The organism is Streptosporangium sp. NPDC048886, assembly GCF_055586905.1.
On sequence record NZ_JBVJHH010000019.1, the window covers coordinates 113,874 to 167,258 of the forward strand.

The following is a 53,385-nucleotide window of genomic DNA, read 5'->3' on the forward strand; positions in this document are numbered from 1 at the left end:
ATTCCCTCACACGAGGTGAGCAACATGCCCGGTGGTACATGGCCGAACCCGTTAGTGTCTCCCAGTAAAAAATCTTGAACGGGGGCAGAACGGTGCCGAAGGCAACACTTCGCCATACCTTCCACGTCCGCAACACTCCGGAGGCGCTCCGCGCGCATCTGAGCCAGCCGCAGAGCTATGTCGGGCTCTCCCCGCTGGTCGTCGCGGTCAAGGACATCCAGCAGGACGGAGAGGAGACCCGCTACACCTCGGTCGAGCGCTTCAGGTTCCTCGGCCTGGTCAACTACGACAACCTGATCAAGGTGACGCTGCACAGCACGCCGCGGACCGTGGAGGGGAAGGTGAACAGTCCCGGCGGGGTGCGGCTGGACTACCGCTTCGCCCTCGCCGGGAAGGACGGCGGGACCGAGGTCGAGGACACGCTTGTGGTGCACGCCTGGAACGGCCCGCTGCTGGGCTACGCGGCGAAGAAAGCCCGCCAGGTGCAGCTCGCCCGTGCCGGGATCCTCGCTTCACGCCTAGGCTGAGGGACGTGCGGGCGCCGACGGTCACCGGGAAGGTCATGGCCATCCTGGGCGCGTTCCTGCCCGGAGACTCGCGGCTGACCCTCACCGAGATCTGCCGCCGGGCCGAGCTGCCGCCGGCCACCGGGCACCGGCTGGTCAGGGAGCTGACCGACGGGGGTTTCGTGGAGCGGCTGCCCGACGGGTCCTACCGGGTCGGGATGCGGTTGTGGCAGATCGGCGCCCAGGCGGCCGAGCCGCGCGAGCTGCGCGAGCTGGCCCTGCCGTACATGGAGGACCTCTACGCCGCCACCCGGGAGAACGTGCAGCTCGCCGTGCTCCGCGGCGATCGGGCGCTGTATGTGGAGCGGCTGCGCGGGCCCACGTCCGTGCCGATCGTCTCGCGGGTGGCGGGGGAGCTGCCGCTGCACGCCACCGCCGTCGGCAAGGTGCTGCTGGCCTTCGCCGGATCCGAGACCGTGGAGCGGGTGCTGGCCGGTGGGCTCACCGCGCACACGCCCAACACGGTGGTGGATCCGGTGCGGCTCCGGGCCGAGCTGCGGGAGATCCTGCGGACCGGCGTCGCCTGCACCCAGGAGGAGATGTCGGTGGGCACCTGTTCGGTCGCGGTGCCGGTGCGTGGGCCCGGCGAGCGGGTGGTGGCGGCGCTGTCGCTGGTGGCCTGGCGGCACAGCGCCGACCTGCGGCGGCTGGCCCCCGCGGTGCTGACCGCCGCTGGTGCGCTCTCCCGCGACCTGGCCGCGGTGTCGCGCCGGCGGTAGGTGCGGCGAGCTCGTCGCGGGGGCTCTTCGAGGGGCGCCCCTCCGAGGGGCGCCCCTCCGAGGGGCGGCCCTCCGAGGGGCGGCTCATTCGGGGCGGCGGCCACCACCGGGCCCGGGTGGTGGCCGTCCCGGCCTGCTCAGGCGCCGGCCGTCCGGTAGGTGAGGACGACGACGCCGGAGTCGAAGGTGGTGCTGTCGGCCAGTTCGACCGGGGTGGCGCTGCCCGGGCGGAACAGGGGCTCGCCCTCGCCCTTGATGACGGGGTAGATCCAGACGCGGTATTCGTCCAGCAGGCCGTGCCGGGCGAGGTCGTCGGTGAGCCGGCCGTTGCCCCAGATCAGGATGTCCTTGCCGTCCTGCTCCTTGATCTTGGTGACCTGGGCGGCCAGGTCGTCTCCGGGGATCACGACCGTGGGGTCCCAGGCGCCGGTGTCGACCGGCTGGGAGGCGACGACGTATTTGGTGATGCCGTTGACGTGGTCGGCGTAGGGGTCGCCGCCCATGTTCGGCCAGGCCTGGGCCATGCCCTCGTAGGTGGTGCGGCCCAGCAGCAGCGCGTCGCACCCGGTGGTCATGGCGAAGGCGTAGGCCATCGCGTCGTCGCTGTTGTGCTGCATGGACCACAGGTGCGGATTGTCGATGAAGCCGTCGAGCGTGCTGTAGGTGGAGGCGATGATCTTGCGCATCTCGGGGTCCTTCCCGGGGCGTGGTGATCGACCGACACGGACGGTGTGATCACTGTCACTGGATGTGAAGAGCCTTCACTGAACTTTCTGGGAGCCGGACGGGCGGAGCGACACCACGCCCCCGGCCTCGGCGCCGGTCGCGCCGGCCCGTCCCGCCCGCCACCGCTGTGGCGAGCGGCCGGAGCGCGGCGGGGGTCGCTCTGCGGGGTGTCACCGAACGGTGGTCTCCTCGGCGGCGGCCCCTTCCGGGGCGTCGAGCCAGATCGGGCGCCAGTCGGCCAGCTCGTGGAAGCGGCGCAGCTCGGCGATGCCGCTGAGCCAGCCCATCCAGGGGGCGTAGGGCGTCTGCCCGGTGCTGAAGCCGCTCTGCACGAAGGTGAGCCGGGTCCCGCCGCCGGAGTCCTCCAGCTCCCAGGTGGTGACGCCGTAGTCGGCCCAGTCGACCGACAGCGTGCGGCCGGGGTCGAGATCGATGATCTTCGCGGCCTGGCCGGCCTCGAAGCCGCCCATGGCGAAGCGCCCGCCGACGTGGGGCTCGATCTCGATGGGGAAGCCGAACCAGCGGCTGACCTTGCCGGAGTCGACGAGGGAGTCGTAGACCGCCTCCCGCGGCGCGTCGATGACGACCTCTTCCCGGAGCTGTGCGGAGGTGAAGTCGCACATCGGGGTGAGGGGGCGGCCTTCGAGGTGGTCGACCAGGTTGGCGACGGCCAGCGCCCAGAAGGTCTGCAGCACGCCCCGGATGCTGGCGCCGGTGACGACGTCCTGGAAGTCGAAATGGGTCTGCGACAGCGTGATGACGGTCGACTCCGGGCTCTCCTCCGTCAGGCGGAACTCGACGGTGGTCTCCTCGCCGTCCAGCAGCCAGGCGAAGCGCAGGGTGTGGTCGTCGACGTGCAGGAGGCGCTGGTGGGGTTCCTGGCCCTCAGGAGTGTGCCGGCCCCAGAACGCGTAGCGGTGCGGCAGATCGACCTCGGCGTGCTCGGCCAGCCAGACGCGCAGCGCCGCGGGGTCGGTCAGGGCGCGGTGGGCCTCCTTGGCGGAGGCGGCGACGCGGGCGTGCAGGGTCATCGGCTCACTCATGGGGCTCTCCTTTGGGGTAGCAGGCGACGGCGAGCTTGAAGGCGTCGCCTTCGGCGCCGCCGTAGCGGGTGAAAATGTCCCGCAGCGCGGTCTGCAGGTCGTTCAGGAACTCCTGGCGGCGCTCCGGCGGCACGTGGATCTCGCCGGAGACGCCGACGGACGGCAGCTCCGGCGCCGTCCGGTCGAGCGCGGCGATGTCGGCCTGGACCTCCTCCATGAGGTCGAGCAGGTAGCCCAGGCTCAGTTCGTCCTGCGCCCTGCGCAGGCCGATCCGGCCGACCAGGCGGGGCGACAGCCAGTAGGCGCGGGCCCCGGCCTGGTAGATGCCCTCGTGGATGCCGCGCACCCTGCGCTCGGACACCTGCTCGACCAGACCGGCGTCGACCAGGCGTTTGACGTGGTAGTAGACCCGCTGCGGGGTCTGGCCGAGCCGGGCCGCGACCTCGGTGCAGGTGCGCGGCTCGGCGAGCTGCCGCAGCACCTCGACGCGCTGCGGTTTGAGCAGGGCCTCGGCCTGCTCGATCTGTTCCAGGTACAGGACTTCTCTCATCGCAAAAAGAAGCTTGTACGTAAAATTCAATTTTGTCAATGACTCCCGGACGGCCCGACCGCACTCTCCCGCTCTTCCGCTGAGCGGAAGAGCGGGGCACGGAGGTCGCGGCGGTGGGGAATGCTCGGCCCATGCGCACTCAGGTCGGGATCGTCGGAGCGGGCCCCGCCGGGCTGCTGCTGTCCCATCTCCTCCATCTGCGGGGCATCGACTCGGTGGTGCTGGAGTCACGCAGCAGGGAGTACGTCGAACAGCGCGTGCGGGCCGGCGTGCTGGAGCAGGGCACGGTGGACGTGCTCGACGAGGCGGGCGTCGGCGGGCGGATGCGCGCCGAGGGACTGCCGCACCACGGCATCGAGCTGCGCTACGGCGGGGCCGGGCACCGGATCCCGTTCGAGAGGCTCGTCCCGGGCCGGGCCATCACCGTCTACGGCCAGCAGGAGGTCGTCAAGGACCTGATCGCCCGGCGGCTGGCCGACGGCGGGAAGATCCTCTTCGACGTCCCGGACGTCGCCCTGCACTCCCTCGCGGCCGACCCCTACCTGACCTTCCTGGGCCGGCGCCTCGACTGCGACGTCATCGCGGGCTGCGACGGCTTCCACGGGGTCAGCCGGCCCTCCATCCCCGACGGGGTCCTGTCGATCTTCCAGCGGGACTATCCGTTCGCCTGGCTCGGCATCCTCGCCCAGGTCCCGCCGTCGGCCGAGGAGCTGATCTACTCCCGCAGCGAGCGGGGCTTCGCGCTGCACAGCATGCGCTCGCCGGAGATCAGCCGCTTCTACCTCCAGGTCCCGCCGGACGCCTCGCTGGACGACTGGCCGGACAGCCGGATCTGGGCGGAGCTGCGGGCGCGCCTGGAGACGGTCCCGGGGTTCGCGCTGACCGAGGGGCCGATCATCTCCAGAGACCTGTCCGCGATGCGCTCGTTCGTCGCCGAGCCGATGCGCCACGGCAGGCTCTACCTCGCCGGGGACGCCGCCCACATCGTGCCGCCTACCGGGGCCAAGGGCCTCAACCTGGCCGTCGCCGACGTCCGGGTGCTGGCCGAGGCCCTGGCCGCCTTCTACGGGAGCGGCTCCACCGAGCTGCTGGACGCCTACTCCGACACCTGCCTGCGGAGGGTCTGGCGGGCGCAGCACTTCTCCTGGTGGATGACCACGCTGCTGCACACCTTCGACACCGACGACGCCTACGGCAGGCGCCTGCAGACCTCGCACCTCGACTACGTCACCTCCTCGGAGGCCGCGGCGACCACGCTCGCGGAGAACTACGTCGGCCTGCCCTTCGACTCCGGAGCACCCCGTGACTGACGACCCGCATCCGCACCACCTCACCCCCGCCTACCGCAGCACCGTGCTGCGCGCCCCCGCGCATCCGCCGGTACGGCCCGCCGCCGACCCCGAGGCGGCGGAGCTGCTCGACCCGGTCTACGGCCACCAGGCGGTCGGGCCGCTGGATTACGACCTGACCAGGCAGCACGAGGGGGAGCCGATCGGCGAGCGCATCATCGTCACCGGCCGCGTCCTCGACGGCCGGGGCCGGGCGGTGCCCAACACGCTGGTGGAGATCTGGCAGGCCAACGCCGCCGGCAGGTACGCCCACCCGCTGGACCTGCACCCGGCCCCGCTCGATCCCAACTTCACCGGCTTCGGCCGCTGCCTGACCGACGCCGACGGCCGATACCGGTTCGTCACGATCAAGCCGGGCGCCTACCCCTGGCGCAACCACCCCAACGCCTGGCGGCCGGCGCACATCCACTTCTCGGTGTTCGGCACCGCGTTCACCCAGCGGCTGATCACCCAGATGTACTTCCCCGGCGACCCGTTGTCCGCCCACGACCCGATCTTCCGGTCGGTGCCCCGGCCGGAGGACCGCGGACGGCTCGTCTGCGCCTTCGACCTGGACACCACCGAGCCCGAGTGGGCGCTCGGCTACCGCTGGGACGTCGTGCTGGGCGAGACCCCCTTCGAGGAGGACTGATGCCGCCCCTGACCCCGTCGCAGACGGTCGGCCCGTTCTTCGCCCACGCCCTGCCGTACGCCGAGGGGCCCTTCGCGGTGCCCGAGGACCATCCGGACGCGATCGAGCTGCACGGCCGGGTCCTGGACGGCGCGGGCGAGCCGGTCCCCGACGCGCTGCTGGAGATCTGCCAGCCGGGCCTGTTCGGCCGCTGCCCGACCGGGGCCGACGGCTCCTACCGGTTCCGCACCGCCAGGCCGGACACCTACATCCCGCTCCTGGTCTTCGCCCGGGGCCTGCTCAAGCCGGTCTGGACCCGCGTCTATCCGGCCGGCGGCACGCCGCCGCCGGCCGGACTCGATCCGGTACGGCGCGCCACCCTGATCGCCTCGCCGTCGGGGGAGCGGTCCTACCGGTTCGACGTCCGGCTGCAGGGGGAGGGGGAGACCGTCTTCTTCCACCCCTTCCCGCCGCCGGACTGACCTCCACACGGGCCGGCGGGGCCGCGGAGCCGTCCGGATCCCGAGATGGGCTGTCTCACACTCACTTGACGCATCCCCTTTCTGCATTCACTATTTTTCCTACTAGACAAGTCGGAAAAATGGGAGGGAGGTCTTGTGCGCGCGCTCATACTCCTGGGTCTCGTGGGGTTCGCGGCACAACTGGTGGACGGGAGCCTGGGCATGGCCTACGGCGTCACCTCGACGACGCTGCTCCTGGCCGTCGGCACCAACCCCGCGGCCGCGTCGGCCACCGTCCACCTCGCCGAGATCGGGACCACCCTCGCGTCCGGCATCTCACACTGGCGCTTCGGCAACATCGACTGGAAGGTGGTGGGGAAGGTCGGCATCCCGGGCGCCGCCGGCGCCTTCGTCGGCGCCACCTTCCTGTCGGGTCTGTCCACCGAGGCCGCCGCCCCGGTCATGTCGATCATCCTGCTGACCCTCGGTGCCTACGTCCTGGTCCGCTTCACCGTCTCCGGCCTGCCGCGCGGCAACCTGGGCAAGCCGCTGCGCAAGCGGTTCCTCGCCCCGCTCGGCCTGCTCGCCGGATTCGTCGACTCCACCGGCGGTGGCGGCTGGGGGCCGATCGGCACCCCGGCGATCCTCGCCAGCGGGCGCCTGGCGCCGCGCAAGGTGATCGGATCCATCGACGCGAGCGAGTTCCTCGTCGCCGTCGCCGCCAGCGCCGGGTTCCTCCTCGGCATCGGCTCGGAGAACATCGACCCCGCCTGGGTGGCCGTCCTGCTGCTCGGCGGCGTCGTCGCCGCCCCCATCGCGGCCTGGCTCGTCCGCCACATCCCGCCGCGCATCCTGGGCTCCGCCGTCGGCGGCCTGATCGTCCTCACCAACGTGCGGACCCTGCTGCGCAGCGACTGGATCGGCGCCTCCGGCGGCGTCCAGGCGGCCGTCTACGTCGCCGTCGCCCTAACCTGGGCCGGCGCGATCGCCTACTCGTTCCGCGAATACCGTCGCGACCGGGTCCACGAGTCCGTCGAGGCGGTCGAGTCCGTCGAGCCGGTCCACCAGGGCGCCGCGGCGCAGGGGCCCACCCGCTCCGTCTAGCAGGGGAGCGCGCCGCTGACAGGGGAGCGCGCCGCGGCCGCGGCGCGCCCTGCCGTCAGAACAGCGGCCTGCCGTCGCGGGTCAGCCGCCAGCCGGCCTCGGCGAACCCGGCGGGGTCGATGACCCCGGTCGCCGTGGCGTAGTCGATCAGCGCCTGGCGGATCTCCACCTGCGCGTTGTAGACCACCGGGGCGGTCGCCACGTGGGGGAAGCCGCCGCCGCCGGACTGGCGGTAGTTGTTGACCGCGACCACGAACTGCTGGTCGGCGGCGACCGGCTGCCCCTGGTGGGACAGTCCGGCGATCCGCTGGCCGACCGGCTTGGCGACGTCGACGTCGTAGCTGACGCCGGACAGCTGGTCGTAGTTGTAGTCGGGGGTGCCGTTGGCGTTGGTCAGCGTGGCGAGATCGACCGGGGCCTCCGGCGCGAGCCGGTTGTAGTACTTGGCCGAATACTCCAGATAGTCCTTGAGCTGGGCCCCGGTGAGCTTCACGGCCATCAGCGTGTTGTCGTAGATGTACAGGCCCGCCATGTCCCGCACGCTCACCGGCCCGGCCGGGAAGGTCGCGGTCCTGCTGAACGGCGCGGCGATCGACAGCACCGGCAGCCCGGCGTCCGCCGTGCCCTCCAGCGCCTTCTTGACCGTCTCGGTCTGGACCTTCTGGATGTAGTCCAGGATCGGGGTGTCCTTGTACGGCGACTCGGCCGCCGACAGCTCCTCCTTGGACTGGGCCACCACGGTGTTGACGTATCTGACCGTGGTGTCGTGCTGCTCCTTCATGAGCGCGACGATCTTCGGGTCCTCGTCCACCGTGTTGGTGTTCAGCGTGGTGGAGGACTTGCCGGTCACCGTCCACCGGCCGCGCTTCTTGGTGAGCTGGAAGTCGATCACGCTCAGCCGCTGGCCCCACTTGCTGGGCTCGGTGAGCAGCACCTGCCGGCCGGTGGCCTTGTTGGTGACGTACCGCTGCGCCACCTCGTTGTGCGCGTGCCCGAACAGCACCGCGTCGATGCCCGGCACCTCCTCGGCGACCATGGCCGAGGCGTTCTCGACGGGCAGGTCGCCGCCGTAGGAGGACATCCCGCTGTCGCCCGCGTGCGCGGTGACCACGACCACGTCCGCGCCCAGACCGCGGATGACCGGGACCCACTTCTTGGCGCTCTGCACCAGGTCGGTGAAGCGGAGCCGGCCCTCGACGTTGGCCTTGTCCCAGATCGCCACGCCCGGGTTGGTCAGGCCGAGCACGCCGACCCGGACCGGCCTCTCGCCCTTGATCCGCATCGTCTTGATGGTGAACGGCTGGTAGGCGGGCAGTCCCGACCTGTCGTGGACGGCGTTGGCGCCGAGCACCGGGGCCTTCATCTGCCTGACCCAGGTGGCCAGCAGCGGGAGCCCGTAGTTGAACTCGTGGTTGCCCAGGGTCACCGCGTCGTATCCGATGGCGTTCATCGCGCGGGCCATCGGGTGGAGCCGGCCCGTCTCGTCGACCGGCTCCATCTTGGCGTAGTAGTAGGCCAGCGGTGTGCCCTGGATGGTGTCGCCGGAGTCGAACAGCAAGGTCCGATCCGTGCCGCGCTCGGCACGGATCTTGTTCACCAGCGTCGAGACCTTGGCCAGGCCGACGTCGTTGCCCTTGCTGTCGGTGAACTCGGCGTTCTTGAAGTAGTCCCAGTTCAGGGTGTTGCCGTGCAGGTCAGAGGTGCCCATCACGGTCACCGTCACCGACGTGTCGGGGGAGGCGTGCGCCACTGCCGGGACGGCCAGGGCCGTCAGTGTGGCCACGCCGACGATGGCGAGCTGCTTACTGTGCATGTGACCGTACGGTAACCATCCGAGGTTGCCCGGCGGTCACGGCATCCTTACGGGTCGGCGCGCTCTGAGGGGACGCTCACGCGACCACCTCGCCCGGCCTGATCCGCGCGACCAGCGGGAGTGTGACCCGCACGCCGTACCCGCCGCCGGGCAGCGGTCCGGCCGACAGCCGGCCGTGGAAGAGCGCGACCCGCTCGCGCATGCCGATCAGCCCGTGCCCCGGCCCGCCCGCGGGCCCGGTACGGCCCGCGCGGGGGCCCTCGTCGAGGATCTCCAAGGACAGCGCCCGGGGCCGGTAGGCGACCGTCACCCCCACCCCGGTGGGGCCCGCGTGCCGGAGGGTGTTGGCCAGCGCCGCCTGGACGATCCGGTAGGCCGACAGGTCCAGCCCCGCCGGGAGCGGCACCGGCTCGCCCTCGACGCTCAGCCTGACGTCGAGACCGGCCACGCGCATCTGCTCGACCAGGTCGTCCAGCCGGGCCAGGCTCGGCTGCGGCGCCAATCCGTCGCCCTCGCGGCCGGTGCGGAGCAGCCCGAGCATGCGGCGCAGTTCCTCCACCGCCTCCCGGCCCGTCTCCTCCACCACGTTCAGCGCCTCGCGCTCGGTGACCTGGTCGGGCCGGAGCATCAGCCGCGCGGCCCCCGCCTGCATGACCATCACGCTGACGCTGTGCGCGACGACGTCGTGCAGCTCGCGCGCGATCCTGGTCCGCTCCTTGCTCACCGCCTCCCGGGCGAGCAGCTCGCCGCGCTCCTGCGCGTGGAACGCCAGCTGCCGGTGACGCCGTACGGCGACGCCCGCCCCGCCGGTGATGGAGGTCATCACCAGCGCGACCGCCGCGTCCCCCGCCCCCGGAGGCCCGGGGGGCGCGAACATCATCGCGCCGACGAACAGCGCCGTCACGGCCAGCCCGGCGACAGCCCGCGGATCTCGTGGCGGCACCTCGCTGAGCAGTGTGAACAGCAGCAGGAGCTGGGCGCAGAACTGCCAGGCCGACGCGGACTCACCGGAGTAGGCGAACGCCGCGACGGCCGCCAGCGAGTAGACGCACGTCACGGCGGCCGGCGCGCGCCGGCGCAGGAGGACCAGCACCGAGGCGGCGGCGACCGCGATCCACCAGCCGGGATGCGGGCGGTCCGCCGGGAAGGCGCGGTCGCCGACCTCCTCGGCGACCGCGAACAGCGCCATGACCACCGCGATCAGCCAGTCGATCGCGGTGGGGGGCGGGCGTTGGTTCATGAGGTGAGGGTAGAGCGGGCACCCGGGCGGTGAAATCCGCCTTGAGGCGGATAACAGCCCCGAGCCGCCCCTGACGGCCCCGAGGGCGGCCGCTCCCGGCCCCGGGCGGCACCCCGGTGCGGGAGCCGGTCCCGCCCGGGGCTCGGCCCCCGCGCGGGTCAGCGCTCGATGGAGGACATGTCCGGGTAGCGGTCGCCGAGGGCGGCCCCCGCCGGCACGGCGGCGTCGAGCTCGGCGAGCTGGCCGGGGGTCAGCGTGACGTCGGCCGCCGCCGCGTTCTCCTCCAGGTAGCGCAGCCGCTTGGTCCCCGGGATCGGGATGACGTCCTCGCCCCGGGTCAGCAGCCAGGCCAGGGAGAGCTGGGCCGGCGTGCAGCCCACCTCGTCGGCGATCCTGCGGACCTCGCCGACGAGCTCCTCGTTGCGCGCCCCGTTCGCCCCGGTGAAGCGGGGCAGGTTCCTGCGGAAGTCGTCGTCGGGCAGTTCCCCGGCCGGGGCCAGCGCGCCGCCGAGCAGCCCCCGGCTGATCGGCGAGTAGGCCACCAGCGCGATGCCCAGCTCCCGGGCGGCCGGCAGGATCTCCTCCTCCAGGCCCCTGGTGAACAGCGAGTATTCACTCTGCAGGGCGGCGATCGGGTGGGTGGCGTGCGCCTTGCGCAGCGTCTCGGCGCTCACCTCCGACAGGCCGATCCGGCTGACCTTGCCCTCGGCGACCAGCTCGGCCATCGCGCCGACCGTCTCCTCGATGGGCACCCCCGGGTCACGCCGGTGCAGGTAGTAGAGGTCGATGTGGTCCACGCCCAGCCGCTGGAGCGAGGCGTCGGCGGCCTTCTTCACATAGGCGGGGCTGCCGTCGATGCCGCGGCGGGCCGGGTCCTCACCCCGGACGATGCCGAACTTGGTGGCCAGCACCACCTCGTCCCTGCGGTCTCTGATCGCCCGGCCGACCAGCTCCTCGTTGTGGCCCCTGCCGTACATGTCGGCGGTGTCGAGGAAGTTCACCCCCAGGTCGAGGGCGCGGTGGATGACCTCGATGGACTCGGCCTCGTCGGCCGTGCCGTAGAACTCCGACATTCCCATGCAGCCGAGTCCGATGGCCGAGACCTCCGGACCTCCCTGACCGAGACGGCGCCTGTTCATTGGCCCTCCAGCGCGTTGTAAAAGTCGATCTTGTAGTCGAGGACGCCGAGGTCCTCGGTGAGCTGCGCGATCTGCGTCCGGACCCGGTCACGGTGGGTCTCCAGCATCCGCCGCCGCTCGGCGGAGGTCTCCGGCCCCTGCCTGCGCAGCTCGGCGTAGCGGCACATGTCCGCGATCGGCATGCCGGTCGCGCGCAGCTTGGTGAGGAATCCGAGCCAGTCCAGGTCGGGCGCGGTGTAGGCGCGGTGCCCGCTCGGGTCCCGGTCCACCTGGTGAATGAGCCCGATGCGCTCGTAGTAGCGCAGCGTGTGCGCGCTCAGCCCCGACTTGCGCGAGGCCTCCTGGATGGTGATCCCCATGGAGACCACCTTCCTCCTTAGAGCGCGCTCGAAGTCAAGCGGGGTCCCCCCGGAGTCGCGACCCTGAGGGGGCAGGCACTACCTTCCGCGCTGTTCTCCCAGTTCACAGCAGTCGTGCCGGAGTCGTCCCCCCTGATGTGGGCACCACCCCGCCCCGGGGTCCCTCCGGGATCGCTCAGGGGCGACTGGGGATCATTTCCGGTACTCCGGACAACGCTCCGTCGCCATGGTTGAGCCATGGGGAGTCAGGCTTTATCTGGATCCAGGATGATCCTGGGTGGCTACGCGGCGATCGGCGCCGGGGCCGTGGCGATGTTCGGGCTGCACGTGGCCACCGGCCTCGATCCGGTGCACACCGTGATCAGCGAGTACGCGTTCGAGCCGGACGGCTGGCTGCTGCCCGTCTCGCTCACGTTCTTCGCCGCGGGCGCGGCGGCCTTCGGCACCGCGCTGTCCCGGCGCGGCGAGGACCGCGGGGCCGCGCTGCTGGTCGGCGTCTGGGGCCTGTGCATGCTGCTGATCGGCGCCTTCCCCACCGACGAGCCCGGGGTGCCGCTGTCGATGTCCGGTGGCATCCACCGGTACGCGGCGTTCGTGGCCTTCCTGACGATGCCGGTGGCGGGTCTGATGCTGGCCCGGCGGCACGCCGCGAGCCGTCATGCGCGGCCGGTGCGGCTGCTGAGCCTGGCCTGCCTGGGCGTGCTGGTCCTGGTGGTCCTGCCGTACGTCGTGCGGATGGCCGGCATCGACCTGACCAACGACGACATCCCCGCGGGGGTCACCCAGCGGATGGTGGTGGTCCTGGAGGTGGCGGTGCTGGCCCTGCTCGGCATGGTGGCGGCGGCCGGGTACGGCCGCGGCCGGGGCCGTCGCCCGGTCCTGGCCGCGGACGGGTCCCGGGATGACCGCCGGGACGCCGGTGCGGTGGCCGTCATCGGGCCGGGCTGAGGGCTCCGCCGGCCTCGCGTCCGCCCAGCTCAGCAGGGTTGCTGGTGATCCCCGTGGGGAAGGGGGCCAGCATGGGGGAGCGCATCGGCCCCGCCGGGGACGGCGGGAGGCTGTGGCGGGCGGGCGACGCGGCGTGGCGGGCGCTGGGGGTCATCGCCCTGGTCGCCGTGATCCTGTGGGTCCTCTACGTGGTCCAGGCTGTGGTCATCCCCATCATCCTCGGGCTGGCCATCAGCACCCTCCTGCTCCCGCCCTACCGGTGGCTCAGGAGGCGCGGGATGGGCCGGGGACTCGCCACCGCCGCCGTCTGCCTCGGCGGGTTCCTCATCCTGGCGGCGCTCGTCGCGCTGCTCGTGCCGCCCACCGTCGCCGGCGTGGCCGAGCTGCAGCGGAGCTTCGGCAAGGCGGGCGGTGACCTGCAGTCGCTGGCGTCGGCCCTCGGCCTGGACGAAAAGACGGTCTCCCGACTGTCCGAGCAGGTCAGGCAGTATCTGAGCCGGCAGGGCGGGGAGATCGCCCACGGTGCCCTGGCGGGCGCGCGCACCGTGGGGGAGATCCTGGTCGGCCTGGTGCTGGCCATGATCCTGTCGATCTACTTCGTGCACAGCGGCGACCGGCTCTTCGCGTGGATCACCGGCCTGGCCCCCAACGGGGTCAGGCCGACCCTGCGCGAGAGCGGCACGGTGATCTTCGACGTCGTCAGCCGCTACATCCGGGGAGTGGCGATCGTCGGCCTGGTCGACGGGTTCTTCATCGGGGTCGCGCTGTGGATCCTGCGCGTGCCGATCGCCCTGCCGTTGGCCGTGCTGACGTTCGCCGGGGCGTTCCTGCCGGTCGTGGGCGCGTTCACGGCGGGTCTGCTGGCGGCGGTCGTGGCCTTCGTGGCCAAGGGCTGGCTGGTGGCGCTGATCGTGGTCGCGGTCACCGTGCTGGTCCAGCAGTTGGAGGGGCACGTGCTCGCGCCGCAGATCTACGGCCGGGCGCTGGAGCTGCCCAGCGCGGTCATCCTGATCGTCATCGCGCTGGGCAGTGTCCTCGCCGGGATCGTCGGCGCCTTCCTGGCCGCCCCGGTGACCTCGGTCGCCGTCGCGCTGATCCACCACCGTCAGCGGGACGAGGCCCGGCGCCGGCCGGGACATCCGGGACACGAGGCCACGGGCCCGCCGGCCGGCAGAGCGGTGTCCGGGGACCCGTCACCTGAGGGTCCGCCTCCGGCGGGGCCGCCGCCTGGGGATCCGTCGCCGGGGAGCTGATTGTCCGCGGGCCCGTGAGGGCGCGGCGCCCCCTCCCGCCGGGTGGCGGTTCAGAGCGCACCCGCCGTTCTGTCGCTGTTCCCCTGTTTTGTCGCCCGCCTGCCGTACGCTCCGCGGAAAGTCGACAACGGAGAGGTGTGGCATGACGGCACGGAGCACGTACCTGGAGCTGTCCGAGGACGGCGGCAGCTCGCACAAGTTCTACGAGGTCGTGCTCGACGGGCTCCAGGTGACGATCAGCTACGGCCGGATCGGCGAGCCGGGGCAGTCCAAGGTGTCGGCCTTCGCCACCCCGGAGAAGGCCGAGGCGGCGGCGGCGAAGAAGATCAGCGAGAAGGTCCGCAGGGGATACGCGCCCGCGGTGCGCGGGGTCCGCCAGCGCCGGGCGGTCACCCGGCGCAGCGCGGTGAGCGTCCGTTCCACCGCCACCCAGGCGCCGGTGCTGTGGCGCTTCGCCAGCGGCGCGGCGGCGTTCGGGATCTTCGTCGACTCCGAGCGCTGCTGGGTCGGCAACCAGAACGGCGACGTCTACACCGTCACCCACACCGGCACCGTCACCGGCCGCTTCCGGCTGCCCGACGGTGTGAAGTGCATCGTCGCCGACGACTTCTGGATCTACGCGGGCGCCGACGACGGCAAGGTATACGACCTCAGCGGGAAGGTCCCCCGGCTCGCCTACGAGATCGCCGAAGACGTCGACATCTACTGGCTGGACATCCACGACGGCGTGCTGGGCGTCTCCGACCGGGCCGGCCGGATCACCACCATCGACCACGAGGACGAGTTCCAGTGGGCCCGAAAGGGACGGGGCGACTCGGCCTGGATGGTCCGCTGCGACGACGAGGCCGTCTACCACGGGCACTCCACCGGCGTGGCCCGCTACGACGCCGCCGACGGCGCGCCGGTCTGGGAGACGTCGCTCAACGGCGCGGTGCTGTTCGGCTGGCAGGAGACCGACTCGGTCTACGCCGGTACGGCCCGCGGCGCCGTGCACCGGCTCCGCAAGTCCGACGGTGTGAGCCAGGGGGTCTACCGCTGCGACGCCACCGTCTTCTCCTGCGCCACCGCGCCCGACGGCCGTTACGTCTTCGCCGGGGACAACCACTCCTCGGTCTACTGCTTCGACCGGAACGGCGAGCGGCTGTGGAAGCTGGCCACCGGCTGCGGCTCGGCCTTCTCCATGCAATATCTCGACGACCGCCTCTACATCGTGACCACCGACGGCACCCTGGCCTGCATCGACGCCACGGAGGAGGCGATCAGGGCGGCCCAGGACGGCACCGTCCCCGAGCCGGTGGACGTCAAGGCGGCGGCCGGTCTGGCCGTGGTGGAACCGACCGCGGCGCTGGAGAGCGTGAGGCTGGAGGCCGTCTCCGGCGCCGACCGCGGTGTGGTCGTGGAGTGTGTCCAGGAGGGTGAGCGGCTCCGGGTGCGGGTGATCAGCGAGGGCTACGACACGCGGCGCAACGTCCAGTTCCCCAAGGGGGTGCGCGAGGCGGGGGCCCGCTATCTCGTCGAAGGTGTGCGTTTCTCGGAGCGCGGCGGCTTCTACCGGGCCTACGGCGACATCAGGCGCCTGCTCTGACCCTGGCCGCGGTCCCGCGCCGCCCCGACGGCACGCTCAGGGCGGCGCGCTCGCCGGTGCGGGGCCGCCGGCGGCCTTGTCGCCTGCCGCCCCGAGAACCGCGAGCTGATCAGGCGTGTCCTGCCTTGGCGTGTCCTGTCTCGTCATGCCCTGTCCCACTGTGGAGCGGCAGCACCGACCAGTCGACGCACAACCTCTGCGGGTCGGCCGGATCCGTGCGGACCTGCACGGTCATCCCCGGCAGCATCCCGCCCAGCAGGATCGGCGGGACCTGCTGCCGGTGCTCCGGCACCTCGTACGGCACGCCCGACGCCGGGGTGACGCGCAGGCCGAAGACCACCACGCGCCGGCCGTTGACCTGCCAGCCGGTGGTGTCCATGGCGGTGATCAGCGCGCTGGCGGGCACGCCGGTCCGCAGGAGATGGGAGTCGCCCGAGGCGTCCGAGACGAGAAACCCCATGGTGACGAAACCGCCCAGGCAGACGACGAAGACCCCCACCCCCCAGAGGCCGACACCGCTCGTGGCCGCCAGCATGCCGGCGATGGCGAGCGGCAGCGGCGCCACCCAGAGCAGTTTCGTCGTGGTGCGGTTCATCGGGTTTTCCGATCGTCTCGTGTGCGGTGCCCGCCATGGGTAACGGAGGGTGCCTGCGGACCGCTTGACGATCGGTTGCACGCCGTCCGGCGTTAGGGTTCCACTTATGCTCCGTGGAGACAGGGTTCTGCTCAGGGCCGTGACGAAAGACGATCTGGTCGCGCTGCACCGATTGCACGACGACGTGGACACGGCGGTCAGCTCCACGGCGGAGCCGTGGGTCCCCGAGCCGGTCGACCGGGCCATCGCCCGATACGAGCGGCGGGAGCCCGATCCCGCCAACGTCGGCTTCGCCGTCGAGTCGCTCTCCGGGGGCGACCTGCTCGGCTCCTGCCTGGTCTGGGGGATCGACGCCCTCAACCGCAACGGCCACCTGGGGATCACGCTGCTGCCCGAGGCCCGGGGGCGGGGATACGCCCCCGACGTGCTGCGGGTGCTGTGCGACTACGCTTTCCGGATCCGCGGTCTGCACCGGCTGGGGCTGGAGACGCTCGCCACCAACACCGCCATGATCGCCTCGGCGGAGAAGGTCGGCTTCCGGCGCGAGGGCACGCTCCGAGACCACGCCTGGGTGGCCGGATCCTTCGTCGACGAGGCGCTGTTCGGGCTGCTCGCCGCCGAGTTCTCCTGACCGGCGGGGCCGGAAGTCCGTATCCATGGGATAGCTGGCTGTATCTATGGATAGTCCTGGTTGTGTGGGTAATGCCGGTCCTGCCAGCATCGACGAATATCACGGACCGGCCGGCCGAATCGGCCGGCACCGGCAGGACCGGCTGAGGCTGTGCCTCGCCTGCACCTGACCGGCAACGGACGACAGCTTCAGGAGGCTCGGTGCCACACGTCAACTGCCAGGCGGTCCAGCACGCGCCCGGGACCGCCCCGTCCGACGATCTCCGCTCCCGCCGGGCGGGTGCGCGATGAGGATCTGGCTCCCGATCGGGCTCGGCGCCCTGCTCATCCTGATGGGCGGCACCTGGACGCTCCAGGGCCTCGGATACGTGGGCGGCAGCTTCATGAGCGGAGCCAAGGAGTGGTTCTGGATCGGCCTGGCCACGCTGGCCGTCGGCCTCGTCCTGGCCGCCATGCCCCTGCTCCGCCGCCGCTGACCCCTTGCCGCTGATCCGCCCGGCAGGCAGTGGTCTGCGGTGAACCGTCGGGCGGGCGTGGCGGCGGGACACGGAGATCTCCGATGTGGTGTGGAACCCAGGCCCTCCACCACATCGGAGGTCTCCGCCGTTGATCGAGCCCTACTGCCGACCCCCGCGGCCGGTATCGCCGCTCCGGCGGCCGGGAACGTCTACCGCCCCGCCCGCCGTACCGGCGTCCTGGGGCGACCGGACCCGGTGAAGGCGTGCGGTCACCGCACTAGCGGTTGCCGCCGGAGCCGTCGAGTCCGGCGCGGCGCAGCGCGTCGGCCATCGCGCCACTGGGCGCGCCGCGCTGCTGGCCGCGGTCCTGCCGCTGGCCGCCCCGTCCTTGTCCTTGCTGCTGGCCGCCGCGTCCCTGCTGCTGGCCACCCCGCCGGCCGTTGTCACGCCGTTCGCCGCCCTGCTGGTCGCGCCGGCCGGAGCCCTTGGCGGGCTCGTCCTCCAGCCGCAGGGTGAGCGAGATGCGCTTGCGGGGGATGTCGACGTCGAGCACCTTCACCCGGACGATGTCACCGGGCTTGACCACCTCGCGGGGGTCCTTGACGAAGTTGTGCGACAGGGCCGAGACGTGGACCAGGCCGTCCTGGTGCACGCCGACGTCGACGAACGCGCCGAAGGCGGCGACGTTGGTGACCACGCCCTCCAGCAACATGCCGGCCTTGAGATCGGAGATCTTCTCCACGCCCTCCTTGAAGGTCGCGGTCTTGAAGGCCGGGCGGGGGTCGCGGCCGGGCTTCTCCAGCTCCGACAGGATGTCGGTGACGGTCGGCAGGCCGAAGGTGTCGTCGACGAAGTCCTGCGGCCGCAGGGCCCGCAGCGCCGTGCCGTTGCCGATCAGCTCCTTGATGCCGCCGCCGGTGGCCGACAGGATCCGGCGGACCACGGGGTAGGCCTCGGGGTGCACGCTGGAGGCGTCGAGCGGGTCGTCGCCGCCGGGGATGCGCAGGAAGCCCGCGCACTGCTCGAACGCCTTGGGGCCGAGCCTGGCCACGTCCTTCAGCGCCTTGCGGGAGCGGAACGGGCCGTTGGCGTCGCGGTGCTGGACGATGTTCTCGGCGAGGCCGGAGCCGATGCCCGAGACCCGGGTCAGCAGCGGTGCCGAGGCGGTGTTGACGTCGACGCCGACGGCGTTCACGCAGTCTTCGACCACCGCGTCGAGCGAGCGCGAGAGCTTGGTCTCGGCGAGGTCGTGCTGGTATTGGCCGACGCCGATCGACTTGGGGTCGATCTTGACGAGCTCGGCCAGCGGGTCCTGGAGCCGGCGCGCGATCGACACGGCGCCGCGCAGGGAGACGTCCATGCCGGGCAGCTCCTGGGAGGCGAAGGCGGAGGCGGAGTAGACCGAGGCGCCGGCCTCCGACACCACGATCTTGGTGAGCCCGGGGACCAGCTTCACCAGCTCGCCCGCCAGCTTGTCGGTCTCTCTCGACGCGGTGCCGTTGCCGATCGAGACCAGCTCCACGCCGTGTCTCTTGGCCAGCGTGGCCAGCGTGGCCAGCGACTGGTCCCACTGGCGGCGCGGCTCGTGGGGGTAGATCGTGTCGGTGGCCAGCACCTTCCCGGTGGCGTCCACCACCGCGACCTTCACTCCGGTGCGCAGACCCGGGTCGAGCCCCATGGTCGCGCGGGTCCCCGCGGGGGCGGCGAGCAGCAGGTCGCGAAGGTTGGCGGCGAACACGCGCACCGCCTCGTCCTCGGCGGCCTGCCACATGCGCATCCGCAGGTCGATGCCGAGGTGGACGAGGATGCGGGTGCGCCAGGCCCAGCGGACGGTGTCGGCCAGCCACTTGTCGGCCGGGCGTCCCTGGTCGGAGATGCCGAAGCGGTGGGCGATGCGCCCCTCGTAGGTGCCGGTGGGCTCCTCCTCCGGCTCCAGGGTGAGGGTGAGGATCTCCTCCTTCTCCCCCCGGAACATCGCCAGGATCCGGTGGGAGGGCAGCTTGGTGAACGGCTCGGCGAAGTCGAAGTAGTCGGAGAACTTGGCCCCCTCCTCCTCCTTGCCCTCGCGGACCGCCGCGACCAGGCGCCCCTTGCCCCACATCCGCTCGCGCAGCTCCCCGACCAGGTCGGCGTCCTCGCCGAACCGCTCGACCAGGATCGCCCGGGCCCCGTCGAGCGCGGCGGCCGCGTCGGCCACCCCCTCGCCGACGAACGCCGCCGCGGCGGCCTGCGGGTCGACCGACGGGTCGGCGAGCAGGCCCTCGGCGAGCGGTTCGAGCCCGGCCTCCCTGGCGATCTGCGCCTTGGTCCGCCGCTTGGGCTTGTAGGGGAGGTAGATGTCCTCCAGCCGGGCCTTGGAGTCGGCCGCCGCGATCTGCGCGGCGAGGGCGTCGTCGAGCTTGCCCTGGCCGCGGATCGACTCCAGGATCGCGGCGCGCCGCTCCTCCAGCTCACGCAGGTAGCGGAGCCGCTCCTCGAGCGTGCGCAACTGCGCGTCGTCGAGCATCTCGGTGGCTTCCTTGCGGTAGCGGGCGATGAACGGCACGGTGGCCCCGCCGTCGAGCAGTTCCACGGCCGCCTGCACCTGCCGTTCGCGCACACCCAGCTCTTCGGCGATCCGCTGATGAATAGACGTCGTCACGATCTCTCTTCCCTCGTGGTGGCAGCTGTGATGGGCGGCCGTGGTGAGCAGCCACCAAGCTACCGCGTCGCCCCGACATCGGGCCGTCCGGAGATACAGGTCAGGCGTTACGGACAATGGAGGCCGACCGGAACAGGACGACGGCCGGGTGGGGGGACGCTCAGGCGGCCGTCGGCCTGTGGGGGGCGGGGCGGTGGTCGTATCCGCGGGCCGGTGCCGGGCTGATCCGGTCGGCGAGCCCGTGGAGGACCCGGGCGGCCCATCGGCGCGAGGGCCCGGGGTGCTTCGGCGCGAGGCGCAGGGCCTCCGCCTCGGCGAGCATCTCGGTGTGCCGCGTGTGGATGAGGGTGCAGGCCTGAATGTCGTTCATCATGGATCTCCTTACGGGCGTCTGACGGATCGCGGATTTCTCACGGGCGGGCGCGGGTGATGGCGATGTCGCCGGACACGGTCTTGACGTGGACCTCGGCCTTCGCCCCGTCGTCGGTGGGCTGGTCGGACTGTTCGAGGGAGGAGCCGACCCTGCCGGAGATCGAGGAGACGTCGAGCCACGCGCTGGTCCCGGTGGGGATGCCGATCACGACGTCGCCCGACGCGGTGTTGACCCAGACGCTCCCGTGGGCGACCGAGTCGACGGTGACGTCGGCCGAGGCGCTCTTCACCTGGAGGGAGTCCCCGGCCTGCCGGATCCGGACGGTTCCGGAGGCCGTCTTGACGGTGGCGGCGCCGCCGACCACGCCGAGGTCGGCCTTGCCGGAGGAGGTGGTGACCGATGCCCCGTCGTGCACCTCCCGCAGGCCGACGTCTCCGGACGCGGTCCTCACCTGCGCGCCGCCCGCGGTGACGTCACAGATGACGTCACCGCTCGCCGTCTTGGCGGCAAGGCCGGCGCAGCGGTCGATCCGCACGTCGCCGGAGGCGGTGTCGGCCGAGACCTCGCCCAGGGGCCCGGTCATCCGGGCGGCGGCCGAAGCGGTGGTGAAGTCGACCCGTGAGCCCTCCGGCAGGCCGACGACGACTTTCAGCCTGGGGGTACGGCCCAGCGACAGGAACCGTCCGGGAGCCTCGACGGAGACCGTGCCGCCGGCGTGTTCGACACGGGTCTCCTCGGCGTATTCCACGTCGATGGACCTGGACGGGTCGGCCGGCCGTACTTCGACCACGGTGTCGGTGCGGGGCGTGGCCGTGATGTCCAGGTCGCCCGAGGCGAAGTCCACCCGGAGCGTGATGGGGGCGGGGGTCTGGAATGCGGGCATGGCGAGATCTCCCTTGCGGGGTGCGTGAAGTTCCGTGGAGGGTGTGAGGGGCGGTCGGGTCAGTGGACCCAGCCGCTGATGCGCTTTCCGGTGGAGGGCGGGCGGGGCGTGCGGGGGGTCTCGGACAGGGCGGCCGACACGGCCCTGACCAGCCAGGCGTTGACGGAGACGCCCTCCTGCCCCGCGGCCTCCTCGATCCGGCCCTTGAGCGACTCGGGCAGCCGCAGCGTGACGCGCGCGGTGCCCGCCTCACCGGGCGGAAGGGGCGGCTCCGGGGGAGCGGGCGGGGATGGCGGGCCGGGCGGCATGGGCGGGAACGGCGAGGTGAAGACGTCGGCCGCCGGAGGCGGCGTCACCACGAACTCGGGCTCGCGGTTGCGGATCCGCACCTCGACGGAGCCCGGCGCGAGCTCTCGGGTGACCTCGTCGGCAGCGGCGGAGAGCGCGTCGATGAGTGTGAGCCTGACGGCGGAGTCGAGTGCCGTCGTGAGGTTCTCCACGGCGGCCCGGGTCTCGGGGTCGGCGACCGCCGCCGACGCTGCCAGTGCGCGGCGGAGGTTCTCGACAAAGGGCGTGACGTCCATACGCATCACTATGACGTCATTTTGACGTCATAGCAACCCATGTGACGTCACTTCCCTCTCCGGGTGGTGTCGCGGAGGCCGCCCGTGTCGGCCGCGCGGGAGCGGGAAGTGCGCCGTTTTGGGCCTTGCCGACACGGGAGGGCAGGTTTACGATCCGCGTAATTGTTAGGAAACTTTCCTTTAAGAAAGAGTTCCCGCATGCGCCGAACCGCCGCTGTGCTGCTGGCTCTCGTCCTGGCGACCGCCCTCGCCGCCATCAGCGCTCCCGCCAATGCCGCCACCCGACTGACGGCCGCCTTCACCCTGACCGGCAATCAGGGCAAGTTCGTGGTGAGCAATCCCGGCACCACGCCGGTGACCGGATGGTCGATCACGTTCGACCTGCCGGCCGGGGTCACCGTCAGCGGTGCCCAGAACGCCACCACCACCCAGAGCGGGACGCGGGTCAAGCTGACCCCGGCCTTCTACATCAACACCGTGCGGGCGAACGGGAACACCGAGCCGTACAGTCCCACGTTCACCCTCAGCTCGGCGGCCCAGCCGACGAGCTGCACGATCAACAACGCCAACTGCGACGGCAGCGGCGACCCGCCGCCGCCGGACGCGCCCCTCACCGCCGCCTACTCGGGCAGCGGGACGCAGGGCAAGTTCGTGGTCAGCAACAACACCGACACCGCGCTCAACGGCTGGTCGATCACGTTCGACCTGCCGGCCGGGGTCACCGCGAGCGGCGCGGAGAACGCCTCGTTGAGCCAGAGCGGGCGCCAGGTCACGCTGAGCCCGGCCCACTACAACACGACGGTGGCCGCGCGCGGGTCCACCGAGCCCTACAGCCCCTCCTTCCGGCTCAGCGCCTCCGCCGAGCCGGAGAACTGCCGGGTCAACGACGTCAGATGTGACGGTTCGGCCGACACGCCGCCGGCCGCCCCGGGGAACCTGCGCTCGCCGGTCAAGACCACCAAGACCGTGTCGCTGGCGTGGGACGCGGCGACCCCCGGGAGCCTCCCGATCGTCGGCTACCAGGTCTACAACGGCGCCACCCTGGCCACGACGGTCACCGGGACGGCCGCGACCCTCACCGGCCTGACCCCGAACACCGAATACACCTTCACCGTCAAGACCAAGGACAGGAAGGGGACCCTCTCCCCGGCCGGCGCGGCGCTGAAGGTGACGACCAACAACGCCGGCGACGACACCCAGCCGCCCACCGCGCCCGCCAACCTGCGCAGCACCGGCAAGAGCTCCTCCAGCGTCTCCCTCGCGTGGGGGGCCTCGACCGACAACAAGGGCATCGCCGGCTACGAGGTCTACGCCGGCACGAACCTGGTGGCGGCGGTCACCGACACCTCCGCCACGGTGAGCGGGCTGTCGCCGTCCACCGAATACACCTTCACCGTCAAGGCCCGCGACCTGTACGACAACCTCTCGGCCGCGAGCAACGCGTTGAAGGTGAGCACCGACGACATCGTCGGCAGCGGCTACGCCCGGGTCGGCTACTTCGTGCAGTGGGGCATCTACGGCCGCCAGTACTTCGTGCGCAACCTCGACACGACCGGTGTCGCAGCGAAGCTGACCCACCTCAACTACGCCTTCGGCAACATCGACCCGGTGAACCTGACCTGCCTGCACGGTGTCACCAAGGGCACCACGGCCAACCCCCAGGACCCGAACCAGGGTGACGGGGCGGGTGACGCGGACGCCGACTACGGCAGGCCGATGAGCGCGGCGCAGTCGGTGGACGGCGTCGCCGACACCGGCTGGGAGAAGCTGCGCGGCAACTACAACCAGCTCCGCAAGCTCAAGGCGAAGTATCCGAACCTGAAGGTGCTGATCTCGCTCGGCGGCTGGACCTACTCGAAGTATTTCTCCGACGTGGCGGCCACCGACGCCTCCCGGAAGAAGTTCGTGAGCTCCTGCATCGACATGTACATCAAGGGCAACCTGCCGGTCTACAACGCCGCGGGCGGGCCGGGCAGCGCCGCCGGGATCTTCGACGGCATCGACCTCGACTGGGAGTGGCCCGGCGCCGAGGGACACGCCGGCAACCACATCGGCGCCAACGACAAGGCGAACAACACGCTGCTGATCGCCGAGTTCCGCAGGCAGCTCGACGCGCTGACCCAGGAGACCGGCAAGCGCTACCAGCTCACCGCGTTCACCCCGGCCGACCCGGCGAAGATCGCCGCCGGCTGGGACCTGCCGGAGGTCGCCAAGTCCCTGGACATCTTCAACGTCCAGGGCTACGACTTCCACGGCTCGGGCAGCGACAACTCCTGGGAGCCGAACCGGACCGGGCACCAGGGCAACCTGTACGCCGACACCGACGACCCGTACTCCTTCCACTTCAGCGTCGAGAACGCGGTCGACGTCTACCTGCAGGCCGGGGTGAACCCGCGCAAGATCACCGTTGGTCTCGCCTACTACGGGCGCGGCTGGCAGGGCGTCGCCGACGGCGGCAGGTCCGGCGAGTGGCAGTCGGCCACCGGCGCGGCGCCCGGCCAGTTCACCGACGAGGCGGGCACCCGCGGATACGCCAACCTGATGGCCAGTGTGCCGGGATGCACCGTCAAGCACGACGAGCAGGCGGTCGCGACCTACTGCTACACCGGCAACGGAGGACAGTGGTGGACCTTCGACGACGCGTGGTCGATCGGCAAGAAGACCGCGTGGCTGCGGAGCAAGGGCCTGCTCGGTGTGATGATCTGGGAGATGTCCGGTGACCCCGGCTCCCTGACCAGCGCCGTCGACGCCGGCCTGAGGTAGTCCACCGGAGTGTGGTCCCCGGTGGCCGGGTCACCCGCGGCATCCGCTGTCGCGCCGGTGGCCCGGCCGCCGCCGTGACCGGGCGCGGGGCCGGACCGGGAGCCGGGCGGCCGGTGCGGGGGTGAGGACGGGGCGGCCGGTGCGAGAGGGAGGACGGGGTGGCGGGTGCGGGGATCGAACCCGCCCATCGCGGCTTATGAAACCGCCGGGCACACCAGCGCCCTCACCCGCCGAGAATGCGGACGGCCGCTCCGGGAGATTCCCCGGGCGGCCCGCGCGTGACGTCGCCAATCGTCACGTGCGAGTTTTCTCCCGCATGCTCATCCGCTCGTTCATGTGCGTTCTCCGAACATGGTCCGATGAGTTGAGAATGGCCGGTCCGTCTCCGGCGACGCAACGTGTTTTCGGTGCACGAAATTCAGGTGAAAAAGCGGTCATGGACCTGGACAATCCTTCTTCATGGGCATCAGGAAGGATCTGCGGAGGGCGCTGGAGGCGGGACGCCCCGTCAGGGTGCGCAGCGCCATCGAGGGCGCCGACCGGCTGAGCGGCTATGTCATGGGCGTCGGGCGCAGGTGGGTGCTCCTCCAGAAGATCTCCGGCGAGCTCCGGCTCGACGGCTACGCGGCCGTACGGCTGCGCGACGTCGAGTCCGCCTCCGGGGCGGGCTGGGCGGGCTCGGGTTTCACGCACCGGGCCCTGAGATCGGCCGGTGAGCGGGCCCGCCCCCTGCCGGGGGTCGACCTCGACTCGACCGCGGGCCTGATCGAGACGCTCGGCGCCGGCTTCCCGCTGCTCGGCCTCCACGTCGAGCGGGTCGATCCGGACATCATGTACGTCGGCCACGCGAGGGGGATCACCCGCAAGGGACGGCTCCGCCTCCAGGAGATCAGCTCCAGGGCCCGGTGGCAGAGCACGTGCGTCCGGCACAGGCTCGCCGACACCACCAGGATCGACGTCGGCGGAGGTTATCTCGACGCCCTGCACCGGGTGGGCGGCGTCCCGCCCGTCTGCTGAGCCACGCCCGCCGGGCCGCGCCCGCCCGCCCGCCGGGCCGTGTCCGATGAGGCACCCCTCCTCCAGCGTCTCGATCCCGAGGAGAACGCTGTCGTAGGAGTCGGCGGCGCGTGCCTCGCAGCGCCCGGCGACCTGGGCCGGCGAATCCGGGCAGCCGTCGCTGATCCAGCGCATTACGTCGGGATCGCTGTTCCGGCGCCACAGGGATTCCGCTTCGGACGCTTCCACCGGTGGTAACCGCATGAGTTTCCCGGTCAGCGGGAATTGCTCCGTCCGATGATCGGTCAATATGGCCAAGAAAGGTTCCTGTCAGGCCGCCGTCCGGTGCTTAAAACCATTTTTCCGGGCCGACGTGGGCGGGCGGGGCCGGCCCGCGGGCTCCCCGAGCGCCGTGGCCGCCCTCCCGGGGCCGTGTGGAGCCGCGTCCCCCCGGGAGGGCGGCCCGGCGGTGTTCTCCCGGGGGGAATACCTCGGTGGTGAAAACGGTTATCGGCATCGCTGCACAGCGTGTCGAACAGAAAGGAGCCGAGCTTGGCCAGGAACGAGCTGCGCCCCGTGACCAGACTGCGGTCGTCCGCGGGCACCGGCTACACCTACGTGACCCGCAAGAACCGGCGGAACGACCCCGACCGCCTCACGCTCGCCAAGTACGACCCGATCATCCGCAAGCACGTGACGTTCCGAGAGGACCGATGACCATGAAGCAGGGCATCCACCCCGACTACCGCCCGGTCGTCTTCCGCGACCCGAGCGCGGGCACCGCCTTCCTCACCCGCTCGACCGTGACCGCCGACAAGACCGTCGAATGGGAGGACGGCAACGTCTACCCGCTGGTCGACGTCGACGTCTCCTCCGCCAGCCACCCCTTCTACACCGGACGCGGCCGGGTGCTCGACACCGCCGGCCGGGTGGAGCGCTTCAACCAGCGCTACGGGAAGCGCTGACCCGTGCGCCCCGCCGCCGCCCTCAGCCGCAGGTGATCTCGGTGAAGGCCGGGGGCGAGGCGGCGGCGCCCACGAAGCCGATGTCGGAGACCGTGGCCCCCGGCGGCAGCGCGGGCTTCCCGGCCGGCGCGTGGATCATCGCGATGGGGCCGCTCTGCATGTGGGTGCCGTTCCACGCCTGGGTGAGCGTCGCGTCCCGGGGCATGACCCACTGGACGTACCAGTCCTTCATCGGCCGGCCGCCGGTGTTGCTGATCGTCGCCGCGCCCCGGTAGCCGCCCGGCCATGACTCGACGAGGGTGACCGTGGCCGAGCAGCCGGCAGCGGGAGCCGCCGGATGGGCGACGGTGTGCCGGGCCGTCGGCGTCCCGCCGACGCAGGCCGCCGCGACCAGGGCCGCCGCGGCCCCCATCGACGCCGGTCCCAGCAGCGACGCGATCCTGTTCCCAGACGCCACGGGGTTCCTTTCAGAGAGGCCGGTGGCTCGGAGCGGCCGGCGGTGGCCTCGGCCGGTGCCCGGCGGCGACCGGCCGAGGCCCCGCGTTCCTAGGGGCTGGTGCAGGTGAGGGCGGGTGAGCCGCTGGTCCCGACGCCGGTGAACCCGAACGTGGTCGAGCCGTTGGGCGCCAGGGTCCGGTTCCAGTCGGCGTTCTTGGCGGTGACGGCGGACCCGGACGTGGTGTAGGTGGCGTTCCACAGGCTGTTGACGGTGCTGCCGCTGCCGAGCGTCCAGTTCACCGTCCAGCCGTTCAGGGTGGAGGAGCCCCGGTTGGTCACGGTCACCTCGGCCTGGAACCCGCCCGACCAGGAGTTGACGGTCCGGTAGGTGGCGGCGCAGCCGCCGCCCGGCCCTCCCGTGACGGTCGGCGTCGGGGTCGGAGTGGGGGTGGGCCCCGGCCGGCCGACGCCGGTCACCTCTCCGTTGCCGCCGTCGAAGACGACGTCGGAGCAGTTGTAGAACGTCTCGTTGCTGTCGGAGCGCTTCCAGACCGAATAGATGAGGTGGCGGCCGGACTTGCCCGAGGGCAGCGTGGCGTTCCAGTAGTAGTGGGCGTCGTTGGTGCCCGGGGAGCCGACGCTCTGCGGGTGGTCGGCGGTGTGGAAGGGCTGGGACTCAAGGTCGTCCCAGGTGAGCGCCCGGCTGGGGTCCCAGCCGTCCTTGGTTACGTACAGGTAGAACCAGCCGGGGTGGGCGGCCCACTTGTTGTATTTGAACTGGATCCCGGCCCCGGAGGTCAGGTGGGTCACCGGCCAGTCGGCGTTCGGCAGGTCGAACCCGCTGTAGCCGGGATTGCCGCCGCTGCACACCTGGCCGTCGGGGATGAATCCCCGGGTCCGCCCCGCACCGTCGGAGCGGAGCAGGCTGAACCAGTTGTACAGGGAGTTGGCCCCGCTCCGGGCCACCGCCGCGTCGCAGGCGGGGTTGATGGGGATGATCTGACCCGTCGTCGACAGGCCGTCCTGCCAGCAGAGGTAGGTGCGGCTGCCCGGCACCATCATGGCTCCGTGCGCCGAGGCCGGAACGGGCACGAGAACGACGGCGAGCAGCGTGGACAGGAACGCGACCGCACTGGCGACAGCGATACTTCGCCATTTACTCACAGAACTACCCTCCCTTTCGGAGGAGGACGGATTGCTGATCAATGGCGGTGAGGCGCTCACGCGGAACGGACTCTAGGTCGCCGTTCCCGAGGTGTAAACGGCCTGCTCTCCCCCCGGCCCGGCGGAGGACGTCCGCGCAGTTCAGAAGGGCACGGGGGAGGGCGGGCGGATGAAAGGTTCACGGCCGGCGGCGGCCGTGCGCCGCGGACCGGGCGGGCATGTCCTGACAACCGAAAAGGCCAGCCCGACCGGTGTCGAGCTGGCCCCGTTGACGTTTCCGCGGGTGGTGCGGACCCGCGTCCGCATCCGGTTATCCCAGTCTCTCGGTCGCGGCGAGTTTTTCGAGCGCCGCTCCCGTGAGCCGGTATCTGTCCCATTCGTCGAGCGGCTCCGCGCCCAGTGCCCGGTAGAAGGCGATGCTCGGGGTGTTCCAGTCGAGAACCGACCACTCGAACCGGCCGTAACCGCGCTCCACGCAGATGCGGGCGAGCTCGGCCAGCAGCTGCTTGCCGTACCCGTGACCCCGGTGGCCGGGGTGGACGTAGAGGTCTTCGAGGTATATCCCGTGCTTGCCCAGCCAGGTGGAGTAGGTGACGAACCAGAGCGCGAACCCCGCCACCTGCTCCCCGTCGGTGGCGATGTGGCAGAACGCGGCGGGGGCGGGGCTGAAGAGCGCGTCGTGGAGCTGCTCCGCGGTGGTCTCGACCTCGTCGAGCGCCCGCTCGTACTCCGCCAGCTCACGGATCATGTCGATGATCGCCGGAACGTCATCCGGTGTCGCGGGACGAATCATGGTGGGAAGTCTAGGCTCGCGGAGTAGGTGCTCCGGCGTGGTGGAGCGCCCGCCCGCCGCGGAAAGGCCCTGCGTAAGGTCCTGCTGGAGGCCCCGCGTGGAGGGGCCGGCGGGGGCGGGGTGGCCGGGTGGGCGGGGGCTCCCGTAAGTTGTCAGCTGATCGGACGCGGGGCGTTCACAGGTCGTCGAGGAAGGCGGACCAGCATGTCGGCAGAGCCCACCGGTGAGCGGTTGACGGAGCTGAGGCAGGCGTTCGCCGCCATCGACGGCGACGGCGACGGCTTCATCACGGAGAAGGAGTTCGGCGAGCACTTCCCCGACCTGCCCGCCGAGGCCATCGGGTCGCTGAACCGTGACGCCGACGCCGACGGCGACGGACGTTTCTCCTTCGAGGAGTTCGTCCGGATCGTGTCGCAGGACTGATCCGGATCGCGTCGCGGGATTGGACCCGGCGACGCTCAGGCGAGGGCGAAGCCGAGCAGGGCCACGTCGTCGCGGTTGTCCTCGCGGTCGATCAGGTTGAGCAGCGACTCCAACTGGGCGTCGAGGCCGAGACCGGCCGCCCTCGCCATCTCGGAGCGGAGCCTGGCCATGCCGGCGAGGATGTCCGCCGACCGCTTCTCGACGATGCCGTCGGTGTAGAGGAGCAGCCGGTCGCCCCGGTCCAGGCGGGCCTCGGCCGTGGAGAAGACCATGGACGGCACGGCCCCGATCAGCGGGGCCGTCGCGCCGTCGAGATAGCCGGCCTCCCCGTCCGCCCGGCAGACCAGGACGGGTGGGTGGCCCGCGCTGGAGTAGTGCAGGTGTCCGGTCGGCAGCGACAGCCGCACGCACAGGACGGTTCCGTGCATGCGGTCGTGGCGGCCGGCCGTCATCCGGTTGAGACGGCTGAGGGTCCGGCCGGGGTCGGGGTCCTCCAGGGCGTAGGCCCGCAGCGCGTTGCGCATCCGGCCCATGGTGGCGGCGGCCTTCACCCCCTTGCCGACGATGTCGCCGATCACCAGCACCACCTCGTCGTCGGAGACGCGGATGACGTCGTACCAGTCGCCGCCGACGCCGGCCTCGTCGTTGCCCGGGAGGTAGCGGCCGACGATCTCCACGCCGGTGATGTCGGGGACCTCGGGCAGCAGGGCGAGCTGCAGCGTGGTCGCGATCCGGTGTTCCAGCTCGAGCTGCTCCAGGTTCTCCAGGCGCGCGACGGTGAGCTGGGCGAGCTGCCGGAGCACCGTGTCGTCGGCGCCGTCGCCGGAGGCGGTGGCGCTCGGCGGCTCGATCCGGAGGTCACCGCCGGAGGTGAGGGCCACCTCCGCGGCAGGGGAGTCGGCCAGCAGCCGACCGTATCTCTCGGTGAGCGCCAGCACCTCGCGCGCCGACGGTGCCTCGTTGATCGCGAGCGCGGCCTCGGTCAGCTCGCGCAGCTGGCGGTTGTGCCGCGACCGGGTGGCGGCCAGCCGCAGCACGCCGCGCACCCGGGTGAGCAGCTCCCGGGCGGAGAACGGCTTCACCAGGTATTCGTCGGCCCCCGCGGTGAGCCCCGTCAGGGACTCCTCCTTGCCGGCCCTCGCCGACAGCAGCATGATCGACACACTCCGGGTGTCGGGGTCGCCGCGTAGCCTGCGCACCAGCTCCAGCCCGTCCATGCCGGGCATCATCACATCGGCGATGACCAGGTCGGGCGGCTGCTCCCGGGCCGCGTTCAGCGCGGCGGCGCCGTCGGCGACGGCCGTCACCACCCAGTGCGGGCTGAGCAGGCGGACGAGATAGTCGCGCAGGTCGGCGTTGTCATCGGCGACGAGGATCCGCTCCAGAGCGGGATGGTCCGCGGCGGGCTCCGGGACGGTCCCGGCCGCCGGGACGGGGTCCGCGGTCTCACCCGCCGCGCCCTGGCCCGCTGCCCTGTCCGCGGTGTCTCGATCGGCTCCGTCCGCCGTGTCCCGGGCCGAGGTCCCGGCCGCCGGGCCGCGGACCGGCGGCTCGTCCGGGATCGGCAGCCACGGCGCCTCGCCCGGTGCCGGTCCGTACGGTGCGCCCGCCTCGACGAGCTGGTCCTGGGGCAGGTGCGCCGAGCCGTACGGCAGGGTGATCGTGAAGGTCGTCCCCTCGCCGACACGGCTGTCGGCCTCGATCCGGCCGCCGTGGAGGGTGACCAGCTCGCGCACGAGGGCCAGGCCGATGCCCGTCCCCTCGTGGCTGCGCGACGGCGACCCGCTGATCCGGTGGAAGCGTTCGAAGAGGCTGACCATCTCGTGGCCGGGTATGCCGACGCCGGTGTCGGAGACCGTGACCACGGCATGGCCATCGCCGTCCCGGACGCCGACGGTGACGCCGCCGGTGAAGGTGTGCTTCAACGCGTTGGAGAGCAGGTTGAAGACGATCCGCTCCCACATGCGCCGGTCGAGGTGGACCGGCCCCGGCGGCGGCCCGCCCTCCACGCGGAGGGTCAGCCCGACGCTCTCCATCGACGAGCGGAACACCCCGGCCAGCTCGGCGGTCTGCGCGACCAGATCGGTCGGCTGGTAGCGGGCGCGGGTCCAGCCGGAGTCGACGCTGGTGAAGTCGAGCACGTCGTTGACCAGCGTGAGCAGCCGCATCGCGTTGCGGCGGGCCGCGTGGAGGGCGACCCGCTGCTCGGAGCCGAGGGAGGGGTCGTCGAGCAGCTCCTGCAGGGGGCCGAGGATCAGGGTCAGCGGGGTGCGCAGCTCGTGGCTGATGTTGGCGAAGAACGCGGACTTGGCGTTGTCGAGCTCCGCGAGCGCCCGCGCCTGGTCGCGCTCCCGCTCGTGGGCCTCGGCGGCGGACAGCGCCCGTGACACGCTCGCCGCGAGCACCTCGAAGAACTCCTGGTACGGCCCGCGCAGTTGCAACATCGGGTTGACCCCGCACACGAGCACGCCCAGCAGGTCGGCTCCCGAGGTGAGGGGCAGCGCGACCACCGGGCCGCAGGAGCCGAAACGCCCGCCGGGCAGCTCCGTGGCGGCGTCCCCGCCGGCCACGGAGCGCAGGAGGTCGTCGTCGGCGGCGATCCGCGCCGGAGCCGCGCCCTGTGGCCCGGCGAGCCGCAGGTCCCCGTCGTCGCCGGAGAGATACAGCAGGGCCGACGGCACGTCGTCGCGTGCCTCGGCCAGGACGGAGACGACGGCCTGCGCCACCTCCTGACGCGTGCCCATCCCGCTCGTCGCCGCGCCGACCTGGCTCAGCGTACGCAGCCTGCGCTCGCCCAGCACCCGTCCGGTCGTCTCGCTGACCAGGCACAGCACCCCGCCGGAGGACCCGTCGGCCAGCCGTACGGGGCCGTAGGAGACGTCGAAGTAGGTCTGTTCGAGAAAGCCGTGCCGGATCAGCCGGAAGGGGTGGTCCGGGGCCCAGAAGGGTTCGCCCGTCTCGCGCACCCGGTCGAGCAGCGGGCGCAGGACGTCCCAGGTCTCCGCCCAGTTCTCCACGGCCGGTCGGCCGAGGGCCGCCGGGTGCTTGGCGCCGATGGTGGGGATGTAGGGGTCGTTGTAGAGGGCGATGTATTCGGGCCCCCAGAACAGGACGATCTGCATGCCGGAGGAGAGTGCGATGTCGACGGCGCCTCTGAGGGGGGCCGGCCACTGATCCATCGGCCCCAGAGGAGTCGCCCCCCAGTCGTGCCCTCGGATCCGTTCGCCCATCTCTCCGCCGCCGAAGGGGGGTTCCTGCCGCATCTCACTCCTGGCTTTTCAGGTAATCTGACGATACCTGGTGCACAACTGACCCTGTGGTGAGGACATGGCCATTCGGCTTGAGAAGCGGGCGGATACCGACGGCTCGTTCTTGCTCATCCCGGTCGGCGACCTCGATCGCGACGCGGCGGAGGCGCTGTCCACCGCGGTGGGGGAATGTCTCGCCCACCCGCCCGGCAGACTGGTGATCCAGATGACACACGTGCAGTTCTGCGACTCGTCGGGGATCGTCGCCCTGCTCGACGCCCACGCCGAAGCGGCGGAGCGGGGCACCGAGCTGGTCCTCGCCGACGTCAGCGAGCACCTGCGGGCGCTCTTCCGGATCTCCGCCCTCGACCAGGTCGTCCGGATTGTCGAAGAATCTCGTGGCTGAGGCGGCCCAGGAGGGCGTACGGGCGGCGGAGGAGGGCTCCCGAGCCGCTGCCGAGGGCACACACGTGACCCTGGACGGCGCGTCGGCGGCCGCGGACGGGGCGCAGGTGGCCTTGGACGGGGCGCAGGTGGCCCGGGACGGGGCGCAGGTGACCCTCGGTGGCACGCAGGTCGCACCGGACGGCGCGCGGGCGGCCGCGGACGGTGACCGGAAGGTGTCCTTCCCGATCGTCGGCGATCTCGCCGGGCTCCGGCAGCTGGCCCGCCGGTTCCTGGAGCCGGAGGCGTTCGACGAGCTGCGGGAGATGAACTTCATCCTCGCCATCAGCGAGGCCGCCAACAACGTGCTCGACCACGCCGGCACCGCGGGCACCGTCACCCTGCTGCGCGCCGCCGACCGGATCGTGGCGGAGATCAGTGACCGGGCGGGGCTGCTCACCGACGCCGAGGCCGGCACGACCGCGCCCCCGGTCGGGTCCCGCCGCGGCTACGGGCTCTGGCTGATGCGCCAGATGTGCGACAAGGTGGAGATCCTCCACGGTCCGGCCGGATCCACCGTCCGGCTCACCGTCCTGCGCGCCTGAGGTCCGGCTACGGCTCGGCCAGCGGATCCTGCCGCAGGCTGATGCGCCTGGCCCACCTGCCGATCTGCGCTCCGTCGAACTGCTGGACCCCGGGGAGCTGCAGCAGGGCCGCCCGCAGGGCCTCCTCCACCTCCTCGACCGGTCTGCCGCCGTGCCCGGCGCCGACCCGCCCCACCACCTGGGTGGTCCGGGCGTCGAAGCGCGGCTCCCTGCCCGTGGCGGTGTGCGCGGCCACCTCGCGCAGGGCGGCGTTGTCCATGGTGATACGGACGCGAGACATCCTCGGTTCCCCCCGGAGACCATAGGTTCCACGGGACCGGTCCCGATAGCCCGTTTCTCGCTGGATCAGCAGCGGCATACGCCCCGGCCTGCCAGAACGTGACTCCGGTCCCGGAGGGAGTGTCCCACGGCCCCGCACGATCCGGCGGCAGGACGCGCCGGCGGAGCTCATCGGGCGGGACGCGAGGTGAAGGCGTGGGCCCCTTCCGCCCAGGTCCGGTCGAGGTCGGAGCCGTCCGGGTAGCGGCCGTCGAGCTCCAAAATCACCATCCCGTGGGCGAAGGACCACAGCGCCTGGGCCAGGTACGGCTCGCCGGCGGCCAGGAAGAAGGGGGTGCCCGCCCACTCCTCCAGGCCGGGGGCGAGCCGCTGCCGGGGGAGCGGTCCCGAGGTCGCCAGGCGGTAGAGGTTGGGGTGGGCCAGGGCGGTGCGCCGGTAGGCACGGAGCACCGCGTCGACCGGCTCCCGCCGGGGCGCCGAGCCGAGGGCCGCCTGGAGCGCCGCGTGGAGGGCCGTCCCTATCTCGGCGAACCCCCGCTCCATGAGCGCGGCCTCGACGGCGGCCTTGTCAGGCAGGTGCTTGTAGAGCGACGGTGCCCGGATGCCGAGCCGGTCGGCCAGGGCACGCATGGTGAGGGCGTCGCGTCCCTCCTCCTCCAGCAGCTCTCGGGCGACCGTGACGATCTCCGCCGCCCGGGGGGTGAGGGGGGTCAGTTCCGGCTGGGTGCTCATCAGGGCATCTTCTCAGCGCGGGCCTTCAGCGCCGTGTTCATCGCCGCGAAGTTGTCGGCCACCTCCAGGGCGCCGCCGGCCAGCGGCACGAGCGCGCCGGTGAACGTCTCGCCCTGCGTCAGCCGGCTGCGTCCGGCGCCGAGGTCCTCGATGCGGAAGTAGTGCTCGCCGTCCACGATCCCCGGCACCCCGAACCGGCCGATCCAGCGCAGCTCCCGCCCGGGGATGGCGGCCAGGACCGTGGGGCTGAAAGTGGTGATCTCGCCCTGGTCGGAGAGCCGGTTGGTGAGCACCGCGCCGACACGTGCCTGCCCCTCCGCGCTCACGATGAACGGGTTCCACTGCGGATAGGTGCCGAAGTCGGTCAGCACCTGCCACACCCGCTCCGGCGAAGCGTTGATCTCGATCTCGGTGCGGACCTTGTGGGGGGCGACGAGCGTCCAGGCGTACAGGCCCGCGGGGACGGCGACGAGCAGGGCGACGGCGATGAGCAGGATCTTCTTGAGCACCGTTCCTCCATGGCTAACTTTGTTAGCCATGACTTTAGGCTAACAAAGTTAGCCACGCAAGTGCCGGCGTGGGGAGCCCGCCGCGCCCGCCTCGCCCCTCGATCGGGCGTCTGGCTCGACCGCTCGCCGGAGTGCGCGGCGTCGCGCTCCCGGGTGCCCGCGAGGGTGGCGGGATCGCCATCTAGGTTGTATTCCTAACTAGCTTGTTCTACCGTCTAGATAGCACAGCACCTATGGAGGTCCCCCGTGTCGTTCACCCCTTTGTCGCTCGCCCTGACGGCCGTCCTCGTCGGTTACCTGGCCGTCGTCAGCCCCCTGCTCGGCAAGCGCACCTACGACAGGCTGGCCCGTACCCGCGACCAGGACCCCGCGGTCTACCGCCGGATGTTCACGCTCTGGAGTGCCGAGCTGTGGGCGCTGGCCGCCGTGGCGCTGCTCATCGTCGCCGTGGAGCCGGGGCTCGACGCCGCGGGCGTCGGCCTGGTGATCAAGGAGCCGCTGGCTGACACCCTCGGCACGATCGCCGGCTTCCTGGTCGCCGCCACGGCCGGGGTGCTCGTCATCAGGTGGCTGGCCGCCAGGGGCAGGCCCGTCCCCGGCCAGCAGGCCTTCCACCACCTGCTGCCGCGCACCCCGGCCGAGCGCTGGTACGCCGCGGGCCTGTCGGTGACCGCCGGCGTCACCGAGGAGATCGTCTACCGGGGCCTGCTCATCGCGGTCGGCACGCACGCGTTCGGCCTGAGCGAGGGGGTCGCGGCCTTCGGCGCGCTGGTGGTCTTCGTCCTCGGCCACCTCTACCAGGGCTGGCGCGGCATGCTCATGGTCGCCCTGATCGGTTTCGGGCTGACCTCGCTCTACCTGAGGACCGACAGCCTGCTCCTGCCGATCCTGCTGCACGCGCTGATCGACCTCCGTGGCCTGGTGCTCACCCCGCAGCCGCGGCGCGAGCTAGTCGGGCATGCGGGCTAGGTAGGATCGCTACCATGACGAGCGATCGACGCGCGAGCTGGCTCAAAGGCGTGCTCGACCTGCTGGTGCTCGCCAGCCTGACGGCCGGCGAGAACTATGGCTACGAGATCGCCAAAGACCTCGCCGAGGCGGGCCTCGGTCAGATCAAGGGCGGCACCCTCTACCCGGTGCTCAACCGGCTGGAGGAGGCGGGGCTGGTCACCGCCGAGTTCCGGGTGACCGAGCGCGGGCCCGGCCGCCGCTACTACCGGCTCACCGACCAGGGCAGGCAGACGCTTGCCGAGCAGGGCGGGCTCTGGCTGGGCTTCGACGAGTCGGTGCGCGCCGTACTGGCCAAGGGCCGCGTCGAGGCGCCGCAGCCCGCGGGTCCGCAGGGAGAGGAGCTCCGATGAGCGGCCACGTCGACGAGGCCGCCGGGAGCGGTCGTTGCGGGGAGGCGGGCGGCGGCTACTTCGGCGAGCTCGCCGTGCTGCTGGCCGAGGCGGGCACGCCGGCCGACCGGGTCAGGGCCACGCTCGACGACCTCGCCGGCTACCTCGCCGAGAGCGGCGGCGACCCCGAGGAGGAGTTCGGCCCGGTGGCCGAGCTGGCCCGGGAGCTGGCCGTCACCCCGGCCCCGCCCGCCGGGCCCGCCACGGGCGCCCGCACCTGGCGCTGGACCGCCGACCTGTTCCACGACGTCAAGATGCTCAACGAGTACGGCGCGCAGGGCTGGGAGGTCGACAGGGTCGACGCGAAGGGCCTGTTCGTCAGCGTCCGCGACCCCGAGCACCCCCAGCAGTGGGAATACCGGAGAGAGCTGGTCCCGCCCGGCCGCAGGCAGGGCCTGCTCGACCTGCTCGCCCCCGACGGCTGGGAGCCGTGCGGCACGTGGGTGCGTTTCGAGTATTTCAAGCGGCCCAAGGCCGCCAGCGTGGGACCGGCCGCCGAGCTGGCCGCGCCGCCGCAGGCACCCGGGCGCAGCCTCTTCTTCAGTCCGAAGTTCTACGCCCTCGTCGCCGTCACCCTGGCGCTGGCGGCGGTGGCCCTGGTGTCGCTGCTGCGCTCCGCCGGAGAGGAGCTCGCCGGATCCGACGGCGGCCTCGACACCATCCTGGGCCTGCTCACCGGGGCGGCCGTGGGCGCGCTGGTCCCGATGGCCCTGTTGTGGCTGGCCGCTCGGCGGCATAACCGGCGGCGCTGAGCCTGGCGAGGGCATCCGATGTGTGGCCGCTGTTCCCGTCGGACCCCGATGCGGCTCCCGCTTGCGGATGAACATCGAAGATGTTCGAATGAACGTGAAATGTTTGCGGAACAGCTGGGCGTGGCCGCCGCCCCTCCAGGCTCGGTACGGTCGGGGCGCCGGATCCCCGCGCCCGCCGCCCGCTCTCACCGGACCGACCTGGGAGAAACCGTGACCGCCCCGCACCGGACCGACCTGGAGGAATCCGTGACCGCCTGGATGCTGCTGGACTACGGCGAGGTGATCTCCCTGGCGCAGCCGGCCGGGGAGGTGGCGGCCATGGCCGCCGTCGCGGGCCAGGATCCCGAGGCCTTCCGCGAGCGCTACTGGCGTCACCGGGATCTCTACGACCGCGGCCAGGACCCCCACCTCTACTGGGGGAACGTCCTCGGCCGGGAGCTGGCCGCCGCCGATCCCGTCGTGGCCGAGCTCAACGCGGCCGACGTCGCGAGCTGGTCCCACCTCAACCCCGCCAGCCTCGACATGCTCGGCGAGCTCACCGGCCGCCACCGGCTCGCGCTGCTGTCCAACGCTCCCGAGCCGCTGGCGGCGGCCATCGACCACGCCCCCTGGGCCGCGATGTTCGCCCACCGCTTCTACAGCTGCCGCCTGGCCCTGGCCAAGCCCGACGCCGCCATCTTCGAAAAGGTCCTCGACGGGCTCGGCGCGGCCCCCGGCGAGGTCACCTTCCTCGACGACCGGGCCGACAACGTCGACGCCGCGGCGGCACTCGGGATCAACGCCGTTCTCTACCGCGCGCAGCCGTACCCGCACGGAGGGTGAGGGAGGCCGGCGGCCCGCGTGACGTCGGAGTGCCGGGACCATGAGGGAGGAGGGGGCGGCACGGGCGGCCAGCGCCACCCCCGCCGGACGGCGGGGCGCCGTGCCGCCCCGGCGGACCTCCGGGGGAGGCGGGGCCCGCCGGGGCTCACCGGAAGGCCGACAGGGTCCCCTCGGAGGCCCGCCGCAGGGACTCGCTCACATCCGAGTCGATGGGGAACGCCGCGCCCAGCCGGGTCAGCTCCAGGAGGCGGGCGAGGAATCCGTGGACGCCGGCCAGCCGGAGCCAGCCGTTCTGCTCGTAGGCGCGACGCATGCTCGTCAGCAGCGCCCAGACCCCTGTGGAGTCGCAGAAACCCAGGTCCGCCGTGTCGATGATGATCCGGACGTGTCCTCGCGTCAGCAGTCCCGCGAGCGCCTCCTCAAGCTGTGGGGCCGATAATTTGTCGAGATCACCGGCGAGCGAGACCACGGAGAAGTGTGGATGGTCGCTCACCGTGACGGAAAGTCGAGTCATGTTGCCCCGCTGTCTACGGCTGTTGGAGACAGCGCCCTTGTGGGGAGCCGTGCAAAGACGGAAACCACTATCACCACCGTACGCCCGTGGCTCAGGACAGTTCAACGGGTCGGCGTGAACGCCGAGGTCAGGGGGGCGATGCCGGTCATGTGTCTTCTCTGTCCTCCGTCTTGGGGGTGCCGTCCGGGGGGCCCGCCTCCGCGGCGTTCCGCATCCGGCGCTCGCGCCTTCCCCGGGCGAGCTCGGTGCCGAGGGCGTCCAGGCTCCGCTCCCAGAACCGGCGGTAGCGCTCCAGCCAGAGGTCGACCTCCCGCAAGGGGGCGGGGTCGACGGCGTACAGGCGCCGGGTGCCCTGGGCCCGGACGGTCGCGAACCCGTTGTCGCGCAGCACGCGCAGGTGCTGCGAGACCCCCGGCTGGGAGATCCCGAACTCCTCCTGCACGACGGCGCCGATCTCGCCGGCCGAGAGCTCGCCGTCGGCGAGCAGCTCCAGGATCCGGCGCCGCACCGGATCGCCGAGAATGTCGAACGCGTGCATGACGCCATTGTATGAGTCATAACTTATATAGTTCAATCCGGGACGGCCGGAGCCCCATGCCGGCCGGAAAGGCGGCGGGCCGCCGGGGATCCGGGCCGGGCGGGCCGTTTGCCCCACGTCGCCGGGGGCACCGGGAAGCCATGGGAACCACCGATCCGGCGGTGCTCACCGTCAACGCGGGGTCGTCGAGCCTCCAGCTCCACCTCGTCCAGAACGGCCGGGTCCTGCGCACCTCGCACAGCGAGAAGAGCCCCGACCCGGCCGAGGCCGAACGGACGCTGTCGGACTTCCTCGACGCCGCGCCCGAGCACGGGCCCGTGGCGGTCGGACACCGCCTCGTGCACGGCGGCGACGCCGTACGGCGCCCGGCGGTCGTCGACGACGGGGTCCTGGCCGCGGTGCGCGAGTGCGCCGACCTCGCCCCGCTGCACGTGCCGCCCGCGCTCGCGCTCGTCGAGATCTGCCGGCGGCGGCTGCCGGAGATCCCGCACGTGCTCTGCCCGGACACCGCCTTCCACGCCGACCTGCCCGAGCCGGCCGCCACCTACCCGCTGCCGCCGGAGTGGAGGAGCCGGTACGGCCTGCGGCGCTACGGCTTCCACGGGCTGTCCTACGCCTGGACCCTGGGCCGGGCGTCGCGGCTGCTGGGGCGGCCCGCCGAGACCTTGCACCTGGTGCTCACCCATCTCGGCGGGGGCTCCTCGGTGTGCGCGGTCCGGCAGGGCCGCAGCGTGGACACCTCCATGGGGTTCACGCCGCTTGAGGGCGTCCCGATGAGCAAGCGGTCGGGCAGCGTCGATCCCGGCATGCTGCTGTGGCTGCTGTCGGACTCCCGGCTCTCCCTCGAAGAGCTGCGTGAGGGGCTGGAACACCGCTCCGGGCTGCTCGGGCTCTCGGACGGCAGGTCCGGCGACACGAGAGACCTGGTGAACGCCGGAGACCACGCCTCCGCCCTGGCCCTGGAGGTGTTCGCCCACCGGGTGGCCCGGGAGATCGCCGCCGCCGCGACGAGCCTGGGCCGGCTCGACGCGCTGGTGTTCACCGGGGAGATCGGCTGGGACCAGCCGGAGGTCCGCGAGGCCGTCTGCCGCAGGCTCGGGCTCCTCGGCGTCGAGCCGCCCGTCCGGGCCGACCTGGACGCCGACGGGGCGGTGAGCGCGCGGGAGGCCGCGGTGCCCGTGCTGGTGGTGCGGCCGCGCGAGGAGCTGCAGCTCGCCCGCGACACCCTCGGTGCGCTCGGCGACGCCCGGTAGGCGGCTCCCGCTGCGCATACATCCCGGTAACCGGGTACGGAAATCCGTACAGGAGGTGGGATCGTGACGCGTGACCTCGTGAACGGAGCCGCCGGCGGCGTGCTCGCCACCGCGGTGATGAGCGCGGTGATGCTCGCCGGAGACCGGGCCGGCCTGATGCCGGACCAGCCGCCCAAACGGATCGCCCGCGCCTTCCTGCCCGGCCACAGGCACCGGCCCAAGCGGGGCGAGAGGGCACTGGGCGCGATCACCCACTTCGGCTTCGGCGCGGCCTGCGGCGCCCTGTACGCCCTGACCTGCGGGCGGCGGCGCGCGCCGGTCGCCGTCGGCGTCGCCTACGGGCTGGCCATCTGGCTCGTCAGCTACCAGGGCTGGGTGCCGCGCCTGGGCATTCTGCCGCCGATCTCCGGTGACAGGCCGGGGCGCCCGGCGGTCATGGCCGCCGGCCACGCGGCCTACGGCGCCGTGCTCGCCCTCGTGGTGAACGGTCTCGGCACCGCCGCCGACGGCCGGTGACCGGAGACCGGGGATCGGCCCGGCGGCTCTCCGCCGGGGCCCGTGCGGGGTCGCGGGGCCCCACCGGGCGGAGGGCCGGGCCGGGGCGGGACAGGAGGGGGGAGGCCGCCCCAGCGGATGGCGCTCGTGGCGACGGCGGGCCTCCTTCCTGTGACGCGGCCGCGGGGCCGCGGGCGGCCGTGCTGCCGTGTCCTACATGATGGGCGTCGCGAGGTTTCCACCCGCCGGGTGCAGGCGTCCGCCGTGCTCGTCGTGGTGGTCGGCGTCGGCGTCGTCGAACCACACTCCGCCGTCGGCGAGGTAGCGGAAGCGGATGGGCTGCTGCGACGGGACGGTGAGGCTCACCTGGTAGGTGCCGTTGTCCTTGCGCTGCATCGGGTGGGCGTAGGGGTCCCAGTCGTTGAAGTCGCCGACCAGCGAGATCCCGCCCAGGGGCTGGTCGGCCGGCACGGTGAAGGTGAGCTTGACCTGGCCGTTCTTGGTGGGTTTACCACGTTTGATCATCGAAGTTCTCCTGACGCACTGTCTCCATGGGTGGCCTGCCGTGATCGTGGTGACGATGAGACGCGAAGGTCACGTCTGCTCCCCGAGCGCGCGTCCTCCCGGACGGGCACGATCGGGAGGCCGGTGCCCAGTCACGGTCAAGCCGGTACGATCCACATGGATCGTTACCGCTAGTGACAAGACGACAACACGGTGTGTGAACTTTTGGGGCGGATAACGACTGACTTTGACTGGATCGTGGCGGTGCCGTGTCGTCCCCGGACGCACCGGAGGCCCGGGGAGCCCGTGCGGCCCACCCGCGCTCCGGTGAAGGATGTCCGTATGGACATACGGCCCATCTCGCTGCCGCTGCTGGTCGAGGAGCTCGCCGACCGGATCGCCTCGGCCCCGCCGGACTCGTGGGTGCGGGTGGCGCTCGACGGCGCTCCGGCGGCGCGGCCGGAGTGGCTCGGGGACGCGCTGGTGGATCCGCTCCGCCTCCGTGGTCGCGAGGTCCTCCGGGTGTCGTCCGGTGATTTCCTGCGCCCGGCGTCGCTGCGCCTGGAGTACGGCCGGACCGACCCGGACGCCTTCTACGGCGACTGGCTCGACCACGGAGCCCTGATCCGAGAGGTGCTCGGCCCGCTCGATCCCGGCCGCTCGGGGAAGGTCCTGCCCACGCTCTGGGACAGCGCCGCCGACCGGGCCACCCGCGCCTCCTACGTCACCGTGCCGCGGGGCGGGGTGCTCCTGCTGGACGGGGCCCTGCTGCTGGGCCGGGGGCTGCCGTTCGACCTGGCCGTGCACCTGTGGCTCTCGCCGGGCGCGCTCGCCCGGCGGACCGCCCCGGAGTGGCGGTGGACGTTGCCCGCCTACGCGCGCTACGAGCGGGAGGTCGGGCCGGGCGGTGTCGCCGACGTCGTCGTCCGTGTCGACGATCCGCGGCATCCGGCGATCGTCAGGCGCCCGTGAGACCGGCCGGGCGGGAGAGCGGCCGGGCGGGGGAGCGGCCGGTCGGAGAGGCAGTCGGTCGGGGAGCGGTCCGGCCGGGAGCCGGGCCGGTCGGAGGCGCGTGCCGTCGCCCGGCACGCGGGCGGGCCGCGTCCCCCCGGAACACGGCCCGCACTCACCTGCCTGCTTCCCGGCTAGACCCCGGCGCGTGAGGGCATCCTGGTCTCGCCGTAGGTCTCCTCGAGCATCTCCCCGCCCATCGCCCGGGTGTCGGTGTGCGTCTCCTCGATCCGCAGCGCGATCCCCAGCGCGAAGAAGGTCGGCGCCCACTGGCCGATGAAGATCCCCCACCGGTCCGCCCGGTCCAGGCCGGCACTCTCGACTTCCCTGGAGGTCAGCCAGGTCGCGAAGGACAGGCCGATCGACGCGAGGCCGGCCGTGTACATCATGCCCGACCGGACGCCCATCTTGTGAAGCATGCTGATCATTTCATCCCCCCTGATGATGGTTCGTTCCTATCGTTACCCCTTGGTGTTGTGTGTAACCGAATGTCGTAAAAAGCGGGCCGCCGTCTCGCCTCGGCCCGGCGGCGGGACGGGCCCGGGTACGCGGCCCGGGCCCTTGGGGGCGCGACCCCGGCGGGTCTACGTGGCCGTGCCGCCGGCCTGTTTCAGCAGACCCTCGCGCCGGCCCTCCAACTCCTCGGCCAGACCCTCCTGCTCGTCGGCCATGTTGATCATCGCCGACCGCTCGGCGGCGTCCGTCGGACCGATCTCGCCGACCTGCCTGCGCAGCTCGGCGGCCTCGGCGCGCAGCCTCGCTATCTCCTCTTCGACCTGGTGGAGTTCGTCTTGAATGCTCATCCGGTGTCCATACCCCGGCAGTGGGCCCCGACTCCAGGAGCGCCGGCCCCGGCCGTTCCTCCCCGCCCCTACTCCGCCCGGTGTAGGCCGACGGCCTTCCGGTGGAGGATGGCCGGCCGGCGTCCGTGCCGGAGGCTTGGAGCCATGCGTGCTCATCAACGGTCCGGTTATGCCGTCGCGGCGCTGCTGCTCGCCGGCAGCGCCGTTCACCTGGCCGTCTACGCCGTCGACGGTGGCGGCTGGACGGGGCCTGTCTCGTGGCGCAAGCCGATCCTGTTCGGGTTCTCCTTCGGGGTGACGCTGACCGCGCTGGTCTGGGTCACCGGCAGGCTCCGGCCCGTCCCCCGCAGGGCCGGAGCGCTGCTCGGCGTGCTCTCCGCGGCCAGCTTCGCCGAGGTCGCGCTGATCTCCCTCCAGCGCTGGCGCGGCGTGCCCTCCCACCTGAACTTCACCACCCCGACCGACGCGGCGGTCTCCGCCGCCCTCGCCGGATTCGCGATCGTGGGCCTGATCCCGCCGATCCTCGTCATCGCCGTCCTCGCCTTCCGTGGCCTGGACGCGCCGCCGAGCATGCGCCTGGCGATCCGCGCGGGCCTGGCCGTCCTGCTGCTCAGCCTGCTGTCCGGTGCGGCGCTGATCGCCAACGGAAGGGCCATCGGGCTGCCGCCCCAGGCGACCGACCTGTCCGTCTTCGGCGCGGCGGGACAGCTCAAGGTGCCGCACGCGGTCACCCTGCACGCCCTTCAGGTGCTGCCCGTGCTCGCCGCGCTGCTGGCGCGGACCGCCTGGACGGAACAGGTCCGGACCCGGCTGGTCGCCCTGGCCACGGCCGGGTACGGCGGGCTCGTCGCGGTGAGCGTGCTGCAGGCCGCGCAGGGGCTCGCGCCGGCCGACCTCACCGTGACCTCCGGGGCTCTCCTGGCGGCGGGCGCGGCGGCGCTCGCGGTCGCGGGGGCGGCGGCGCTGGCGGGGCTGAGGCCGGGGGCGCGCCGGCCCGGGGCCGACGGCGCCTCGACCCGGGACGGCGCCTCGACCCGGTGGGGAACGCGCCTCAGTCCGGGACGGAGACGGTGAGCCGGGCGAGCGCGCCGATCTCCAGCGCCGCCCACACGGTCCCGTCCGGCCCGACCGCGATGCCGTGCGGCTCCGACGCCGGGGTCGGCAGCTCATAGCCGTCGATCCGGCCGTCGGCGGTGATCCGCCCGATGCGGTTGGCGCCCCACTCGGTGAACCAGCAGTCTCCGTGCCGGTCGACGGCGACGGCGTGGGGGCGCGCCCCGCGGTCGGGGAGCGGGAACTCGTCGATCCGCCCGTCCGGCCCGATCCGCCCGATCTGACCGGCGCCGATCTCGACGAACCACATCGTGCCGCCGGCTCCGGCGGCGATGCCCACGGGGGCGGCGCCGGCGGTCGGCAGCGGGTGGACCGTGACGCCGCCGTCCATGCCGATCCGGCCGATCGCGTCCGCCTGGTTCATCGTGAACCACATCGCGCCGTCGGCTCCGGCGGCGATCGCGGACGGGAAGGCCCCGGAGACCGGGAGCGGGAACTCCGTGACCGCCCCGTCGGCGGTGATCCGGCCGATCCGGCCGGCGTTGGTCTCGGTGAACCACATCGCGCCGTCGGCTCCCGCCGCGATCCCGAACGGCCCGGCGTCCGGCGACGGCAGCGGGAACTCGTCGATCCGCCCGTCGATGGTGATCCGGCCGATCCGGTGGCTCTGGTACTCGGTGAACCACAGGGCGCCGTCGGGGCCGGAGGCGATGACCGTCGGCCCGCACGACGCCGGGTCGAGCTGGTAGGAGGTGAGCTCCCCGCCGGGGGTCATCCGGCCGATCCGGCCGTGATGGACCATCGTGAACCACAGGGCTCCGTCCGGCCCGGCGGTGATCCCGTACGGCCCGGCGTCCCGGCCGGACACCTGGAGCTCCTCGACGGAGACGGTCGAGTTGCGTGACATGCGGTTCTCCTTCGTCTTCTCGGTCTTCGTCCCGACCTTGGGGCCGGGGGCGCCCGGGTGGATCCCGCCGGGCCGGACGGTGGGCCGGTGTGTCAGAGCAGGCGGCCGTCGCGCATCTCGATCTCGGTGCCGGTGAAGCGGCCGCGCAGCGCCCGGTCGTGGGAGACGACGACGAGGGCTCCCCGGTAGCCGGCGAGGGCCTCCTCCAGCTCCTCCACCAGGGTGAGCGAGAGGTGGTTGGTCGGCTCGTCGAGCAGCAGCAGGTCGGCCTCGGCGGTCAGCAGCCTGGCCAGGGCGAGCCGCCGCCGCTGGCCGACCGACAGCGCCCCGGCCGGTGTCCGGAGGTCGTCGGGCCGGAACAGGCCCATCGACAGCAGCCGCGCGCGGTGCTCCTCAAGACAGCCCGGCCGGCCCTCGGCGAACGTGGCCAGGACGCTCCGCTCCGGGCGCGTCAGGGACGACTCCTGCGGCAGGTAGCCGATCCGCCCGCGGTGCCGTACGGTGCCGCCGTCGGGACGGAGGTCACCGGCGAGGACGCGCAGGAAGGTGGACTTGCCCGCGCCGTTGACGCCGTGGACCAGCAGCCGCTGCCCCGGCCCGACGTCGAAGGACTCGACGGCCAGCCGCGCTCCCACCCGTACGGCCCGCAGCTCGGCGACCGGCCCGGCGGCCGTGCCGCGCCGGAACAGACCCGTGAAGCGCAGGGGCTCCGGCGGCTGGGGCACCGGGCTGTCCCGGAGGCGGCGCAGGCGTTCCTGGGCCTGGCGGACCCGGCCGGCGACCGAGCTCTGCACCCGGCCCCCGGCGCGGTCGTAGGTCATCTTGTTGCCGTCCTTCATGGCCCGGCCGTGCGCGACGCGGTGCGCGGTGGTCGCCGCGAAGGTCTCCACCTCCTTGATCTCCTCGCACCAGTCGGCGTAGGCCTGCTCCCAGCGCCGCCGGGCCGCGACCTGCTCGGCCAGGAACCCGCGGTAACCGCCGCCGAACCGGGTGATCCCGCCGCCTTCGACCTCCAGGATCGAGGTGGCCACCCGGTCGAGGAAGAACCGGTCGTGCGACACCGCGACCACCGTGCCCCGGTGCGCCCGCAGCCGCTCCTCCAGCCAGGCCGTCGAGGCCCCGTCGAGGTGGTTGGTCGGCTCGTCGAGCAGCAGGATCTCGGGGGAGGCCGCCAGCAGGCAGGCCAGGCCGAGCCGGGCCTGCTCGCCGCCGGACAGGCTGCCCAGCTGGCGGTCGCGGCCGATGTGCCCGAGCCCGAGCCCGTGCAGTGCCTTGTCCACGCGGGCGTCCGCCCCGTAGCCGCCGCGCGCCTCGTAGGCGCTCAGCAGCTCGCCGTACTCGGCCAGCCGGTCCTCGGTGAGGTCGTCCTCCAGGGCGCGCATCCGCCGTTCCATGGCGCGCAACTCCGTGAGAGCGACGTCGACGGCGTGCCGGACGGTCTGGCCGGCGGGCAGGCCGAGGGTCTGGCCGAGGTGGCCGACCCCGCCGCCGGCGGAGACGGTGACCTCGCCGTCGTCGGCCTTCTCGACGCCGGCGATCAGCCGCAGCAGGGTGGACTTGCCCGAACCGTTCTCCCCGACGATCCCGACGCGCTCGCCGGGCCTGACGGTGAAGGAGACGTGGTCAAGAACCGGCTGCTCGCCGTAGGCCTTGGAAACTCCCCGAAGGGTGAGCTGGGTGGACAGGACGGGCCTCCGAAACATGGTGTGAACAGGTCGTCGCGGTGCTCGGTGGCAGGCCCATGGCTGCTGCGCTCCCTCATCTCACTCTTAATGCTACTAAGTTGTATTAAGATGGAGTATGCCCGATGCCCCCGAACCGACGCAACTGGAGGCGGCCATGACCTCGGCCGGGAACGTACGGCCCGGCGGGCGCACCGCGCGGGTGCGCGAGGCCGTGCGCGGAGCCACCCTCGCCGAGCTGGCGGAGAAGGGATACGAGGGGCTGACCGTGGAGGGCGTCGCCCTGCGCGCCGGCGTGCACAAGACCACGGTCTACCGGCGCTGGGGCAGCGTGGAGGGGCTCGCCGCCGACGCCCTCGACCTGGCGAGCGGGGAGCCGTGGCCGGTCCCCGACACCGGCACGGTCGAAGGGGACCTGCGGGAGCTCGCCCGCCTGGTGCTGACCGGGTTCGCCGATCCCGAGGCGGGGCCGGTCTCCACCGCGTTCATCACGGCCTCCGCGCGCAACCCGGTCGTGGCCGAGGCGCTGCGCGCGTTCTTCGCCGCCCGCCACGAGCAGTCGGCGGTCATCGTCACCCGGGCGGTCGAGCGCGGCGAGCTGCCCGGCGGCATCGACGCCGCCGACCTGGTCCGCACCGCCGTCGCGCCGCTGTACTACCGGCTGTTCGTCAGTGGCGAGCCGGTGGACGAGGCCGTCGCCGACCGCGCCGCAGCCGCGGCCCTGGCCGCCGCCCGCGCCGGGGTGTTCCGGCCGCCCCCGGGCCCCTGACTCCCGGCCCCCGGGCCGCGGCACCGCCCCGCCGTACGGCCGCGCCGCCCGGGTGCGGGCCGCGTGGCCACCGCGACGGCCGGTCACCGCGGACGGACCTGCCCGGTCCGGAGGTCATCGGCCCGTGGCCGGGTCGGGTCGCTCCGTCAGGTCCGCGTACACGCGCAGCAGCAGGTCGTGCAGCAGGGCGCGCTCCCGCTCGTCGAGAGGCGCCAGCACGGTGTCGCGGACGGCGGTGGCCTCGGCGGCGAGCGAGGTCAGCGCGGCGCGGCCGGCGGGGGTGACCGTCACGCGGACGCGCCTGCGGTCCGCGGGGTCGCGGGTCCGCTCGGCGTAGCCGGCCGCGGTCAGCTCGTCGATCACCTTGACCACGTCGCTGGGGTCGATGTCCAGCCGTGCGGCGAGGTCGCGCTGGACGTGCGGGCCGAAGTCCGCCAGCGCGGCCAGCACCGCCATGTGCCACAGACGCAGCCCCCTGTCCCCGAGCTGCCCGGCGAGCCGGGTCCGCGCGGCCTTGCCCACCTTCGACAGCAGGTAGGTCGTCAGTGCGGTCAGGGTGGGCGGTGTCTCGTCCATGCCCCTATTGTAGGGTCAAACCAATGATTGGTTCTCACCCATGAATAGGGAGACGTGATGGACGCGCTTCACCCGCGCCTGCTGGTGGGCCGGTTCGCCGACTGCTTCCGGTTCTACGACGCGGTGCTGCCGGAGCTGATCGGGGCCAGGCGCACGCGGGGGGCCGAGAGCGGGCCGTACGCGAGCTGGGACGTCGGCGCCGAGGGCGTGCTCATGCTGTTCGACCGTGCGGCGATGGCCGCGGTGACCGGCACCGCCGGCCTGCCGGCCGAGGCGGCGGTCCAGGACCGGGCCATGCTGGTCAGCCGCGTCGGCGATGTGGACGCCGGCTTCGACCTGTGCCTGCGCCACGGCGGGCACCCGGTCGCGCCGCCCGCCGACCGCCCGGAGTGGGGCCCCGGCATGCGGACCGCGCATCTACGGGATCCGGACGGCAACCTCCTCGAACTCCAGTCGTACTGAACCCGTACCGGACCCCGGGCGCGCGGTCCGGGCGACCGGCCGCCGTCGCAGGGTGGCGGGGCGGGACGGTGGGACGCGTCCCCCGTCAGCCGCCGACACCGGCGCGGGCGCGGGTGTGGGTGCGGTGCGGGTGCGACCACCGGTAGAGGTCGTCCCGGATGAGGCGGAGCTCCTCCAGGGCCCGGCCCGCACCGGTCTGACGCGACATCGTCAGGGCCTGGCGGGCGACTCCGGCCGAGCGCTCGCCCTCGTGCGCGTCGGCGTAGGCGTGGGCGAGACAGGCCATGTTGTAGGCCGTGAGGTAGTTCGACGGAGCCTCCGAGAGGTCCCGCTCCAGGATCTCGATCGCGTCGGCCGGATGGTGGAGCTGGATGAGGCATCCGGCGGCCAGGGCGTTGTGGACCCAGGCGGGGTAGTCGAACGTGATGGGAACGTCGTCCTTCGGGCTCTCCTGGGGCGCCTCCGCCGACTCCTCCAGGCGGCGGTGGCACATGTCCTCGGCCCCGGCCATGGCGTGGCCCTGCGCCTCGTGCCGGCGGGCCATCGCCTCCAGCGGCGGCGGGGAGAGCACGTGCTCGCGGGCGGCGACGGCGAGGTCGATCACCTGCTCGGGGTTGCCCCGGCTGTCCTGCAGGCCGGCCCGGCGGGCGAGCGTGTAGGCCACCAGCCGTTCGTCCCCGGCCTGGTGCGCCGCCAGCAGGGCGCGGTCCGACCAGGCCAGCGCCTCGGCGAGGTTGCCGCCCTCGTAGTGCATGCGGCTGATCAGCTCGGCGTCCTGCGAGCTGAGCAGGAGCAGCGACTGGCGGATGTCCGACCTGGCCTCGCGGCGCAGCGCGTCGAGCGTGGCGAAGACGGGGGACAGGGCGCTGATCGTGCGGGCCGGGCGCAGGTCCGGCCGCGAGTACGCGCGCAGGACGGTCCGGAAGTAGGCCGCGGTCTGCTCGTCGGTCCGCCGGGGGTTCTCGATCGCCCGGCCGGTGCGCTCCTCGTCGTCGGCCGAGAACGTCCCCGCCATCAGCGGGATGCCGGTCAGGTGGTGCCAGAGGGTCGTGCCCGCCGCCTCGCCGCTGAACAGTTCCGCCTCGTTCATGCCGAACGCCCGGCAGAACAGCTCCGAGTACAGCTCGTCGGGCCGCTGCTCTCCGGCCTCCCAGGCGCGGATCATCTCCGTGAGCCTCTCCTGGCTGGGCAGGCGGTCCCGGGCCGTGTCGTCGGCGACCTCGGTCAGCTGCCTGCCGAGATCCTGCCGGCTCCACAGGCGGCCACGCCGCCAGGCGCGCATGCGGGCGGCCCAGGTCGGAATGTCGATGGCAACCATCGGTCCATCCTCTCGAGGCGTGGGCAGGAAGCGACATTCCGCCCATACGGGGACATCCGCTCCTATTCTCCTATGGACGTTGCGTGCCGTCCTCATAAGGATGCTAAAAACTCCGGCGGTCGCCTTGACCGTGATCTGGTCTCCGGCGCGGCCGGGAGCGATCACGGGAAGCCCTGCCCGTCCGGTGCGGGCGGGCAGGGCCCTGATCTCAGTTGTCGGTGCAGAAGAGATGGATGCGGCAGTTCGTCAGCCGGGCCGCCTCGGTGGCGGCCGGCTCACGCTCCTCCAGGCCCTGGAGGTCCTGAACGTCGAAGGACATGGTCTCTCACCTCCCTTCACGGGTTCCACGGCCGCGCCGGGCGCGGCACCGTCGCTGTGGAGCCGCCGCCTCCCGGGGGAGGGCGGCGGGTCCGGGAGGGGTGATCCCGGCAGGCCGCTATGACGTCGTCGAGCATCCACAGCCGCGCGCGCCGGTGACGGAGCCGGATGAGGAAGGCGACGACGCCCGCCGTACCGCCGAGGAACGTGGGGGTGACCGCGGAGCCCGGGCCGGGGACCAGGAGCCTGCCGAAGCGGTGCACGGCCCGGGCCTCCAGGCAGCCGGCCAGGTCCTCCGCCCACCGGTGGTAGCGGTCGTCGGCCGTGAAGTCGGCCATGTCGAGAAGGAACTCCCCCTCGCCGGGGAGGCCGTGGCACGGCACCGGACCCGTCTGCCACCGGGTGCGGTGGACCGCGACCGCGGCCCGCTCGGCCAGCAGCAGCGCGACCGGGTCGCCGGTGACGCTCCAGTAGCGGATGAGGAAGGAGCCGATCCCCGACGACCCGCTGCACCAGTGGGGCCGGCGCGGGCGGACCGTCTCCGGCGCGTCCGACAGGACCGGCCACCACGCGGTGTCGCCGTCGAGGTCGGCGTGCTCGTAAAGGGTCTCGGCGACCTCGCGCGCGCTCGCCGTCCACTCCGGGCGGCCCAGGGCGGCGCCCGCGTAGAGCAGCGCCGTGCCGACGCCCGCGATGCCGTGCGCGAAGCCGAGGTGGCCCGCACCGACGAGGCCGGAGTCGAACGACTCCGGGGTGGTCCATCTGGGGCGCCCGTCCCGGTAGGACCGCGCGCGGTGGAGGTTCTCGAACGCCTCCGCGGCCCGCTCGCGGAGCGCGGGCTCCCCGGACCGGAGCGCGAGGTGGACAAGCGCCATGCCGCAGCCGGCCAGGCCGTGCGTCACGTCGGGGACCGGGTGATCCGTCGGCAGCCGGCCCGCCGCCCACAGCGCGAACTCCCTCATCTCGCCGTCGCCGCCGGCCTCCGCCGCGTCGTAGAGCGCCCAGACGGCCCCCGACCGGCCGAAATACAGGCCGGGACGCCAGAGGTCCTCGCCGGCGAGGCGGTCGCGGAGCCATCGGGCGGCGGTGGCGGCCGTACGGTCGAGGCCGCCCCCGCCCCAGCCCCCACTCCCGCCTCCGGCGGGCGAGGTGCCGTGCCCGGTGAGCGAGGCGAGCGTCAGGACGGCGAGGATCCCCGCCACGCCTCCGTTCACCGAACACGGGTCCGCCTCGACCCCGTCGACGACGTTCGGCCACGGCGAGGGGCTGCCGTCGCGGGTGTCGGCCGTCTCCACCAGACGCGCGAGCCCGTCGGCGACGAGCTCGCCGGACCTCGACGGCACCCGGCCCGGCTCCTCGGCGGGGGCGGCCGGCCCGCCGGGTCCTTCGGCGGGGGCGGCCGGGCCGTCCGGCTCCGGCGCGGGGGCCGGCGCGGGGGCCGGGGCGGGGGCCGGGGCGGGCGGACCGCCGGGTCCTTCGGCGAAGGCGGGCGGGCGGCCGGGCGCCAGCGCGTCCAGGAACTCCTCGCACCTGTCGAGTGACCAGCGCCGCTCCGGCTCGCCCATCAGCCCCGCCACGAGCGGGCGCAGCAGGGTCAGCGTGGGGTTGGCGGCGGCGACCTCGGCGACGTGGCACAGGACGCGCCGTCCACGCGCCGGTCCTGTGACGTCGTCCTCCGCGAGCGCCGGGTCGGCGCCGACCGCGAGGAAGTATGCCGTCGCGCCGAGGGCGTAGAGATCGGCGGAGCCGTCCGGGGCGGGCCGGAACCTGCCGCTGTGGGGCGACAGCTCCGGCGCCAGGTAGCCGGGGGTCCCGCCCACCATGACGACCCTCCCCGGCGGGACCGCGTGTTCGAGGTCGACGAGGCGGATGTCGCCGCCGGGCAGGAGCATCACGTTGTCCGGTGAGAGGTCGCCCAGGACGTAACCATGGCGGTGAACGGCCCGGACCCCCTCGACGAGGCGGCGGACGACGGGCAGGACCTCCGCCGCCCCGTTCCCGAAACCGCTCCGGCCCAGGGGCCCGGCGCGCTCCTGCGACCACCGCCGCAACGTGATCCCGGGCACGAGCTCCTCGGCGAGGAAGACGTGTCCTCCCTGCTCGAAGAAGTCGACCACGGCCGGCACGAGACCCGTGACGGCGAGGGCCTCCAGGCAGGACCGCTCGGTCGCCACACGGTCCCGGGCGTCCCTGCCGCTCAGGTCGGAGCAGGCGTGGGGGCGCCCCTCCTTGACGACGACCTCCGCACCGGTCGCGGTGTCCTCGGCGAGGTAGACGCCGCCCCGGTTGGCGTGCCGTACGGCCTCGCGGACGACGTAGCGGCCCTTCAGCACGACGGCGGACGGCCGCGCCGGGGGAGGGGGCGGCTCGGAAGGGGGCGTGGCGGAAGGGGGCGTCGCGGGCGCGGCCGCCGCGAAAGGAGCGGGCCCCGCCGAAGGAGGGGGCGCCGCGAAAGGAGAGGTCGCGAAGGGCGGCGGCGAGAACCGCGGCAGCCGCTCGTCGCGGACCAGCTCGCCGCCCGGCGCGCGCAGGCGGACCTCGTAGAACCCGTCGTTGCCGAGCACCCGGTGCCCGCCGAAGGCGCCGTAGCGGTAGTGCACGATTCCCCCCGCCCGGTAGGGACGGTCGGTGAGGATCGCCGGGCCGGGGAGCCCCATGGTGGCCTCGTCGAGGAGGGCGGCCAGCCGCGCCGACCCGTCGTCGTCGAGCGGATAGGCGGTGACGAACTTCCCCGCGTGGGCGCGGGGGCAGTGCGGGGTGAGGAGGTCCCAGTAACCGCTCAGGCGCGTGGGGAACTTGAACGCGCAGCCCGCCTCGATGAGCACCGGGGCGGCGCGGGACAGCACGACGGGGGCGGAGAGCATCGTCGCCGACAGGTGCAGCTTCCACCCCTGCGGAGGCATCGGATAACCGTCCGGGGTGACCTCGCACCAGAATTCCCCGTCGTCGACCGACCAGCCGTGGGCCCCCGCCCGCCTGAGTCCGGCGATCACGATGTCGCGCAGAAGGGCTCTCTCACCCGAATGAATTTCCACGTGAGTTCCCCTTCCGGCCATGGTGCGCTGCACCGCCTGGCGACAGGATCGCCCATGACTGCCGTCAATGACAGATAGTTTTCCGCTCCGCCAAGTCGGTGATAGTTATTTCGCTCTGGTTTTCACCCATAAATATGCTTAAATTTGTTTGCGGGAATCCTGGATTCCCGTCGATCGCGGGACGCCTGCGGGTGTCCCGGTTGCGGGGCCCGGCCGGAACACCCGGTGGGAGACGTGGGGCCGCC

Annotated in this window: 58 protein-coding genes and 1 tRNA gene (1 of these 59 cut by a window edge); 29 read left to right on the forward strand and 30 right to left on the reverse strand. The window is 72.5% G+C overall.

Going from position 1 to position 53,385, the window contains the following annotated elements; genetic code table 11:
• The 3 genes in view from ACZ6R6_RS24080 to ACZ6R6_RS24090 are tightly spaced (at most 24 nt apart) and all read left to right on the forward strand, a layout consistent with a single transcriptional unit that may run on beyond the window.
• Positions 1-68: the final stretch of a phosphotransferase enzyme family protein gene (locus ACZ6R6_RS24080; RefSeq protein WP_306865810.1), read on the forward strand. The gene continues 838 nt to the left of window position 1, outside the view; only the last 68 of its 906 coding nucleotides appear in the window; the start codon falls outside the window, past its left edge; the stop codon is at positions 66-68.
• 24 nt (positions 69-92) lie between these two features.
• Entirely contained in the window at positions 93-527 is a 435-nt protein-coding gene (locus ACZ6R6_RS24085; protein ID WP_470096777.1) for an SRPBCC family protein, read from the forward strand.
• A gap of 5 nt (positions 528-532) precedes the next feature.
• Positions 533-1,285, forward strand: coding sequence for an IclR family transcriptional regulator (locus tag ACZ6R6_RS24090; RefSeq protein ID WP_470096779.1), 753 nt, complete (start codon positions 533-535; stop codon positions 1,283-1,285).
• Positions 1,286-1,422: 137 nt separating this feature from the next.
• Here the strand turns inward: ACZ6R6_RS24090 and ACZ6R6_RS24095 are convergent, their stop codons facing one another.
• From ACZ6R6_RS24095 to ACZ6R6_RS24105, 3 genes are all read right to left on the reverse strand, one after another.
• Positions 1,423-1,971: a dihydrofolate reductase family protein gene (locus ACZ6R6_RS24095; RefSeq protein WP_470096781.1), complete on the reverse strand. Its 549-nt coding sequence runs from the start codon at positions 1,969-1,971 to the stop codon at positions 1,423-1,425.
• Between the two features lie 210 nt (positions 1,972-2,181).
• Entirely contained in the window at positions 2,182-3,054 is an 873-nt protein-coding gene (locus tag ACZ6R6_RS24100) for an SRPBCC domain-containing protein (protein ID WP_470096783.1), read from the reverse strand.
• Positions 3,047-3,604: a helix-turn-helix domain-containing protein gene (locus ACZ6R6_RS24105; protein ID WP_470096785.1), complete on the reverse strand. Its 558-nt coding sequence runs from the start codon at positions 3,602-3,604 to the stop codon at positions 3,047-3,049. The genes ACZ6R6_RS24100 and ACZ6R6_RS24105 overlap by 8 nt, the downstream gene beginning before the upstream one ends.
• Before the next feature lie 131 nt (positions 3,605-3,735).
• Between ACZ6R6_RS24105 and ACZ6R6_RS24110 the strand changes: the two genes are divergently transcribed.
• From ACZ6R6_RS24110 to ACZ6R6_RS24125, 4 genes are all read left to right on the forward strand, one after another.
• Entirely contained in the window at positions 3,736-4,914 is a 1,179-nt protein-coding gene (locus ACZ6R6_RS24110) for a 4-hydroxybenzoate 3-monooxygenase (protein WP_470096787.1), read from the forward strand.
• Positions 4,907-5,584 carry a protocatechuate 3,4-dioxygenase subunit beta gene (gene pcaH / locus ACZ6R6_RS24115; protein ID WP_470096789.1) on the forward strand — a complete coding sequence of 226 codons (678 nt, stop codon included), beginning with the start codon at positions 4,907-4,909 and terminating at the stop codon, positions 5,582-5,584. Before ACZ6R6_RS24110 ends, pcaH begins: the two co-directional genes overlap by 8 nt.
• Complete coding sequence (locus ACZ6R6_RS24120; RefSeq protein ID WP_451930817.1) at positions 5,584-6,045, forward strand: peptidase associated/transthyretin-like domain-containing protein; 462 nt, start codon at positions 5,584-5,586, stop codon at positions 6,043-6,045. The genes pcaH and ACZ6R6_RS24120 overlap by 1 nt, the downstream gene beginning before the upstream one ends.
• Before the next feature lie 135 nt (positions 6,046-6,180).
• Positions 6,181-7,128 carry a sulfite exporter TauE/SafE family protein gene (locus ACZ6R6_RS24125; RefSeq protein WP_470096791.1) on the forward strand — a complete coding sequence of 316 codons (948 nt, stop codon included), beginning with the start codon at positions 6,181-6,183 and terminating at the stop codon, positions 7,126-7,128.
• Positions 7,129-7,183: 55 nt separating this feature from the next.
• Here the strand turns inward: ACZ6R6_RS24125 and ACZ6R6_RS24130 are convergent, their stop codons facing one another.
• The 4 genes from ACZ6R6_RS24130 to ACZ6R6_RS24145 form a co-directional block, all read right to left on the reverse strand.
• Positions 7,184-8,941, reverse strand: coding sequence for a bifunctional metallophosphatase/5'-nucleotidase (locus ACZ6R6_RS24130; RefSeq protein ID WP_470096793.1), 1,758 nt, complete (start codon positions 8,939-8,941; stop codon positions 7,184-7,186).
• Between the two features lie 76 nt (positions 8,942-9,017).
• Positions 9,018-10,181, reverse strand: coding sequence for a sensor histidine kinase (locus ACZ6R6_RS24135; RefSeq protein WP_470096795.1), 1,164 nt, complete (start codon positions 10,179-10,181; stop codon positions 9,018-9,020).
• Positions 10,182-10,339: 158 nt separating this feature from the next.
• Entirely contained in the window at positions 10,340-11,320 is a 981-nt protein-coding gene (locus tag ACZ6R6_RS24140) for an aldo/keto reductase (protein WP_470096797.1), read from the reverse strand.
• Positions 11,317-11,679 (reverse strand): MerR family transcriptional regulator, encoded by a 363-nt coding sequence (locus ACZ6R6_RS24145; RefSeq protein WP_470096799.1) that lies wholly within the window; start codon positions 11,677-11,679, stop codon positions 11,317-11,319. The genes ACZ6R6_RS24140 and ACZ6R6_RS24145 overlap by 4 nt, the downstream gene beginning before the upstream one ends.
• A gap of 267 nt (positions 11,680-11,946) precedes the next feature.
• Between ACZ6R6_RS24145 and ACZ6R6_RS24150 the strand changes: the two genes are divergently transcribed.
• The 3 genes from ACZ6R6_RS24150 (at position 11,947) to ACZ6R6_RS24160 (ending at position 15,465) form a co-directional block, all read left to right on the forward strand.
• On the forward strand, positions 11,947-12,627 hold the full coding sequence (locus ACZ6R6_RS24150) for a DUF998 domain-containing protein (RefSeq protein ID WP_470096801.1): 681 nt from the start codon (positions 11,947-11,949) through the stop codon (positions 12,625-12,627).
• 71 nt (positions 12,628-12,698) lie between these two features.
• A complete protein-coding gene (locus tag ACZ6R6_RS24155) occupies positions 12,699-13,880 on the forward strand; it encodes an AI-2E family transporter (RefSeq protein WP_470096803.1) in 1,182 nt (393 codons plus the stop codon).
• A gap of 142 nt (positions 13,881-14,022) precedes the next feature.
• Entirely contained in the window at positions 14,023-15,465 is a 1,443-nt protein-coding gene (locus ACZ6R6_RS24160) for a WGR domain-containing protein (RefSeq protein ID WP_470096805.1), read from the forward strand.
• A 109-nt stretch (positions 15,466-15,574) separates the two neighbouring features.
• On the opposite strand, the gene ACZ6R6_RS24165 is transcribed toward ACZ6R6_RS24160, so the two are convergent.
• Positions 15,575-16,060 carry a DUF3592 domain-containing protein gene (locus ACZ6R6_RS24165; protein ID WP_470096807.1) on the reverse strand — a complete coding sequence of 162 codons (486 nt, stop codon included), beginning with the start codon at positions 16,058-16,060 and terminating at the stop codon, positions 15,575-15,577.
• 106 nt (positions 16,061-16,166) lie between these two features.
• On the opposite strand from ACZ6R6_RS24165, the gene ACZ6R6_RS24170 reads away from it, so the two are divergent.
• On the forward strand, positions 16,167-16,691 hold the full coding sequence (locus ACZ6R6_RS24170) for a GNAT family N-acetyltransferase (RefSeq protein WP_470096809.1): 525 nt from the start codon (positions 16,167-16,169) through the stop codon (positions 16,689-16,691).
• Positions 16,692-16,977: 286 nt separating this feature from the next.
• Complete coding sequence (locus tag ACZ6R6_RS24175) at positions 16,978-17,166, forward strand: hypothetical protein (RefSeq protein WP_306865847.1); 189 nt, start codon at positions 16,978-16,980, stop codon at positions 17,164-17,166.
• 259 nt (positions 17,167-17,425) lie between these two features.
• Here ACZ6R6_RS24175 and ACZ6R6_RS24180 read toward each other — a convergent pair whose 3' ends face one another.
• The 4 genes from ACZ6R6_RS24180 to ACZ6R6_RS24195 all read right to left on the reverse strand — a co-directional run bounded on the left by ACZ6R6_RS24180 (position 17,426) and on the right by ACZ6R6_RS24195 (position 21,629).
• Entirely contained in the window at positions 17,426-19,789 is a 2,364-nt protein-coding gene (locus ACZ6R6_RS24180; protein ID WP_470096811.1) for a Tex family protein, read from the reverse strand.
• Positions 19,790-19,949: 160 nt separating this feature from the next.
• Positions 19,950-20,162 carry a hypothetical protein gene (locus tag ACZ6R6_RS24185; RefSeq protein ID WP_470096813.1) on the reverse strand — a complete coding sequence of 71 codons (213 nt, stop codon included), beginning with the start codon at positions 20,160-20,162 and terminating at the stop codon, positions 19,950-19,952.
• Between the two features lie 37 nt (positions 20,163-20,199).
• Complete coding sequence (locus ACZ6R6_RS24190) at positions 20,200-21,045, reverse strand: DUF4097 family beta strand repeat-containing protein (protein WP_470096815.1); 846 nt, start codon at positions 21,043-21,045, stop codon at positions 20,200-20,202.
• Between the two features lie 59 nt (positions 21,046-21,104).
• A complete protein-coding gene (locus ACZ6R6_RS24195; RefSeq protein WP_306865855.1) occupies positions 21,105-21,629 on the reverse strand; it encodes a toxin-antitoxin system HicB family antitoxin in 525 nt (174 codons plus the stop codon).
• A gap of 198 nt (positions 21,630-21,827) precedes the next feature.
• Here ACZ6R6_RS24195 and ACZ6R6_RS24200 point away from each other — a divergent pair, with 198 nt between their 5' ends.
• Positions 21,828-24,392 (forward strand): glycosyl hydrolase family 18 protein, encoded by a 2,565-nt coding sequence (locus ACZ6R6_RS24200; RefSeq protein WP_470096817.1) that lies wholly within the window; start codon positions 21,828-21,830, stop codon positions 24,390-24,392.
• A 159-nt stretch (positions 24,393-24,551) separates the two neighbouring features.
• On the opposite strand, the gene ACZ6R6_RS24205 is transcribed toward ACZ6R6_RS24200, so the two are convergent.
• Positions 24,552-24,624 (reverse strand) — tRNA-Met (locus ACZ6R6_RS24205).
• 227 nt (positions 24,625-24,851) lie between these two features.
• Here ACZ6R6_RS24205 and ACZ6R6_RS24210 point away from each other — a divergent pair.
• The 3 genes from ACZ6R6_RS24210 to ACZ6R6_RS24220 all read left to right on the forward strand — a co-directional run bounded on the left by ACZ6R6_RS24210 (position 24,852) and on the right by ACZ6R6_RS24220 (position 26,353).
• Complete coding sequence (locus ACZ6R6_RS24210) at positions 24,852-25,409, forward strand: hypothetical protein (protein WP_470096819.1); 558 nt, start codon at positions 24,852-24,854, stop codon at positions 25,407-25,409.
• A gap of 531 nt (positions 25,410-25,940) precedes the next feature.
• Entirely contained in the window at positions 25,941-26,105 is a 165-nt protein-coding gene (gene rpmG / locus ACZ6R6_RS24215) for a 50S ribosomal protein L33 (RefSeq protein ID WP_306865860.1), read from the forward strand.
• A gap of 2 nt (positions 26,106-26,107) precedes the next feature.
• Positions 26,108-26,353: a type B 50S ribosomal protein L31 gene (locus ACZ6R6_RS24220; protein WP_470096895.1), complete on the forward strand. Its 246-nt coding sequence runs from the start codon at positions 26,108-26,110 to the stop codon at positions 26,351-26,353.
• 22 nt (positions 26,354-26,375) lie between these two features.
• Here the strand turns inward: ACZ6R6_RS24220 and ACZ6R6_RS24225 are convergent, their stop codons facing one another.
• The 3 genes from ACZ6R6_RS24225 to ACZ6R6_RS24235 all read right to left on the reverse strand — a co-directional run bounded on the left by ACZ6R6_RS24225 (position 26,376) and on the right by ACZ6R6_RS24235 (position 28,748).
• Positions 26,376-26,810 carry a cellulose binding domain-containing protein gene (locus tag ACZ6R6_RS24225; RefSeq protein ID WP_470096821.1) on the reverse strand — a complete coding sequence of 145 codons (435 nt, stop codon included), beginning with the start codon at positions 26,808-26,810 and terminating at the stop codon, positions 26,376-26,378.
• A gap of 89 nt (positions 26,811-26,899) precedes the next feature.
• Positions 26,900-27,955 carry a lytic polysaccharide monooxygenase auxiliary activity family 9 protein gene (locus ACZ6R6_RS24230; RefSeq protein WP_470096823.1) on the reverse strand — a complete coding sequence of 352 codons (1,056 nt, stop codon included), beginning with the start codon at positions 27,953-27,955 and terminating at the stop codon, positions 26,900-26,902.
• Between the two features lie 310 nt (positions 27,956-28,265).
• Positions 28,266-28,748: a GNAT family N-acetyltransferase gene (locus ACZ6R6_RS24235; protein ID WP_470096825.1), complete on the reverse strand. Its 483-nt coding sequence runs from the start codon at positions 28,746-28,748 to the stop codon at positions 28,266-28,268.
• Between the two features lie 204 nt (positions 28,749-28,952).
• Here ACZ6R6_RS24235 and ACZ6R6_RS24240 point away from each other — a divergent pair, with 204 nt between their 5' ends.
• Positions 28,953-29,171: an EF-hand domain-containing protein gene (locus ACZ6R6_RS24240; RefSeq protein ID WP_470096827.1), complete on the forward strand. Its 219-nt coding sequence runs from the start codon at positions 28,953-28,955 to the stop codon at positions 29,169-29,171.
• Positions 29,172-29,206: 35 nt separating this feature from the next.
• Here ACZ6R6_RS24240 and ACZ6R6_RS24245 read toward each other — a convergent pair whose 3' ends face one another.
• On the reverse strand, positions 29,207-32,350 hold the full coding sequence (locus tag ACZ6R6_RS24245) for a SpoIIE family protein phosphatase (RefSeq protein WP_470096829.1): 3,144 nt from the start codon (positions 32,348-32,350) through the stop codon (positions 29,207-29,209).
• A gap of 148 nt (positions 32,351-32,498) precedes the next feature.
• Here ACZ6R6_RS24245 and ACZ6R6_RS24250 point away from each other — a divergent pair, with 148 nt between their 5' ends.
• Together ACZ6R6_RS24250 and ACZ6R6_RS24255 are read left to right on the forward strand one after the other, a co-directional pair.
• Positions 32,499-32,825 (forward strand): STAS domain-containing protein, encoded by a 327-nt coding sequence (locus ACZ6R6_RS24250; protein WP_470096831.1) that lies wholly within the window; start codon positions 32,499-32,501, stop codon positions 32,823-32,825.
• A complete protein-coding gene (locus tag ACZ6R6_RS24255) occupies positions 32,818-33,408 on the forward strand; it encodes an ATP-binding protein (protein WP_470096833.1) in 591 nt (196 codons plus the stop codon). The genes ACZ6R6_RS24250 and ACZ6R6_RS24255 overlap by 8 nt, the downstream gene beginning before the upstream one ends.
• Positions 33,409-33,415: 7 nt before the next feature.
• On the opposite strand, the gene ACZ6R6_RS24260 is transcribed toward ACZ6R6_RS24255, so the two are convergent.
• From ACZ6R6_RS24260 to ACZ6R6_RS24270, 3 genes are all read right to left on the reverse strand, one after another.
• Positions 33,416-33,688, reverse strand: coding sequence for a hypothetical protein (locus ACZ6R6_RS24260; RefSeq protein ID WP_470096835.1), 273 nt, complete (start codon positions 33,686-33,688; stop codon positions 33,416-33,418).
• Positions 33,689-33,855: 167 nt separating this feature from the next.
• A complete protein-coding gene (locus ACZ6R6_RS24265) occupies positions 33,856-34,419 on the reverse strand; it encodes a TetR/AcrR family transcriptional regulator (RefSeq protein WP_470096837.1) in 564 nt (187 codons plus the stop codon).
• Entirely contained in the window at positions 34,419-34,958 is a 540-nt protein-coding gene (locus tag ACZ6R6_RS24270; protein WP_470096839.1) for an SRPBCC family protein, read from the reverse strand. The genes ACZ6R6_RS24265 and ACZ6R6_RS24270 overlap by 1 nt, the downstream gene beginning before the upstream one ends.
• 216 nt (positions 34,959-35,174) lie before the next feature.
• On the opposite strand from ACZ6R6_RS24270, the gene ACZ6R6_RS24275 reads away from it, so the two are divergent.
• The 4 genes from ACZ6R6_RS24275 (at position 35,175) to ACZ6R6_RS24290 (ending at position 37,902) form a co-directional block, all read left to right on the forward strand.
• Positions 35,175-35,897, forward strand: a complete 723-nt coding sequence (locus tag ACZ6R6_RS24275) for a CPBP family intramembrane glutamic endopeptidase (protein ID WP_470096841.1) — start codon at positions 35,175-35,177, stop codon at positions 35,895-35,897.
• Positions 35,898-35,911: 14 nt separating this feature from the next.
• A complete protein-coding gene (locus ACZ6R6_RS24280) occupies positions 35,912-36,289 on the forward strand; it encodes a PadR family transcriptional regulator (protein WP_470096842.1) in 378 nt (125 codons plus the stop codon).
• The gene (locus tag ACZ6R6_RS24285; RefSeq protein ID WP_470096844.1) at positions 36,286-37,080 is read left to right on the forward strand and encodes a hypothetical protein; all 795 of its coding nucleotides are present in this window, start codon (positions 36,286-36,288) and stop codon (positions 37,078-37,080) included. Before ACZ6R6_RS24280 ends, ACZ6R6_RS24285 begins: the two co-directional genes overlap by 4 nt.
• A 210-nt stretch (positions 37,081-37,290) precedes the next feature.
• Positions 37,291-37,902, forward strand: a complete 612-nt coding sequence (locus ACZ6R6_RS24290; protein ID WP_470096846.1) for an HAD-IA family hydrolase — start codon at positions 37,291-37,293, stop codon at positions 37,900-37,902.
• A gap of 145 nt (positions 37,903-38,047) precedes the next feature.
• Here ACZ6R6_RS24290 and ACZ6R6_RS24295 read toward each other — a convergent pair whose 3' ends face one another.
• Together ACZ6R6_RS24295 and ACZ6R6_RS24300 are read right to left on the reverse strand one after the other, a co-directional pair.
• Positions 38,048-38,416: an STAS domain-containing protein gene (locus ACZ6R6_RS24295; RefSeq protein WP_470096848.1), complete on the reverse strand. Its 369-nt coding sequence runs from the start codon at positions 38,414-38,416 to the stop codon at positions 38,048-38,050.
• Between the two features lie 145 nt (positions 38,417-38,561).
• Complete coding sequence (locus tag ACZ6R6_RS24300; RefSeq protein WP_470096850.1) at positions 38,562-38,954, reverse strand: ArsR/SmtB family transcription factor; 393 nt, start codon at positions 38,952-38,954, stop codon at positions 38,562-38,564.
• Positions 38,955-39,094: 140 nt separating this feature from the next.
• On the opposite strand from ACZ6R6_RS24300, the gene ACZ6R6_RS24305 reads away from it, so the two are divergent.
• Positions 39,095-40,207, forward strand: a complete 1,113-nt coding sequence (locus tag ACZ6R6_RS24305; RefSeq protein ID WP_470096852.1) for an acetate/propionate family kinase — start codon at positions 39,095-39,097, stop codon at positions 40,205-40,207.
• 63 nt (positions 40,208-40,270) lie between these two features.
• Entirely contained in the window at positions 40,271-40,723 is a 453-nt protein-coding gene (locus ACZ6R6_RS24310; RefSeq protein ID WP_470096854.1) for a DUF6789 family protein, read from the forward strand.
• A 192-nt stretch (positions 40,724-40,915) separates the two neighbouring features.
• Here the strand turns inward: ACZ6R6_RS24310 and ACZ6R6_RS24315 are convergent, their stop codons facing one another.
• Positions 40,916-41,227, reverse strand: a complete 312-nt coding sequence (locus ACZ6R6_RS24315) for an isoamylase early set domain-containing protein (RefSeq protein ID WP_306865898.1) — start codon at positions 41,225-41,227, stop codon at positions 40,916-40,918.
• Positions 41,228-41,548: 321 nt separating this feature from the next.
• Between ACZ6R6_RS24315 and ACZ6R6_RS24320 the strand changes: the two genes are divergently transcribed.
• Entirely contained in the window at positions 41,549-42,178 is a 630-nt protein-coding gene (locus ACZ6R6_RS24320; RefSeq protein WP_470096856.1) for a nucleoside/nucleotide kinase family protein, read from the forward strand.
• Positions 42,179-42,351: 173 nt separating this feature from the next.
• Here the strand turns inward: ACZ6R6_RS24320 and ACZ6R6_RS24325 are convergent, their stop codons facing one another.
• Together ACZ6R6_RS24325 and ACZ6R6_RS24330 are read right to left on the reverse strand one after the other, a co-directional pair.
• Entirely contained in the window at positions 42,352-42,645 is a 294-nt protein-coding gene (locus tag ACZ6R6_RS24325; RefSeq protein WP_470096858.1) for a hypothetical protein, read from the reverse strand.
• Positions 42,646-42,801: 156 nt separating this feature from the next.
• Positions 42,802-43,020: a hypothetical protein gene (locus ACZ6R6_RS24330; RefSeq protein WP_470096860.1), complete on the reverse strand. Its 219-nt coding sequence runs from the start codon at positions 43,018-43,020 to the stop codon at positions 42,802-42,804.
• A 144-nt stretch (positions 43,021-43,164) separates the two neighbouring features.
• Here ACZ6R6_RS24330 and ACZ6R6_RS24335 point away from each other — a divergent pair, with 144 nt between their 5' ends.
• Positions 43,165-44,094, forward strand: a complete 930-nt coding sequence (locus tag ACZ6R6_RS24335) for a hypothetical protein (protein WP_470096862.1) — start codon at positions 43,165-43,167, stop codon at positions 44,092-44,094.
• Here ACZ6R6_RS24335 and ACZ6R6_RS24340 read toward each other — a convergent pair.
• A complete protein-coding gene (locus ACZ6R6_RS24340) occupies positions 44,072-44,980 on the reverse strand; it encodes a Vgb family protein (protein ID WP_470096864.1) in 909 nt (302 codons plus the stop codon). The genes ACZ6R6_RS24335 and ACZ6R6_RS24340 overlap by 23 nt on opposite strands.
• A 92-nt stretch (positions 44,981-45,072) precedes the next feature.
• Positions 45,073-46,683 carry a ribosomal protection-like ABC-F family protein gene (gene abc-f / locus ACZ6R6_RS24345; RefSeq protein ID WP_470096866.1) on the reverse strand — a complete coding sequence of 537 codons (1,611 nt, stop codon included), beginning with the start codon at positions 46,681-46,683 and terminating at the stop codon, positions 45,073-45,075.
• Between the two features lie 97 nt (positions 46,684-46,780).
• Here abc-f and ACZ6R6_RS24350 point away from each other — a divergent pair, with 97 nt between their 5' ends.
• The gene (locus ACZ6R6_RS24350; protein ID WP_470096868.1) at positions 46,781-47,431 is read left to right on the forward strand and encodes a TetR/AcrR family transcriptional regulator; all 651 of its coding nucleotides are present in this window, start codon (positions 46,781-46,783) and stop codon (positions 47,429-47,431) included.
• 114 nt (positions 47,432-47,545) lie between these two features.
• Here the strand turns inward: ACZ6R6_RS24350 and ACZ6R6_RS24355 are convergent, their stop codons facing one another.
• Positions 47,546-48,007 carry a MarR family winged helix-turn-helix transcriptional regulator gene (locus ACZ6R6_RS24355; protein WP_470096870.1) on the reverse strand — a complete coding sequence of 154 codons (462 nt, stop codon included), beginning with the start codon at positions 48,005-48,007 and terminating at the stop codon, positions 47,546-47,548.
• A 57-nt stretch (positions 48,008-48,064) separates the two neighbouring features.
• Here ACZ6R6_RS24355 and ACZ6R6_RS24360 point away from each other — a divergent pair, with 57 nt between their 5' ends.
• Positions 48,065-48,469: a VOC family protein gene (locus ACZ6R6_RS24360; protein WP_470096872.1), complete on the forward strand. Its 405-nt coding sequence runs from the start codon at positions 48,065-48,067 to the stop codon at positions 48,467-48,469.
• An 85-nt stretch (positions 48,470-48,554) separates the two neighbouring features.
• On the opposite strand, the gene ACZ6R6_RS24365 is transcribed toward ACZ6R6_RS24360, so the two are convergent.
• Positions 48,555-49,787, reverse strand: a complete 1,233-nt coding sequence (locus ACZ6R6_RS24365) for a hypothetical protein (RefSeq protein ID WP_470096874.1) — start codon at positions 49,785-49,787, stop codon at positions 48,555-48,557.
• A 335-nt stretch (positions 49,788-50,122) separates the two neighbouring features.
• On the reverse strand, positions 50,123-53,140 hold the full coding sequence (lanL, locus tag ACZ6R6_RS24370; RefSeq protein ID WP_470096876.1) for a class IV lanthionine synthetase LanL: 3,018 nt from the start codon (positions 53,138-53,140) through the stop codon (positions 50,123-50,125).
• Between the last annotated feature and the right edge of the window lie 245 nt (positions 53,141-53,385).

Coding starts and splice junctions, on each gene's coding strand:
- ACZ6R6_RS24095 (WP_470096781.1), bottom strand. CDS start 1,971: ATGCGCAAGATCATCGCCTCCACCTACAGCACGCTCGACGGCTTCATC.
- ACZ6R6_RS24100 (WP_470096783.1), bottom strand. CDS start 3,054: ATGAGTGAGCCGATGACCCTGCACGCCCGCGTCGCCGCCTCCGCCAAG.
- ACZ6R6_RS24105 (WP_470096785.1), bottom strand. CDS start 3,604: ATGAGAGAAGTCCTGTACCTGGAACAGATCGAGCAGGCCGAGGCCCTG.
- ACZ6R6_RS24110 (WP_470096787.1), top strand. CDS start 3,736: ATGCGCACTCAGGTCGGGATCGTCGGAGCGGGCCCCGCCGGGCTGCTG.
- ACZ6R6_RS24120 (WP_451930817.1), top strand. CDS start 5,584: ATGCCGCCCCTGACCCCGTCGCAGACGGTCGGCCCGTTCTTCGCCCAC.
- ACZ6R6_RS24130 (WP_470096793.1), bottom strand. CDS start 8,941: ATGCACAGTAAGCAGCTCGCCATCGTCGGCGTGGCCACACTGACGGCC.
- ACZ6R6_RS24135 (WP_470096795.1), bottom strand. CDS start 10,181: ATGAACCAACGCCCGCCCCCCACCGCGATCGACTGGCTGATCGCGGTG.
- ACZ6R6_RS24140 (WP_470096797.1), bottom strand. CDS start 11,320: ATGAACAGGCGCCGTCTCGGTCAGGGAGGTCCGGAGGTCTCGGCCATC.
- ACZ6R6_RS24145 (WP_470096799.1), bottom strand. CDS start 11,679: ATGGGGATCACCATCCAGGAGGCCTCGCGCAAGTCGGGGCTGAGCGCG.
- ACZ6R6_RS24150 (WP_470096801.1), top strand. CDS start 11,947: ATGATCCTGGGTGGCTACGCGGCGATCGGCGCCGGGGCCGTGGCGATG.
- ACZ6R6_RS24155 (WP_470096803.1), top strand. CDS start 12,699: ATGGGGGAGCGCATCGGCCCCGCCGGGGACGGCGGGAGGCTGTGGCGG.
- ACZ6R6_RS24160 (WP_470096805.1), top strand. CDS start 14,023: ATGACGGCACGGAGCACGTACCTGGAGCTGTCCGAGGACGGCGGCAGC.
- ACZ6R6_RS24165 (WP_470096807.1), bottom strand. CDS start 16,060: ATGAACCGCACCACGACGAAACTGCTCTGGGTGGCGCCGCTGCCGCTC.
- ACZ6R6_RS24170 (WP_470096809.1), top strand. CDS start 16,167: ATGCTCCGTGGAGACAGGGTTCTGCTCAGGGCCGTGACGAAAGACGAT.
- ACZ6R6_RS24175 (WP_306865847.1), top strand. CDS start 16,978: ATGAGGATCTGGCTCCCGATCGGGCTCGGCGCCCTGCTCATCCTGATG.
- ACZ6R6_RS24185 (WP_470096813.1), bottom strand. CDS start 20,162: ATGATGAACGACATTCAGGCCTGCACCCTCATCCACACGCGGCACACC.
- ACZ6R6_RS24190 (WP_470096815.1), bottom strand. CDS start 21,045: ATGCCCGCATTCCAGACCCCCGCCCCCATCACGCTCCGGGTGGACTTC.
- ACZ6R6_RS24195 (WP_306865855.1), bottom strand. CDS start 21,629: ATGGACGTCACGCCCTTTGTCGAGAACCTCCGCCGCGCACTGGCAGCG.
- ACZ6R6_RS24200 (WP_470096817.1), top strand. CDS start 21,828: ATGCGCCGAACCGCCGCTGTGCTGCTGGCTCTCGTCCTGGCGACCGCC.
- ACZ6R6_RS24210 (WP_470096819.1), top strand. CDS start 24,852: ATGGGCATCAGGAAGGATCTGCGGAGGGCGCTGGAGGCGGGACGCCCC.
- ACZ6R6_RS24220 (WP_470096895.1), top strand. CDS start 26,108: ATGAAGCAGGGCATCCACCCCGACTACCGCCCGGTCGTCTTCCGCGAC.
- ACZ6R6_RS24235 (WP_470096825.1), bottom strand. CDS start 28,748: ATGATTCGTCCCGCGACACCGGATGACGTTCCGGCGATCATCGACATG.
- ACZ6R6_RS24240 (WP_470096827.1), top strand. CDS start 28,953: ATGTCGGCAGAGCCCACCGGTGAGCGGTTGACGGAGCTGAGGCAGGCG.
- ACZ6R6_RS24245 (WP_470096829.1), bottom strand. CDS start 32,350: ATGGATCAGTGGCCGGCCCCCCTCAGAGGCGCCGTCGACATCGCACTC.
- ACZ6R6_RS24250 (WP_470096831.1), top strand. CDS start 32,499: ATGGCCATTCGGCTTGAGAAGCGGGCGGATACCGACGGCTCGTTCTTG.
- ACZ6R6_RS24260 (WP_470096835.1), bottom strand. CDS start 33,688: ATGTCTCGCGTCCGTATCACCATGGACAACGCCGCCCTGCGCGAGGTG.
- ACZ6R6_RS24265 (WP_470096837.1), bottom strand. CDS start 34,419: ATGAGCACCCAGCCGGAACTGACCCCCCTCACCCCCCGGGCGGCGGAG.
- ACZ6R6_RS24270 (WP_470096839.1), bottom strand. CDS start 34,958: ATGGCTAACAAAGTTAGCCATGGAGGAACGGTGCTCAAGAAGATCCTG.
- ACZ6R6_RS24280 (WP_470096842.1), top strand. CDS start 35,912: ATGACGAGCGATCGACGCGCGAGCTGGCTCAAAGGCGTGCTCGACCTG.
- ACZ6R6_RS24285 (WP_470096844.1), top strand. CDS start 36,286: ATGAGCGGCCACGTCGACGAGGCCGCCGGGAGCGGTCGTTGCGGGGAG.
- ACZ6R6_RS24295 (WP_470096848.1), bottom strand. CDS start 38,416: ATGACTCGACTTTCCGTCACGGTGAGCGACCATCCACACTTCTCCGTG.
- ACZ6R6_RS24300 (WP_470096850.1), bottom strand. CDS start 38,954: ATGCACGCGTTCGACATTCTCGGCGATCCGGTGCGGCGCCGGATCCTG.
- ACZ6R6_RS24305 (WP_470096852.1), top strand. CDS start 39,095: ATGGGAACCACCGATCCGGCGGTGCTCACCGTCAACGCGGGGTCGTCG.
- ACZ6R6_RS24315 (WP_306865898.1), bottom strand. CDS start 41,227: ATGATCAAACGTGGTAAACCCACCAAGAACGGCCAGGTCAAGCTCACC.
- ACZ6R6_RS24320 (WP_470096856.1), top strand. CDS start 41,549: ATGGACATACGGCCCATCTCGCTGCCGCTGCTGGTCGAGGAGCTCGCC.
- ACZ6R6_RS24325 (WP_470096858.1), bottom strand. CDS start 42,645: ATGATCAGCATGCTTCACAAGATGGGCGTCCGGTCGGGCATGATGTAC.
- ACZ6R6_RS24330 (WP_470096860.1), bottom strand. CDS start 43,020: ATGAGCATTCAAGACGAACTCCACCAGGTCGAAGAGGAGATAGCGAGG.
- ACZ6R6_RS24335 (WP_470096862.1), top strand. CDS start 43,165: ATGCGTGCTCATCAACGGTCCGGTTATGCCGTCGCGGCGCTGCTGCTC.
- ACZ6R6_RS24340 (WP_470096864.1), bottom strand. CDS start 44,980: ATGTCACGCAACTCGACCGTCTCCGTCGAGGAGCTCCAGGTGTCCGGC.
- abc-f (WP_470096866.1), bottom strand. CDS start 46,683: ATGTTTCGGAGGCCCGTCCTGTCCACCCAGCTCACCCTTCGGGGAGTT.
- ACZ6R6_RS24350 (WP_470096868.1), top strand. CDS start 46,781: ATGCCCGATGCCCCCGAACCGACGCAACTGGAGGCGGCCATGACCTCG.
- ACZ6R6_RS24355 (WP_470096870.1), bottom strand. CDS start 48,007: ATGGACGAGACACCGCCCACCCTGACCGCACTGACGACCTACCTGCTG.
- ACZ6R6_RS24360 (WP_470096872.1), top strand. CDS start 48,065: ATGGACGCGCTTCACCCGCGCCTGCTGGTGGGCCGGTTCGCCGACTGC.
- ACZ6R6_RS24365 (WP_470096874.1), bottom strand. CDS start 49,787: ATGGTTGCCATCGACATTCCGACCTGGGCCGCCCGCATGCGCGCCTGG.